Genomic DNA, 57,671 nt, shown 5'->3' with positions numbered 1-57,671 from the left:
CCGGGTCGGCCCCGCCGACGCCGTCGTCCTCGACGTTCAGCGTCAGGTGGCCCCCGACGCTTGGCGTCCTTCTCCCGGTGACGGACAGGCCGATCCGGGTCGCCCGGCTGTGCTTGGCCGCGTTGGCGAGCAGTTCGGAGGCGCAGAAGTAGGCGATGGTCTCGATCGCGGCCGCCGGGCGGCCGGGCAGGTCGACGATGACCGTGACGGGTATGGCGCTGCTCGTGGCGAGGGTGGCCAGTGCGTCGCCGAGGCCGTTGTCGAGCACCGGCGGATGGATGCCGCGCACCAGTTCGCGCAGCTCGGCCAGGGCGTCCTTGGCGCCCTGGTGGGACAGCGCCAGCAGTTCCCGGGCCTGTTCGGGGTCGTCGTCGAGCTTCTCCCTGGCCATGCCCAGGTTCAGGGCGAGCGTGGCCAGCCGGACCTGCGCGCCGTCGTGGAGGTCGCGTTCCAGCCGGCGCATCATCGTGGCCGCGTCGTCGATCGCCTGGGCCCGGCTGGCCTGCAGCTCGCGCACCCGCTCGGCGAGCCGGGGCGGACCCAGCAGCCGGCGCATCGCGGCCACGTCGGGCGTCGTGCCGGCCCGCATCAACCACGGGGCGACCAGCAGCATGGCCAGACCGGCGGCGGCGATGATCAACGTGCCGCCGAACGTCCGCGTGCCCAGCGTGCCGAACGGCGTGAGCGCGCGCACCGGGTCGAGGGTCGTGCCGGGCGGATGGTTGCGGAACAGCGGCCACCACACCGGATAGCTGAGGTTGACCACGCCGAACACGTAGCAGAAGGCGCCGTAGCCCTGGGGGATCGCCAGGGGCACCTTGAGCAAGCCGTACCCGAGGGCCCGCCAGCCCGGCCCGTCGGCGATCCGCCGGCCGCGCCGGGGCGGCGGGGCGTCCACCTGCTCGTCGAGCAGCCGGCGCGCGAGCGTGCGGTGCACGGCGCCCAGCGCACGCCCGGCCGGTGTGGCCAGCACGACCAGGAGCGCGATGGTGAGCGGGAAGAGGACCAGGAACACCGGGGCGACGACCGGCGCCGACTGGCCCGACATGGCTCCGGTGGCCCAGAGGATGAGGGCGGCCGCACCCGGCACGATCGCCGGGACGGCCAGGATCGCGACCGCGCTGACCACGCCGGCGACACAGAACACCGTCCGGCGCAGGGCCAGGGTGGTGAACGGGGCGCGCAGCGCGGTCATCGGCCCATTGTCGTCGGTCACGCGTCGCGCCGCGTGTCGCGTGTCGGGCTGCCTGGCGTCGGTCACGCGTCGCGCTGCCGTAGGAGCACGCCGCCGACGAGGATCGCCACCGCCGCGTACCCGCCCATCAGAAGCACGCTGACCGCGCCGGAGAACAACCCGGCGCCCGGCGTGATCACCGCGACCGAGTTGAGCAGCATCAGCAGCGGGACGAAGCGGCCGATCGCGACGCCGCCCTCGCCGAACAGGCCGGCCACGATCGTCGGGACGAACATCAGGGCGAACAGGACGCCGATCGCGGCGCCCGAGTGCCGCAGGATCGTGCCCAGGCCGATGCCGATCAGCGCCGTGGCGCTCAGGTAGAGGCCGGTCAGCAGGACCGCCCGCAGGACAGGCGGATCCCCGAGGGAAGCGGCTGGAATGGCCGTGCCCCGGATGGTGAGCTGCCCGCCCAGATAGCCGGTGAAGCTCGCGACCAGGCCGACGGTCGTCGTCGCGAGGCCGCACACGGCGGCCTTCGCGGCGAGAACGACCCGGCGACGCGGCACGGCAGCGAACGTCGAGCGGATCATTCCGGTGCTGTGCTCGCCGGTCATCATCAGCGCGCCGAGCGCCCCGAGCAGCAGCTGGGCAAGGATCGCCCCGCTGAGGCTGTTGTTGAGGATCTGCGCGGTGGTGGCGACCGGGGTGTGCGACCGGTAGCCGAGACCCACACCGATCCCGGACGCGGCCATCGAGGCCACCGCCGCGATCGCCAGCCACCACGCCGACCGGACGCTGCGCAGCTTGATCCATTCCATCCGCGCCGCCTGACGGAATCCGTAGCGGCCTCTGCTCCTCCCGTCTTCGCGGTAGTCGGTCGCCTTCGTGGTGATGCCGTTCATGATGCTGTCCCTCCGCGATAGTCGGTGGTCTGCGAGGTGAGCCGGAAGAACGCGTCCTCCAGGCTGTCGTCAGTGGCCGCGAGCGCGGCAACGGTGGTCTCGGCCAGCAGGCGGCCCTGGCCGATGACGACTAGCCGGTCCGCGGTCAGCGCCATCTCGGCGATCAGGTGGCTGGACACGAACACCGTCCGGCCCTCGGCGGCGAGCCCGCGCAGCAGATCGCGAATCCAGCGGATGCCCTCCGGATCGAGCCCGTTGACGGGCTCATCGAGCAGGAGGATGCCCGGGTCACCGAGCAGAGCCACGGCGACGCCGAGCCGCTGCCGCATGCCGAGCGAATAGGTGCCGGCTCGTCGGGCGGCTACATCGGACAGCCCGGCAATGCCCAGCACCAGTTCGACCCGGGAACTTGAGATGTCGTTGCCGGCCGCCAGAGCGGCCAGGTGCGCCCGGGCACTGCGTCCAGGATGGAACGCGCCGGCGTCGAGGAGCGCGCCGACCGTCCTCAGCGGCCAGGTGAGCTCCGGGTACCGGACGCCGTCGATCAGGGCCTGGCCGTGGTCCGGCGCATCCAGGCCGAGGATCATCCGCATCGTCGTCGACTTGCCGGATCCGTTAGGGCCCAGGAAGCCGGTCACCACACCCGGCTGGACCTGGAAGCTCAGCTCGTCCACGGCGACCCGGCCGCCATATCGTTTGGTCAGTTCCCGTAGTTCGATCACACAGACGACGCTAGGCAGCGCCGTAGCTGGTCAGAAGCCGGAAACCCCCCGACCCGGCCCGGGGGTTTTCACCCCCGCCGCCGCCGGAAGGCGCGTCAGGTTGCCGCCGGGGACGGCTCGGTGCAGCGGGTGAAGTCGATGCCGTAGTCGGCGACGGACGGGCCCTGACAGGTCTGCCGGGTGACCTGCTTCGGGCCGAAGCCGTCCCGGCGGGAGTCGGTGACGACCTCGGTGCGGCCGTCCGCGCCCGCGGTGTAAGTGACCGGGATCGGAGCGCCCTCGACAGTGGGGCGGGTGACCTTCAGCCGGGCCGGGTGGCCGGCCTGGGCGGCGTCGACGAAGCAGCGGGCGGGGTTGTCGGGCAGCGTGTCGCCCTGGTCCAGCACGAAGGTGCCGCAATCGATCGCCGCGGGCACGCCCTGGCCGGGGCTGAGGGTGGTGCTGGGGCCGCCGGATCCGCGCGCGGGCGGCCGCGGGCCGAGGCTCGGGTCGACGAACGGCGCCGACGGGGAGACGTACGCCGGCAACGTCGCGGTGGCCGGACCCACCCGGTTCGGCGGGTCGCTCGGCCCACCACAGGCGGCGAGCGCGCCGACGGTCAGCAGGAACGGCGTCACCAGGACGGCGGGTTGTTTCATCGAACACCCTCTCGGCTCGTGGAGTCGGGCACTTGGACGAACCGTCCGCGCGATCGGTTGCCTCGCCCCGGGCCGTGTCCGTGGGGCTTGGTCCGCTCGTCGCCGTCGAGGCCGGCCGGGCGATCACGGTCTTGGAAATGTCTTCGTCACACCGTTGACATCTGTGCGGGGCGGAGCCTAGCGTCCTGTCAAAGTCCCGCGTCGAAGCGCTTCGACGATTTCGCTCTGGCACCTGTGGGCGCATCGTCGAAGCGCTTCGACGGAGCCCCTCCCGGAGGACGAAAAGACATGATTCGATCGCGAGCCGGTCTCTCGGCCGGTGCCCTCTTGCTTGCCACCTCGCTCGCCCTTGCCGCCTGTGGCGGCTCGGGGGACTCGTCGTCCGACGAGGGGAGCGACGCCAAAGTCTTGAACCTTTGGCACTACGAAGGCCCGAACAGCGCCATGGGTGTCGCCTGGAACAAGGCCATCGAGGAGTTCAAGACCTCGCACCCGGGCGTCGAGGTGAAGTTCGAGGAGAAGAGCTTCGAGCAGATCCAGCAGAACGCCCAGATGATCCTGAACTCCGACAGCGCGCCGGACATCATGGAGTACAACAAGGGCAACGCCACCGCGGGGCTGCTGTCGAAGCAGGGCCTGCTCACCGACCTCACCGAGGAGTCGGGCAAGCGCGGGTGGGACAAGGCCCTCAACTCGAGCCTGCAGACGACCACGAAGTACGACGACGACGGCATCATGGGCTCGGGCAAGACCTACGGCGTGCCCAACTACGCCGAGTACGTCGAGGTCTACTACAACAAGGACCTGTTCAAGAAGTACAACCTGCAGGTGCCGACCACGCTCGACGAGTTCACCAAGGTGATGGACACGTTCGTGCAGAACAAGGTCACCCCGCTCGCGGTCGGTGGCGCCGAGTACCCGGCTCAGCAGATTCTCTACTCGCTGGCGCTGTCCAAGGCCGACCGGGCCTGGGTCGACGACTACCAGCTCTACAAGAACAAGGTCGACTTCAAGGGTCCGCAGCTCAAGTACGGCGCGGACACCTTCAAGCAGTGGGTCGACAAGGGGTACATCGCCAAGAACTCGGCCGGCATCAAGGCCGAGGACATGGGCGTCTCGTTCACCCAGGGCAAGTTCCCGATCATGATCTCGGGCTCGTGGTGGTACGGCCGGTTCGTCAACGAGATCAAGGGCTTCGAGTGGGGCACGTTCCTGTTCCCCGGCAACAAGCTCCACCCGGGCTCCAGCGGCAACCTCTGGGTGGTGCCGGAGAAGAGCAAGGCCAAGGCGCTGGCGTACGACTTCATCGACATCACCATGAAGCCGGAGATCCAGGCGCTGCTCGGCAACAACGGCGGCGTGCCGGTCGCGGCCGACGCCTCGGCGATCACCGACCCCAAGAACAAGGAGCTCATCGAGAACTTCAACAAGGTCTCGAGTGCGGACGGCCTCGCGTTCTACCCGGACTGGCCGGCCCCCGGCTACTACGACGTCCTCGTCGCCGGCGTGCAGGGCCTGATCAACGGCTCCAAGACGCCCGACCAGGTGCTCGACGAGATCGCCAAGCCGTACAACGAGAACCTCGCCGACCTCGGCAAGTGATCAGGGCACGGGCGGGTCTTTCACAAGAAGGCCCGCCCGTGTGCCGAGAGAGGGCAAACATGAGGCGCAAGGGGTACTGGCCCTTCCTGATCCCGGGCGTGCTGGCCAGCCTGCTGGTGATCGTCGTGCCGCTGGTGATGACCGTCTACACGAGCTTCACCAAGTGGAACGGGGTCGGCGAGCAGCGCTGGATCGGGTTCGACAACTACACGCGGCTGTTCGAGGACTCGCTGTTCTGGGGCTCGTTCAGCAACATTCTGCTGCTCATCCTGGCCATGGCCGTGGTGCCGACGCTGCTGGGGCTGTTCCTGGCCGCGGTGCTGTTCGACTACGTGGCCAAGAAGTTCAGCAACCGCTGGGCGTCGCTGTTCCGGTCCGGGTTCTATCTGCCGCAGATCATCCCGGTCGCGGTCACCGGCATCGTCTGGGGCTGGATCCTGCACCCCGAGTACGGCGCGCTCAACAAGATCCTCGAGTCGATCGGCCTGGGCTCGCTGGCCCACAACTGGCTCGGCGAGCCGGGCTCGGCGCTGTACAGCGTCATGGGCATCATGATCTGGGTTCAGCTGGGCTACCCGATCGTCATGTTCATGGCCGGGTTGCAGCGGGTCGACCCGGAGCTGTACGAGGCGGCCGACCTGGACGGCGCGTCCTGGTGGCAGCGCTTCCGGAAGATCACCGTTTATCTGATCCGGCCCGAGTTCTACGTCGTGCTGGTGACGACCACGATCGCCGCGCTCAAGATCTTCGGGCCGATCTTCGTGCTGACCGGCGGCGGGCCGAGCAACGCCACGCTCGTGCCGAGCTACTTCGCGTACAAGAACTTCTTCGAGAAGGCCCAGGTCGGGTACGGCTCGGCGATCTCCACGGTGCTGACCGTGCTGATCATCGCGCTGTCCATCGTGTTCCTTCGCCTGCAGAACCGCGCGGAGCGTAAAGCATGACTCTCACCGCAAATCGGGCACCGGCCAAGACCGACCCGGCAACACCGGCGGCGAAGCGGGCAAACCCCCTTCGGTTCGTCATCCTGGCGGCCCTGCTCGCGCTGTTGCTGATCGTCGTGGCGCCGCTGCTCATCATCACCATCAACGCGGTGAAGAGCCCGGCCGACTACGCCACCGGCGGGCCGCTGTCGTTGCCACCGCACCTCTACTGGGACGGCATCGTCGACTTCTGGAACCGGGTCGACTTCGGTCAGAAGCTCTGGAACAGCTTCATCACCAGCTTCACGGTGGCGGTGCTCGGCGTCCTGCTGTCGGTCCTCAACGCGTACGCGCTGGGCATCGGCAAGGTGAAGGGCCGGCTCTGGTTCCTGGTGTTCTTCCTGGTCGCGAACCTGCTGCCGCAGGAGGTGCTGGTGTACCCGCTGTACTTCCTGTCCAAGGAGGCGCAGCTCTACGACAGCCTGATCTCGATCGTCATCATCTTCACGGTCATCCAGGCCGCCTTCGGCACCTACCTGCTGACCTCGGTCTACCAGGAGTTCCCGACCGAGCTGCTGGACGCCGCGGACGTCGACGGGGCCGGGAAGCTGCGCACCCTGTGGAGCGTCGTCGTGCCGGTCAGCCGGCCCACGCTCGGCGTGCTGTTCACGTTCTTCTTCATCTGGACGTGGAACGAGTTCTTCCTGCCGCTGGTCTTCCTGGTCTCGAACGAGAACCAGACCGTGCCGGTGGCTCTCGGTGTGCTGCAGGGCGACCGCCTGATGGACGTGACCATGACCAGCTCGTCCGGCCTGATCGGCATCCTGCCGGCCCTGCTCTTCTTCCTGATCTTCCAGCGCACGCTCACCCGCGGCATCACTGCCGGCGCCATCAAGTAGCCAGCCGAAGGCTCCTGAGAAAGTAAAGGACCTCCATGAAGTTCACCGACGGGTACTGGCTCAAGCGCGAGGGCCTCACGGTCCTGCACCCGGCCCAGCTGCGGGACAGCCAGGCCGACGAGAAGGCGCTGACCGTCTGGGCCTCGACCAAGCCGGTACGCAGCAGGTCGGACACCCTCGACACCCCGCTGATCACCATCCGGGTCGAGGCGCCGATGCCGGACGTCATCCGGGTGACTCTCGGGCACTTCCTCGGGAGCGTGCCGAAGGGGCCCACCTTCGAGATCGCGACCGAGGACCACGAGGTCACGGTGTCGGGTGTCTCCTTGACGTCGGGCAACCTGACCGCGCGTTTTGACGCCGGCGAGAGGTGGGGCCTCGACTTCGTCGCCGAGGGCAAGCGGCTCACCGGCACGGGCTGGCGCGGCATGGGCATCGTCGACAGCGCCGACGGCGAGCACTACGTGCACGAGCAGCTCGATCTGGGCGTGGGCGAGGCCGTCTACGGGCTCGGGGAGCGCTTCGGCCCGTACGTGAAGAACGGCCAGAGCATCGACATCTGGAACGAGGACGGCGGCACCAGCAGCGAACTGGCGTACAAGAATGTGCCGTTCTATCTGACCAACCGCGGGTACGGCGTCCTGGTGGACCACCCGGGCAAGGTGTCGTTCGAGGTGGCCAGCGAGATGGTGTCGCGCACCCAGTTCAGCGTGGCCGGGCAGTCCCTGTCCTACCTGATCGTCTACGGCCCCACCCCGGCCGACATCCTGCGCAAGTACACCGCGCTGACCGGTCGCCCGGCCCTGCCGCCGGCCTGGTCCTTCGGGCTCTGGCTGACGACGAGCTTCACCACGCCGTACGACGAGGAGACGGTGACCTCGTTCGTCGACGGGATGGCCGAGCGGGACCTGCCGCTGAGCGTCTTCCACTTCGACACGTTCTGGATGCGCGAGTTCCACTGGTGCGACTTCGAGTGGGACCCGGCGATCTTCCCCGACCCGCCGGGCATGCTGAAACGGCTGCACGACCGCGGCCTGCGGACCTCTCTGTGGATCAACCCGTACATCGCGCAGCGCTCGGCGATGTTCTCGGAGGGGCTCGAGAACGGGTACCTGCTGCGGAAGGCCGACGGCGACGTCTGGCAGTGGGACAAGTGGCAGGCCGGCATGGCCCTGGTCGACTTCACCAACCCGGCCGCGCGCGAGTGGTACGCCGCGAAGCTCGCCGCCCTGGTCGAGATGGGCGTCGACGCCTTCAAGTCGGACTTCGGCGAGCGGGTGCCGACCGATGTGGTGTGGCACGACGGCTCCGATCCCGAGCGGATGCACAACTACTACACGCAGCTCTACAACCAGGTCGTCTTCGACGTCCTCGCTTCCTTGAGAGGTGCGGGCGAGGCGGTCTTGTTCGCGCGGTCGGCCACCGTCGGCGGCCAGCAGTTCCCGGTGCACTGGGGTGGCGACAACTCCGCGACGTACGAGTCGATGGCCGAGAGCCTGCGCGGCGGTCTGTCCCTGATGAGCTCGGGCTTCGGCTTCTGGAGCCACGACATCGGCGGCTTCGAGGGACGGCCCGACCCGGCCGTCTTCAAGCGGTGGATCGCCTTCGGGCTGCTGTCGTCGCACAGCCGCCTGCACGGCAACCACTCCTACCGGGTGCCGTGGCTGTTCGACGACGAGTCGGTCGAGGTGCTGCGCTTCTTCACGCACCTGAAGCACAGCCTCATGCCGTACCTCTGGGAAGCCGCGCGGCAGGCCCATGAGCAGGGCCTGCCGGTGATGCGCCCGATGGTGCTGGGCTTCCCGGACGACCCGGCGGTGACCTACGTCGACCGGCAGTACCTGCTCGGCGGCGACCTGCTGGTGGCGCCGGTGTTCAGCGAGGGCGGCGAGGTCAGCTACTACGTGCCGGCCGGGCGGTGGACGAGCTTCCTGACCGGCGAGGTCGTCGAGGGGCCGGGCTGGGTGCACGAGACGCACGGCTTCGGCAGCGTGCCGTTGCTGGTGCGGCCGGGTGCGGTCATCCCGATCGGCAACCGGACCGACCGGCCCGACTACGACTACGCCGACGGCGTGACGCTGCGGGTGTTCGAGCCGGCCGAGGGCAGCACGTCCGTGCGGGTCGGCGAGAGCACGTTCACGGTGACGCGGGACGACACGGCGATCCGGGTCGAGCGCTCGGGTCCTTCGCTGCCCTGGCGCGTGGAAATCGCCGGGGGCGCGTCGGCCGACCTCGGCGCCGGCGAAGCGAGCTGGGTGGCCGGCTAGAACGGGCAAGGTGGGGCTCGCCACCCTGGTCAGCGGGCCCCACCACCCGTCGTGCGGCATAGGATCTCCAGATGAACCCGGCACTGGACCTGTTCGTCCCAGGTGTCGTCTTCCTCGACATCGTCTTCACCGGGCTCGAGGGTGTTCCCGAGCCCGGCACCGAGGTGTGGGCCTCCGGCATGGGCTCCTGCCCGGGCGGCATCGCCAACCTCGCGGTCGCCGCGTCCCGCCTCGGCCTGCGCACCGGGCTGGGCACGGCGCTGGCGACCGACGCGTACGGCGATTTCTGCGCCGACATCCTGTGCGGGCAGGAGAACATCGACCTGGGCGCGTCCCGCCGTATCGACGGACACTCGCCGGTCACCGTCTCGCTCGCGTACGACCGGGACCGCAGCATGATCACGCACGGGCACCCGTTGCCGCTCAACGCCGACGGGCTGGTCGGCGAGCTCCCGGCCGCCCGGGCCGCCTCGGTCTCGCTCACCAGGGACCGGCTGCCCTGGGTGCGCCGGGCCCGGGAGGCGGGGACGCTGGTCTTCGCCGACGTGGGCTGGGACGCCAGCGCCGAATGGCCGGCCGAGGTGCTCGACATGCTCGAGGACTGCCACGCCTTCGTGCCCAACGCGGTCGAGGCCATGCAGTACACCCGGGCCGCCACCCCGTCAGCGGCGCTGGAGAAGCTGGCCGGACTGGCTCCGGTCGTCGTCGTGACCTGCGGCGGCGACGGGGTGCTGGCCCACGACGCCCGCACCGGCGAGACCGTGCACGTGCCGGCCGTACCGGTGCCGGCCCTCGACCCGACCGGCGCCGGCGACGTCTTCACGGCCGGCTTCATCCTGGGCAGCCTGCGCGACTGGCCGCTGGCCCAGAGCCTGGCGTTCGCCAACCTGATCGCCGCGCTGTCGGTGCAGCACTTCGGGGGATCGCTGTCCGCGCCCGGCTGGGGCGACATCGCGGACTGGTGGCGCGGCGCCCGGTCGTCGTCGCCGGCCGGGCGGTACGCCTTCCTCGACGACGTCATTCCCCGCGGCGAGCAGCGCACGGTGCGCCGCGCGACCGCCACGATCGCCCGGCTGTCGGACGCCCATGCCCGGTAAGCGACTGGTCATCCTGGGCGGTGGCGGATTCCGGGTGCCCCTCGTCTACGGCGCGCTGCTCAGCGGCGACTCCCCGATCTCCGAGGTCGTGCTGCACGACGTCGACGGCTCGCGGCTGACCGCGATCGGGCGGGTGTTGCGCGACCAGGCCGGCGGAACCGGGGGCGCGCCGGCGGTCGAGGCCACGACCGACCTGACCGAGGCGCTGACCGGGGCCGACTTCGTCTTCAGCGCGATCCGGGTGCACGGGCTCGAGGGGCGCGTGATCGACGAGCGGGTGGCCCTCGGCGAGGGCGTGCTGGGGCAGGAGACGGTGGGGGCCGGCGGCATCGCGTACGGGCTGCGGACGGTGCCGGTCGCGCGGGCCATCGCCCGGCGGATCAGCCTGGTCGCGCCGGACGCCTGGGTCATCAACTTCACCAACCCGGCCGGGCTGGTGACCGAGGCGATGGCGGAGTTCCTGGGCGACCGGGTGATCGGCATCTGTGACTCGCCGTCCGCGCTGGCCAGGCGGGTGGTGCGCGCACTTGGGCTGACGCGGGCAACGGCGACTGTCGAGTACGCCGGCCTGAACCACTTGGGCTGGCTGACCGCCGTACGGGAAGGGAAGCGTGACCTGCTCCCGCAGCTGCTGGCCTCGCCCGCCCTCGAATCCTTCGAAGAAGGACGGCTGTTCGGAGCATCACGGCTCCGGTCGCTCGGGGCCGTGCCGAACGAGTACCTGCACTACTACTACGACAACGAGGCAGTCGTGCGCGCTTCGCTGGCGGCCGGGGAAACCCGCGGCGAGTTCCTGCTTCGCCAGCAGCGTGACTGCTACAAGACGCTGACCACGACCGAGGGCGACGCGTACGAGGCCTGGGACGCGGTGCGGCGTCAGCGCGACGCGACATACATGGCGATGGAGGGCCTCGGCGAGCGCGACGACGCCGAGGGCGGCGGCTACGAGGACGTCGCCCTGGCGCTGATGCTGGCCATCGCCCAGGACGCGCGGCAGGAGCTGATCCTGAACGTCCGCAACCGGGGCACGCTGACCGACCTGGACGACGACGCCGTGGTCGAGGTGCCGTGCGTGGTCGACGGGTCCGGGGCGAGGCCGCTGCCGTCGGGCGGGTTGCCCTCGCACGGCGTCGAGCTGGTGCGGCGCATCAAGGCCACCGACCGGGCCGTGCTGACCGCGGCCGAGACGGAATCACGGGTGCTGGCCGTGCGGGCGATGGCCGCCCACCCCCTGGTCGATTCGGTGCCCGTGGCGCGCCGGCTCATCGCCGCCTACCAGGAAAAGCTGCCGGAGCTGCGCTACCTGAGCTGAGCGTCACCACTGGCGGTGACGTCAGACCCCAGCTATGGCGTCGGTCCCGTCCTCGATCCGGCCGGGCCGATCCGGGTGAACGGAATGTGCATCAGCGGTGAATGTCCGGGTATAGCTGGTCCCCATGCGGGACGACGAACACGCGCTCGAAATTCGGCTGGCCGGGGCGGCGGCCGGGACGGTCGTTCTGCTCCTGCCGTTCGCGGTGATCACGGCCATGGTTGTGGGCGGGGTCGACTGGCTGCACGGGCTCGACGAGGACGTCAGCGTGGCCGTGCACGGCTTCGCGTCGGGGCATCCGGGGCTGGTCGACTTCATGTGGGCCTGGTGCCTCGTCTTCGCCCCGTGGACGTGGCGGGTCGCGGCCCTCGGGCTGGTCATCTGGCTGGTCCGGCGGGGCGCCCGCTCGACGGCCTGGTGGGTGGGCATCACGATGGCGGCCGGCGGGCTGCTGGGCGTGCTGCTGAAACTGGTCTTCGAACGGGATCGGCCGTCGTTCCTCGACCCGGTGGCCACGGCGGTCGGGTATTCGTTCCCGTCCGGTCACGCGCTGAACAACGCGCTCGGCGCCGCGGTCGTGCTGGCCGTGCTGCTGCCGATGACCCGCCACCGCCCGCGCCTCCGCCGGTGGTTGATCGCCGGCGGCCTGGTCGTCCCGGCCATGACCGGCCTGTTCCGGATCGGGCTGGGTGTGCACTGGCTCAGCGACGTGCTCGCCGGCTGGCTGCTCGGCCTGATCGTGGTGGCCGCGACGATGGCCGCGTTCGCCGCCCGCCGGCGACGGCGGGCGGTTCCGGTCGGCGCGGGCACGGCCCGGGAGTAGCGACGAGCGTGACTGGGTAGACAGCGCGGTCATGCCTCCGCTGATCGCGCAAATCGCCAAGCGTCTGCTGCTGCCGGTGACCGTCCTCTTCGGAGTGATGGTCGGTCTCGGCCTGCTGGTGACCCGGGTGGTCGACCACTCCTGGCCGCTCACCGTCGAGGACGACGTCAACCGTTCCTTCGAGGCCCATCGGGACGGCCCGCTCAACGTGATCAGCGAGATCGTCAGCCTGATCGGCAGCACCCCGGTCATCATCGCCGTCACCGGCGTGGCCGCCGCCATCCTGTACCTCAAGTTCAACCGCTGGCGCGAGCCGCTCTACCTCTGCCTCGGCGTGACCGCGCAGGCCCTGGTCTTCTTCTTCACCACGCTGGTGATCGACCGCGAGCGCCCCACCGTGCGCCGCATGGACGACTCCCCGCCCACGTCCAGCTTCCCGTCCGGGCACACCTCGGCCGCGGTCGCCCTCTACGTCGGCCTCGCCCTGCTGCTGTTCACCCTGCTGCGCCACACCTGGGCCAAGCGTCTGGCCTGGCTGCTGATCCTGATCCCGATCGGCGTCGCGACGGCCCGCCTCTACCGCGGCATGCACCACCCCACGGACGTGCTCGCCTCGTTCCTCAACGGCGTCACCTGCGTCGTCATCATGTTCCGCGAGGTGCTGAACCGAGCCGTCAAGTGGGCGGTACCCAGCCGCTTCCGCCCCGGCGTGCGCCGCGTGGCCCACTGATCAGATCAGGGCTTCGAGCGTCGCCTTGGCTCCCCGGGTGTGGAGGCTGTCGAGCACCTCGGTGTACGCCTCGACGAAGCGGGCGTTGTCGGCCAGGTCGCCGAAGAGCTCGCGGTTCTGGATGAACGCGGTGGGGTTGTCGCGCTGGGTCAGGGCGATCGCGTTCAGCTCGTCGCGGAGGCGGTCGACGATGTCGATCGGGCCCCCCTGCTCGTCGGTGCCCTCGTCGTAGCGGGCCCACGAGGCCACGACCGCGGTGGCCAGCTTGATCTCGCCGCCGGAGTCCAGGTTGTGGCGGATCACGGGGAGCAGCCACTTGGGGATGCGGTCGGAACTCTCCGCGCACAGCCGGGCCACCGTGTCCTTGACCTGGGCGTTGGAGAAGCGCTCGATCAGCTGGTGCTGGTATTCGTCCAGGTTGATGCCGGGGACGGGCTCGAGGGTGGGCTCGGCCTCGCGCTTCATGTACGTGAGCAGGAACTTCGCGAAGGCGGGGTCCCGGGCCACGTCGTGCACCAGGCGGTAGCCGGACAGGTAGCCGAAGTAGCACAGGGCCTGGTGTGAGGCGTTGAGCAGGCGCAACTTCATCAGTTCGTACGGCTCGACGTCGGGCACCACCTGCACGCCGGCCTCTTCCCAGGCCGGGCGGCCGGCGCCGAAGCTGTCCTCCAGCGTCCACTGGGTGAACGGCTCGCACACCACCGGCCAGCCGTCGTCGACGCCGAAGTGCTTGCGGACCTCGTCGCGGTCCTCGTCGGTCGTCACCGGGGTGATGCGGTCGACCATGCTGTTCGGGAAACGCACGTTCTCGTCCACGTACGTGGCCAGGGCCGGATCCCGCAGGGCGGCGAACGCGACGAAGCTGCGCCGGGCCGCGTCCCCGTTGCCCTGGATGTTGTCGCAGCTCATGATCGTGAAGGCGGGCAGGTCGCGCTCGCGGCGGCGCTCGATCGCGGCCGTGATGAGGCCGAACGTCGTACGCGGCCGGTTCGGCAACGCCAGGTCGTGCTGGACGTCCTTGTTGTCGGCCATGAACTCGCCGGTGACCGCGTTGAAGTTGTAGCCGCCCTCGGTGACCGTGAGCGACACGATCCGGACCTCGGGGGAGGCCATCTTCTCGATCACGGCCTCCGGGTCGTCCGGCGCGAACAGGTACTCCCGGATCGAGCCGACGACGCGGGCCTCGAGCGTGCCGTCGGGCGCCTTGACCACCAGCGTGTAGAGGCCGTCCTGGGCGTCGAGCACCTGCTGCATGCGCCGGTCGGCCGGCATCACCCCGACCCCGCAGATCGCCCAGTCGAGGGCCTTGCCGTCGTTCATCAGGCGGTCGAGGTACATCGCCTGGTGGGCGCGGTGGAAGCCGCCCACCCCGAAGTGCACGATGCCGGTGCGCAGGGCGCCGCGATCGTACGTGGGGACGGCCAGATCGGCGGGCAGTCGGGACAGGTTCTCGGCGTTGAGGGGCAGCATGGCGGCTCTTCCTCCCGGCAGTGGAACGGGGATAACCCACAGCATCGCATTGGTTCGTCGAGGTCACCGGCGACCGAGCTCAGGGATCTTCTGCACGTCGCGGTCACGTCGGCAGCGGCCGCGGACGGCCGTTCGCGTGCCACACCGGATCCGCGATGACCGACCTTGCCGTCTCCATGCCCGTTTTCCGTGCGCCGAACCGGCGACGGGCTTGTTAGCGTGCGCTCATGACGGGGCGGGACGGGTGGGGGAAACGGGTCGGCGGCATCGGTTTCGCCGCAGCGGTGGGGGCGCTGGCCGGTGCCGCGCTGGCGGGGCGGCGCGGTGCTCCCGTGGGCGCGGCGGCGCTCGCCGTGACCGAGGCGGTCGCCCGGGCGCGGCAACGACCGGGCGAGATCCCGGCGTGGTGGTCGCGGGTGGTGATGAGCGGGGCCGTGGCGGCGATCGGCGGCCGGCTGATGAGGGCCCGGCCGGTGACGGTGGGCGTGGCCGCGGGCGCGGTGGCCGGCGCTCTCGGGCTGCGGCCGCAGAAGGTGCTGCTGGGCCCGGTGGTCGGCGCCGCGGTCGGAGCGGCTTGGGGCCGCGACACCCCGCCGGCCGTGGTGGCGGCGAGCGCGGTGGTCGGCTTCCGGGCGCTGTCGGCCGTGCTGTTCCGCGATCCGCAGGTGGATCTGCTGGCCGAGCGCGTCCCGGCGGCGGACCTGCCGTTCGTCGTGCCGCTCGAGGCCCGTACGAACTATGTCGGCACCGGATACGTCCGGGAACTGGCCGAGGTGCTGGGCGGCCGGTACGAGGCGGACGCCCCCGACGTGGGGATCGTGGCCTCGCTCGACGACCTCGCCGGCCCCCGGTTCGACCCCGCCGGCGTCGACCCGCTGGTGCGCGAGTTCTACGAGCACACCACCCGCTTCCGGCTCGACATCCGGCCCGAGTGGCGGCACTGGGTGCGCCCCGGCTACCTGCTCTACCGCACCTTCGTGGCGCGGCCGCTGGGCCAGGCCAACGTGCCGATGAACCAGCGCGAGACCCTGCGCGGCGTGCGCAGCCGCATCGACACGATCACCCCCGACGGCGCCGGCCTGATCGGGGTGCGCGGCTGGATCCGCTCGTACGCCGACACCGACGAGCCGATCTACGTGGGCATCTACACCACCTACCGGCACGAGGGGCGCGGCTATGTGAGCGTCGGTTTCCCGGTGCCCCAGGCCAGCTTCACGGCCACGCTGGCGCCGCTGCCTCGCACGGGCGGCGGCCTGGTGCTGACCAGTCGCAGCGAGCTGGCCCATCCCGGCCATTATCTGACGTACATCGACCCGGAGACGCGCGACCTGACGACGCTGGCGGTGCACGGCTTCACCGAACAACTGGACGTCTTCACCGAGAACGGCGGGCTGCGCGCCGAACACGCGTTCTCGCTCTACGGGTGGCCGTTCCTGGTGCTGCACTACACGATCAACCGCAAGTAAACGTCAAGGCCGATGTCGTAACGGGGTGGGTGGTGCGGACCGCTGCCCACGCCGAGGGCAAGCTTTTTGGGGTCAAGAGCGGGATGTCGTGGCGGGGTGGATGGTACGGACCGCTGCTCACGCCGAGGGCCGCGGCGGGGCGAGCTGGCCGCTGGCGCGTCCAGAACGCTCACCCCACCACGGCGACGTGCGTGAGTGGTCACGCACAAACCCGGCGGCTTTGATCCGCGACGATGATGTTGTCGACGAGCGCACGGAAGTGCTCGGGCAGGTATCCGATCCGCGGGCGCGCCTCGACTACGACGACGACCGGGCGTGCGGCGTCATACCACCGCAACCGGTGTGGGCGGTGAGGCGGTCGACCTGATCGTCGACCGGCCGTCCTCGTCCCGGCGCCGGCCACCGAGGCCGGGAACGCCCTGGCCCGAGCGGTCAGGCCGGGCCCAGCGCGATCCAGTAACGCTTCACCGTGTCGGGGCCGGTGGTGCGGGTGTCCTCGTAGACGCCGCCGTTCTTCTCGATCGTGCGGGCCGACGCGACGTTCGACGGGACGCAGGTGACCAGCACCCGGTCGAGGCCGAGCGTGCGCGCCGTTTCCAAGGTGCGGCCGAGCGCCCAGCCGGCGAGACCCTGGCGGCGGGCCGAGGGGCGCACGCCGTAGCCGATGTGGCCGCCCACGTTGAGCAGGAAGTCGTTGAGCGTGTGGCGCAGGGCGACGGCGCCCAGATACTCGTCGTCCTCGACGATCCAGCGGTACGTGCAGTGCACCAGACCCTCGTCGAGCGGGGTCGACGGATCTGCCTCGTCGCGCAGCCGGGCCACCCACTCGGCGAACCCTTCCGCCGAGTCGACGTCGTCGGTCGCCCGTACGCTGTGGCCGTCCATGTGCGCGCCGGGCGGCCACTCGTCACGGGCCTCTTTCCACGAGGCGTGGAGCCGGGTGGTGGGCGCGATCAGTTCGGGCATGAGCCGAATCTACAGACGCGCCGGCGCCGGGATCGGCGGGACACCCTCGTCCTGCTGGTGCCAGACGTGCGGCGGGTCATCGGCGATCGCGAGGCCGGTCTCTTCGAGCAGGTCCGGCGGAGTGCGGCCAGCGGCGTCTCGCCGTGCTCGACGCCGCCGCCCGGCGCCGCCCACACGGCGATCGGCTCGGATTCGCTGATCACGTGCCGGCCCAGCAGGATGCGGTCGGCGGTGTCGGGGATGAGCGCACGAACCGAGCGGCGCACACGCAGTGGTGGCATCGGGACAGGCGCCTACGCTCGGGGCCGTGGACGTGGTGATGGACGACGGGGTGCGGCTGCGCACATGGACCGGGAGCGGAACGGGCCGGCCGGTGGTCCTGATCAACGGCGGGCCGGGACTGCCCGACTATCTGGCGCCGGTGGCCGGGCTCGTCGAGCACCTGGGCGTGGTTCACCGCTACGACCAGCGGGGCACGGGGGGCTCGCGGTGGGACGGGGAGCACACGCTCGGGCGGCACGTCCGTGACCTGAGCCTGCTGCTCGATGCCTGGGGGCACCGCACGGCTGTGCTGGTCGGGCACTCGTACGGAACCGAACTGGCTTGTCGTTTCCTGCTGGCGCACCCGGAGCGTGTGGCGGGGCTGGTGCTGATCGCCGGGCCGTTCGTGGAGCCGTGGCGGGAAGCGGACCGGGCGGCCCAGCGCGAGCGGCGCACCGGCGCGCAGCAGGCCCGGCTGGAGGAGCTCGACGGCATCGCCGGGCGCACCGAGGCTGAGGAGGTCGAGTACCTCACCCTGGCCTGGTTCACCGACCACGCCGACCGGACGCGGGCCTGGGACTGGGCGCACGCCTCGGCGCTCGGCGTGCGGCCGGTCAACTACACGATGAACCGGCAGCTCAACGCGGCCGGCCGGGCCGACCCGCTGGAGTCGCATCTGGACGAGCTCCGCGAGCGGCTGCCGCCCGGCACGGTGATCATCGGCGGCGCGGGGGACAGCCGGCCGGCCGAGGCTCTGCGGCGGCTCGGCGACCGGCTCGGTTGTGCGGTCGTCATCGTGCCGGGCGCGGGGCACAGCCCGTGGCTGGAGGATCCGTCAGGGTTCGGCCGCCAGCTTGAGCAGGCTCTGGATCTGGGACAGGCGGCGGCTCGCGACGTTCGCCCCGAGGGCCCGGGCGTCGGGATGGGCGCCGCCGGCTGACTCCATGCGCGCGGTCTCGACGCAGTTGCCCAGGTGGCCCAGGAGCAGGGTCACCGCCGTACGGTCGAAGGCCTTGCCCCGGGTGTCGCTCAGCTCGCCGATGTCGGACGGGCGCAGGTTGTGCAGGTCGCCGTGGCCCGCGTGGGCCCCGGCCGACGGGTCGGCCTCGAGCGGTTGCTTCCAGTCCTGCAGCCGGCCCCGCATCGTTGCCGATTCCTCGCGCCACTGGGCGCGCAGCTCGGTGGCCAGGCTGCGCAGGCGCGGATCGGCGGCTCTCTGCTCGGCCAGCGCCGCCACCTGGTCGCCCTCGTCGATCTGGGTCAGGCCCATCTGCAGGAACATCACGTCGGTGTCGTTGAAGGGCGGTGCACCGGCCTCCGGCTGCGCATCGCAGCCGGAGACCAGCAGGAGGGCCAGCGCGGCCGCGACTAGCTCGCGGACCACAGGGCGGGGACGTTCGGCGGCTCCCAGCCGGTGAGCGCGGTGTGCGCCTGGCGACAGGTGTACGAGCGGCCGTTGTAGGTGACGACGTTGCCGGGCTGGTAGGCCGTGCCGGCGCGCCACGTGCCGCTGGCCGGCGGCGGGGTGGTGGGCGGCGGGGTCGTCGGGGGCGGGTTGGTGGGCGGGGGAGTGGTGGGCGGCGGGTTGCCACCGCCACCGCCGATGTTCAGGTCGACGCAGGCGTAGAACGCCATGGCCGTGTCGGCGACGTTCCACCGGGCGAGCACGGTCTGCCGGCCGCTGAAGCCGCCCATGCTGACCGTGTGCGACTTGGTGGCGCCGGGCTGCGCGCCCCCGTCGTTGAACGAGGCGAGCCGCGTGTTGCCGATGAAGTACTCCCACGTGGCGGTCGAGTGCCGGGCCGTGAGCACCCAGTTGAAGGTGACCGACTGCCCGGCCGAGGCGGCCGGCCAGTTGCGGCTGTTGTCGTTGAGCACAGCGAACCGGCTGCCGCTGCCGTTGCATTGCATGGAGCCCTTGGCCGCCTCGACGCTTTGCGGCTCGTAGACGATGTCGCCGCAGTTGGCGACGGCGCCGCTGGCGCAGTTGGCCTGGCGGCTGGGCGGGGACGAGATGTAGCCGTGAGCCGAAGCCGGGGCGACTCCGATGGTGAGGGCGGCCGCGGTCGCGGCGACGGTCAGCGCGGGAAGGGTGAACCTGCGTCTCATGAAGGGGACTCCTTGGCTTCATGGGGGGATGACGAGGTGACTGCGTATCGACAAACATAAGTTAAACCTTGTTAACAGTAAAGAGCGCGCCCGCATTTGTTAACTGCGGGCGCCGCGGGCCGATAGGTGGGCCCATGCGCGACATTCACAACGTGCTCGACCAGCGGGCGGTGACCACGCTCTTCCAGCCGCTGGCCGAGATCTCCACCGGACGGGTGCTGGGTTACGAGGCCCTGAGCCGTGGCCCGGCCGACAGCCCGTGGGAGCAGCCGGGCGCCCTGTTCGCCGCTGCCCACGAAGCCGGCCGCGAGAGCGAGCTCGACTGGATCTGCCGTGCCCGCGCCTACGAGGGCGCACTGACCGCAGACCTGGATCCCGCGCTCACTCTCTTCGTCAACATGGAGCCGTCGGCCGCGGGCACCCCCTGCCCGCTCGATCTGGCCCCGATCATCGAGCTGGCTCGCCACCGCCTTCGGGTGGTCACCGAGATGACCGAGCGGGCCATCGCCGTCGACCCGTCCGGCCTGCTCAGCGCGATGGCGGCCGCCCGCGCGGCGGGCTGGGGTGTCGCCCTCGACGACGTCGGCGCCGACCCGATGTCGCTCGCGCTCATGCCGTTCCTGCACCCCGACGTGGTCAAGCTGGACATGGGCCTGCTGCGGGCGCCCGGCGACCCGCACACCGCCCGCGTGGTCGCCGCGGTCGCCGCCTACGCCGAGGCGAGCGGCGCGGTCGTGCTGGCCGAGGGCATCGAGACCCCGGAGCACCTGGCGATCGCCCGCACGATGGGCGCCACCGTCGGTCAGGGCTGGCACTTCGGCCGCCCCGCCCCCCTTCCGGTCGTCGCCGGCGTGACCGCCACGCTGCCGTTCATCCCACCGCCGCGACCGGAGGACCGCACGCCGTTCGCCATCGTGGCCGCCTGCCGCCCCGTCACGCGCGCCACCAAGGCGCAGCTCATGCCGATGAGCCGGCATCTCGAGGCGCTGGCCCTCGACGGCGGCGAGCCGCCCGTCCTGCTCGCGTGCTTCCAGGACGCCCGGCACTTCACGTCGGCCACCGCCCGCCGCTTCGCCGTCATCGCCGCGCACAGCCCGCTGGTGGCCGCGCTCGGCACCGGGCTCACCGACGAGCCGATCCCCGGGGTGCGCGGCGCCTGCCTCGGGGACGACGACGCGCTGCGCGGCGAGTGGAACGTCATCGTGGTCGGCCCGCATCGGGCGGCCGCGCTGGTCGCCCGCGATCTGGGCGACACCGGCCCGGACCGTGAGCGCCGCTTCGAGTTCGCCCTGACCCACGACCGTGCCCTGGTCATCGAGGCGGCGCGCTCCCTGCTCGGCCGGCTCGCTCCGGCCCGCTCGCCGGAGCTGCAGCCGGCCTAGGATCGGCCGGCATCGCCTTGCCCCAACGCACCAGGGCCGCCGAGACCACGGCGATGGCGATGGCGACCGAGCAGATCAGCAGGCTCAGGTCGGAGTCGGCGGTGTCGACCGGCTCGTGCGGCAGCGTAGTTCAGGCCCGCCGCTCCAGGAACTCGTAGACGTCCTGGGCGTCGACGCCGGGGAACGTGCCCGGGGGCAGCGCGGCCAGCAGGTGGGAGTGGACGCGGGCGCTGGGCCAGGCCTGGCCGGCCCAGCGGTCGACCAGGGCGGCCGGTGGGCGGCGGCAGCAGGCGGGGTCGGGGCAGCGGGACACCGTACGCCGGGACGTGTCTCCGCCCCGGAACCAGCGCGCGTGCTCGTACGGGGTGCCGACCGTGACCGAGAATTCGCCGGAGCGGGTCGACTCGATGTGGACGGTGCACCAGTACGTGCCCGACGACGTGTCGGTGAACTGGTAGAACGACGAGTACGGGTCGTCCGAGCCGAAGATCGTGCGGGACGCCCACTTGCGGCAGATCGGCTGGCCCTCGATGGCGCCGGTGACGTCGGACGGGAAGCGGACGCCGTCGTTCTCGTACGCCTTGTAGACGATCCCGTTCTCGTGCACCCGGGTGAAGTGCACCGGGATGCCGAAGTGGTGGGTCGCCAGGTTGGTGAAGCGGTGCGCCGCGGTCTCGTAGGAGACGCCGAACGCGTCCCGGAAGTCGTCGATGGCCAGGGCCCGGTCGGCCTTGGCCTCCTTGAGGAACTGGACGGCGAAGGTCTCCGGCATCAGCAGCGCCGCCGCGAAGTAGTTCGCCTCGACCCGCTGCCGCAGGAAGTCGCCGTAGTCGGCCGGCTCCGGATGGCCGAGCACGAAGTGGCCCAGCGTCTGCAGCACCACAGCCCGCGGGTCGTGTCCCTTGCCGCTGGCCACCTGGGGCAGATAGATCTTCCGGTTCACCAGATCGGTCACCGAACGTGTCGAACCGGGCAGGTCGCTCACGTAGTGCAACGTGAAGCCCAGTTGCGCGGCGATGTCGAGGATCCCGCGCTGGGACAGCGGGCCCGTCGCGTGCTTCACCGAGCGTGACACGTCGGCGGCCGCCCGCTCGATCTCGGCGAAGTAGTTGTCGCGCTCGCGCATGTCGATCCGCAGCTGGGCGTTGGCCCGGCGGGCGACCTCGGGGGTCGCGCTCTGCTCGGTCAGCAGCCGGTTGAGCTCGCGATGCAGGCCGACCAGCGACTCGAGCGCGTCGGCGGGCAGTCGGCGCCCGCCCTTCACGGCCGGTAGACCGAGGGCCTCGTACGCCGGTGATTCCTGAAACCGGGTCAGGTCGATCTCGAGGCCGGCGCGGCGCGACGGCGCCTCGGGCCGCAGCAGGTCCTGCAGCGGGACGCCGAGCGCCCCGGCGATCGCCTCGAGCACCGACAGCCGGGGCTCGCGTTTGCCGTTCTCGATGAGCGACAGCTGCGACGGCGCCCGGCCCACCGCCTCGCTGAGCTGCTCCAACGTCATGCCCTTCGATTTGCGTTGGTGGCGCAGCCGCTGGCCCAGGGTGACGAGATCGGTCATGGGTTTTGACGCTAGCAGAAATTCTTCAATTCTTCTGCTCACAAATGTCTTCAGAGGGCCTGGCGGGAAGCGCGAAAGTGAAGTTCTTCCACCTGGCAATGGCAAGCGGAGGGACTGAGAGAACATGACTGATCAGCTGACCGAAGTTCGGGGCGGTACCGCGGCGGACCTCACTCGGGCGTGGGCCGGCGATCCCCGGTGGCTCGGCATCAAGCGCAGCTACACGGCGCACGACGTGGTCAAGCTGCGCGGCACGGTCCAGGAGCGGCACACCCTGGCCGAGCGCGGCGCGGAGCGGCTGTGGCAACTGCTGCACAGCGAGGACTACATCAACGCGCTGGGCGCGCTGACCGGCGGCCAGGCCGTCCAGATGGTGCGGGCCGGGCTCAAGGCGATCTACCTCAGCGGCTGGCAGGTCGCGGCCGACGCCAACCTGGCCGGCGCGACCTATCCCGACCAGTCCCTCTACCCGGCCAACTCGGTGCCGGCGGTGGTCCGTCGGATCAACAACGCGCTGCTGCGGGCCGACCAGATCGACACGGCCGCGGGCAAGCACGACCGCGACTGGTTCGCCCCCATCGTGGCCGACGCGGAGGCCGGCTTCGGCGGCCCGCTCAACGCGTTCGAGCTGATGAAGGGCATGATCGCGGCCGGCGCGGCCGGCGTGCACTGGGAGGACCAGCTGGCCAGCGAGAAGAAGTGCGGCCATCTGGGCGGCAAGGTGCTCATCCCGACCGCGCAGCACATCCGCACGCTGAACGCGGCCCGCCTGGCGGCTGACGTGCTCGGCGTCCCCTCGCTGATCATCGCGCGCACCGACTCGCTGGCGGCCGACCTGCTGACCACCGATGTGGACGAGCGCGACCAGCCGTTCCTCACCGGCGAGCGTACGGCGGAAGGCTTCTTCCGGGTCCGCAGCGGGCCCGAGGCGGCCATCGCGCGCGGCGTCGCCTACGCCGACTACGCCGACCTGCTCTGGGTCGAGACCGGCAAGCCCGACCTGGAGTTCGCGAAGTCGTTCGCCGAGGCGGTGCACAAGGAGCACCCCGGCAAGATGCTCGCCTACAACTGCTCGCCCTCGTTCAACTGGAAGAAGAATCTGGACGACGCCGACATCGCGCGGTTCCAGAAGGAGCTGGGCGCGATGGGCTACAAGTTCCAGTTCGTCACCCTCGCCGGCTTCCACGCGCTCAACCACTCGATGTTCGAGCTGGCGCGCGGTTACGCCACGGACGGCATGACGTCCTACGTGAAGTTGCAGGAGGCCGAGTTCGCGGCCGAGGCCGACGGCTACACCGCGACCAAGCACCAGGCGGAGGTCGGCACCGGGTACTTCGACGCGGTCTCGACCGCCCTGAATCCGGAGAGTTCGACGACTGCCCTCAAGGGCTCGACCGAAGCGGAGCAGTTCTGATGGGTACCGAGGAAATCACGATCACCGGGACGACCGAGGGCCGCTACGCCGAGGTGCTGACCCCCGAGGCCATCGCGTTCGTGGTCGCGCTCGACCGCGAGTTCGGCGCCCGCCGGGTCCAGCTGCTGGACCGCCGCCGCCGCCGGCGCACCACCCGCACCGACGACCTGGACTTCCTGCCCTCGACCGCGCACATCCGGGACGACGCGAGCTGGACCGTCGCGGCGCCGGCGCCCGACCTGCTCGACCGGCGCGTCGAGATCACCGGGCCGCCCGAGCGCAAGATGACGGTCAACGCGCTCAACTCGGGCGCCAAGGTGTGGATGGCCGACTTCGAGGACGCCACGTCACCCACCTGGGAGAACGTGGTGCTGGGCCAGCTCAACCTGAAGGACGCGCTGGACGGCCGGCTCGACTTCACCACGCCCGAGGGCAAGGAGTACCGGGTCAACGGCTGGATCCCGACCATCATGGTGCGCCCGCGGGGCTGGCACCTGCCCGAGAGCCACCTGCGCATCGGCGGGCGGCCGGTCTCGGCTTCGCTGTTCGACTTCGGCCTCTACATGTTCCACTGCGCGCAGCGCCAGCTCGAGCGCGGCAGCGGCCCGTACTTCTATCTGCCCAAGCTCGAGTCGCACCTCGAGGCCCGGCTGTGGAACGACGTCTTCCGGTTCGCCCAAGAAACATTGGGGATCGAGCGGGGGACCATCCGGGCCACCGTGCTCATCGAGACGATCACGGCCGCGTTCGAGATGGACGAGATCCTGTACGAGCTGCGCGAGCATTCGGCCGGCCTGAACGCGGGCCGCTGGGACTACCTGTTCAGCATGATCAAGAACCGCCCCGACGTGGTCCTGCCCGAGCGCTCCCAGGTCACGATGACGACCCCGTTCATGCGGGCCTACACCGAGCTCCTGGTGCGCACGTGCCACCGCCGCAACGCCCACGCCATCGGCGGCATGGCCGCGGTCGTTCCCAGCCGCGACCCGGTGGCCGCCAAGCGCGCGCTCAACCAGGTGCGCCAGGACAAGCGGCGCGAGGTCGGCGACGGCTTCGACGGCAGCTGGGTCGCCCACCCCGGCCTGGTCGACACCTGCCGCGAGGTCTTCGACCAGTGGCTCGGCGAGGAGCCGCACCAGATCGTCCGCAAGCGCGACGACGTGCGGGTCACCGCGACCGAGCTGCTCGACGTGCGCGCCCTCGGTGTCCAGGTCAGCGAGGTCGCGCTGCGCACCAACGTCAGCGTGGCGCTGCGCTACATCGCCGCCTGGCTGGGCGGCCGGGGCGCGGTGGCCCTGGGCGGCCTGATGGAGGACGCGGCCACCGCCGAGATCTGCCGCACCCAGCTCTGGCAGTGGATCCACTCCGCCACCCCGACCGACTACGGCGTCCCGGTCAGCGCAGCCCTGGTCGGCCGGATGCTCCGCGAGGAACTGGACGTGCTCAGCGAGACCGGCGCCCTCGACGAGGACGCGGCCCGCCGCTTCGGCCAGGCCCGCACCCTGCTGACGGTGCTGCTCTCGGAACGCACCTGCCCGGAGTTCCTGACCCTGCCGGCCTACCTGCGGCACCTGTCCAGCGCCGCCCCGACCCCGGAGCCCACGCAGGCGACGGTCGCCGTCTGACCGGCCATCAGCCAGGGCGCGGCTCCCGGGGTTTCCGGAAGCCGCGCCCCGCGCACGTCAGGCCCGAGCATGATCGGGCACCCTGAGGATCCGCAACTCGAAGTTGCTGGACAACCCGAGCGCCGGCTTCGAGACGGCCGGGCTGCCCGGCATCTTCTACCTCGGCCGGGGCAAACCGTCGATCACCCGCTCAACCCTCAGGAAGTAGCTACTACTATCTGCACGTGGACGATCCGGGCGACGATTCCGAGTGGCCGTTCGAGAGCTCGGAGACAAGCTCCTCGACCCGCCGTGGCTGGCCGTGGGTGATCGGCCTGATCCTGGTCGTCATGCTCGTCTGCGGCGCCGGCGTCCTCGCGCTGAACGCCTGGGTCGGCCGCGAGCTCGACAAGTCCGCCGCCCTCTGACGCTCAGCCGAGCAGGCGGCGTTCCCAGGCCCAGGCGGCGATCTCGACGCGGTTGCGGGCGTTGAGTTTGGTCATCACGCTGCCGACGTGGGTCTTGACCGTGCCGATGGAGATGAACAGCTGGGCCGCGATCTCGGCGTTGGTCAGGCCCTTGGCGGCCAGGCGGACGACGTCGAGCTCGCGGGGCGAGAGGCCGCCGTCGTCGCCGCTGGGGGCGGGTGGGGAGAGGTGTTCGAGCAGGCGGACGGTGATGGACGGGCTGATCAGGGCGTCGCCCGAGACGGCGGCGCGTACTGCTTCGACCAGCAGGGCCGGGCCCGAGTCCTTCAGCAGGAAGCCGGCGGCGCCGTTGCGCAGCGCCTGGTGGACGTACTCGTCGAGGTCGAAGGTGGTCACCACGACCACCTTGACCGGGTCCGTCACGCCGGGGCCGGACAGCAGGCGCAGGGCTTCCAGGCCGTCCATCTTGGGCATGCGGATGTCGAGCAGGGCCACGTCGGGCTTGAGCTTGCGCGCCATGGCCACCGCCTCGACGCCGTCGGCGGCCTCGCCGACGACCTCCATGTCGGGCTGGGCGCCGATGATCATGCCGAAGCCGGTGCGGACCATGGCCTGGTCGTCGGCGATCAGTACGCGGATCATGGGTCCGTCCTGGGATCGATCGGGAACGCGGCGTCGACCACCCAGCCGCCCTCGATGCCCGGCATGGCCGTGATGCGGCCGCCGACCGCGCGGACCCGTTCGGTCAGGCCCACGAGACCGTACCCTGCCCGTTCCCGCGGTGTGCCCGTGCGGGCCGGAATCACGCCGTCGTTGGCCACGCGCACCAGCAGCCACTCGGGGGTGCGGCGGATCCAGATGTCGGCCGCGGTCGCCTCGGGGGCGTGCTGGCGCACGTTGGTCAGCGCCTCCATCACCACGCGGTAGGCCGAGGTGGAGATCTCGACGGGCAGCCCGTCGAGCCAGCCGTCGAGGTGCATCCGGGCCGTGGCGCCGCCGGCCGAGTTGAACTGGTCGAGCAGCGTGCCCAGGTCGTTCACGCCGGCCACGGGCGCCAGCGGGGCGTCCGGCTTCGAGTCGGGGTCGCGCAGCACGCCGACCATCCGCCGCATCGAGGTCATCGTCTCGGCGCCGGCCTGCTCGATCTGGTCGAGCGCCTGGAGCACCCGCTTCGGGTCCTGCTCGGCGATGAACTTGGCCCCCTGGGCCTGCACGACGATGCCGGTGACGTGGTGGGCGATGAAGTCGTGCAGGTCGCGGGCGAACTCGGCGCGCTGCTCGGCCCGTACGGCGTCGACCGCCCGCTGCCGCGAGCCCTCGATGATCCGCAGGTAGATGCCGAGGCCGATGGCCGCCGCGGCGGCGAGCGCCTGGATCAGGCCGAAGATGACGTAGAGCGCCGTCTGACCGCTGCGCAGCGGCATGAAGCTGACCGCCGCCCCCACCACGAACAGCGCCGTGACCGCCAGCCCGGGCGGGGAGTGCCGGGCCAGGACGTAACAGACGCCGAGCAGGGCCGCCGACTCGGCGAGACCCCAGCTCGCCGTCCCGTACGAGGTGTCCGCCGAGGCGCCGGTGGTCAGCGTCGTCAGCAGCGAGGCGGCGCCCAGCACGATCGCCGCCTTGGGCAGCCGGGTCGAGCCGGTGCGGTGCACGGGCAGCCACACCGCGGCCGCCGCCAGGGCGAGTCCGACCTGGATCAGACCCAGCACCTCGGAGCCGTTGAAGATGCCCTGGACGACGTCGAACAGGCCGAGCAGCGCCATCCCGAAGAGCGCGAGGAACTGCGCCAGGCGGCGAAGGATCGTCCGGTTGGGGTTGGTCTGCATCGTCGTCCAGCGTATGCGCTGGTCCGGGGGCTCCCATCGGCCGAAAGACAGATCCGCCCCGGATTGGGGGCCTGGCCTGCGGCTGATGTGCCGGCCGATCGGCTCCCCACATGATGTGCCGCGTCGAGAACGTCATTGAGCGGAGAAATCATGCAGACGCAGAGCGTGGACACGTTGGCCGCGGTCGCCGCCGTCGACCTGGTCAAGGTCTACGGCAGTGGGGACACGGCGGTCCGGGCGCTGGACGGTGTCACCGTCGGCTTCGCCCGTGCCCAGTTCACCGCCATCATGGGACCGTCCGGGTCCGGCAAGTCCACCCTGATGCACTGCCTGGCCGGCCTGGACACCGCCACCTCGGGGCAGGCGCTGCTCGGCGGCACCGACCTGACCAAGCAGCCCGACAGGGTGCTGACCAAGGTGCGCCGGGAGCGCATCGGCTTCGTCTTCCAGGCCTTCAACCTGCTGCCGCAGCTGACCGCGGCGCAGAACATCATGCTGCCGCTCGAGCTCTCCGGCCGCCGACCCGACCCGCACCTCTACGGCCACCTGACCGAGTCGCTGGGGATCACGAGCCGCCTCGACCACCGGCCGGGCGAGCTCTCCGGCGGCCAGCAGCAGCGCGTGGCCATCGCCCGGGCGCTGATGTCGCGGCCCGAGGTGGTGTTCGCCGACGAGCCGACCGGCAACCTGGACTCGCGATCGGGGGCCGAGGTGCTGTTGTTCCTGCGCAATTCCGTACGCGAGCTGGGCCAGACGATCGTGATGGTGACCCACGACCCGGGCGCCGCCGCGTACGCCGACCGCGTCGTGCTGCTGGCCGACGGCCGGGTCGCCGGCGAGATCGACCACCCCGACATCACCTCGGTGTCGGACGCCCTGCAGAGCCTGGCGGTCGCGCGATGAGCGTGCTCCGCACCCAGTTGCGCGGTGTGGCCCGCCGCCCGTCGCGCCTGCTGCTCACCGGCCTCGCCGTGCTGGTGGTCTCGTTCGTCGTCTACGCCACGGTGCTCGCCCAGCAGATGACCGAGCGCAACGTGCTCAACGGCCTCAGCGGCACCCCCGAGGCGGTCGACGTGGTCGTGCGCAACGGCACGATCGACGCCAAGCTGCTGGCCGCCGTGCAGAAGGCGGCCGGCGTCGAGGAGGCGGTCGGCCGGATCGACTACGGCGGCCAGGTCGGCGGCGAGTATCTGCAGCTGCTGGCCGACCCGGGCGCCGGGCCGCTCGCGCTGACCACGGTCAGCCAGGGCCGGTTCCCGTCGGCGCCGGGCGAGGTCGCGGTCAGCCCGCGCACGGTCGAGCGGATGGGTCTCGAGCTGGGCAGCACGGTCGACGTCCAGATCCGCTACGACGAGCAGGGCGACCCCCTGCCCAAGTCGAAGCTCACGGTGGTCGGGGTGGTCGCGGCCCGCGACGATTTCGGTTTCCAGGCGTACGCCCCCACGGCCGACCTGGTGAAGCTGACCGGCGCGCCGTTCCTGAGCCAGATCGACGTCCGCGTGGCCCCCGGCGCGGATCAGGCCGCCGTCCAGAGCCGGATCAACGACGTCTTCGCCGGGGTGCCAGCCGACTCGCGGCCGCAGGCCAGTGACGGCGCCACGGTGCGGCACGAGGAGGCCGAGGCCAAGGTCTCGGACGTCAACGCGATCTTCGCCGTGATCGCGATGTTCGTCGCCATCGCCGTGGTCGCGGCGGGCCTGGTCGCCACGTCGACGTTCCGCATCGTGTTCGCCCAGCGGATGCGCCAGCTGGCCCTGCTGCGGGCGGTCGGCGCCGGTCGCCGCTCGATCACCGGGGCGCTGGCCGCCGAGGGCGCGCTGACCGGCCTGGCCACCGGCACGGTGGGCGTGCTGATCGCGCTCGGCGTGGGCCATCTCGTGCCGACCGCGGCCGGGTGGTTCGGCAAGCAGATCGCTTCACCCGGCGTACCGGTGCCGGCCGCGCTCGGCACGATCGCGCTGGCCGTCGGCATCACCGTGCTGGCCGTGCTCGCCCCGGCCGCGTCGGCCTCGCGGGTCTCGCCGCTGGAGGCGCTGCGCGGTTCCGGCACGACCGGGGCGCGGCGCGACATCGGCAGGCTGCGCTGGGCCATCGGCCTGCTGCTGACCGTGGGCGCGGTGCTGCTCGCCGGCTACGTGGTCACGAACCTGCCCGGCCGCGACCCGAAGAACTACGACGCCCAGCCCATGCTGTTCGCCATCGTCGCGTCCGGCGCGTTCGCCTTCTTCGCCCTGGTGGCGCTGGGCCCGGTGCTGGTGCGGCCGGTGCTGGCCGTGCTGGGCTGGCCGATCCGGCGCTCGGGCCCGGTCGGCCGGCTGGCTGCCGGGGGAGTGGGCTCGGCGCCGCGCCGGGCCGCCGCGGTCTCGGTGGTGGTGGCGCTCGGCGTCACGCTGATCGCCGGCGCCCTGGTCGGCGGCGCGTCGTTCCGGGTGCTGGTCGACCGGGAGACGGCCGTGTCCTCGCCGTCGGACTACGAGCTGACCGGCGTGGACCAGGACCCGGTGCCGGCCACCCTGGTCGAGCAGCTGCGGAAGAATGACAAGATCAGCAACGTCAGCCCGTACCGGCGGCTGGACGCCAAGATCGGCGGGCAGCTCGAGCTGCCGGTCACCGACCTGGTGATGAGCGGGTTGCCGCAGCTGAAGAAGCTGGCCGCGGCGTCCGGGTCGCTGGCCGCGGCCGGTCCCGGCAAGGTGGTGCTGTCCGGCTTCGCAGCCGACGTCACCGGGGCCAGGGTCGGTGACCAGGTGGACTTCGTGGCGGCCAAGCGCTCGGCCAAGCTGACGGTGGCCGCTGTGCTGCCCGAAGACGCGCCGCTGCACGCCTCGGCGGTGCTCGACCCGGCCGACCTGACCAGGCTGGGCGCGCCGGCGACGTACTCCGGGGTGCTGGCCGACGCGGCGGCGAGCGGCGAGCGGGCCCGCACCGACGGCAACCGGGCGATCCAGGACGTGCAGGCCGCGGCCGGCGGCAAGTGGCGCATCGACGTGCTGGCCGACCAGCGTGACCAGATCAACGACAACGTCACCGCGCTGCTGGTGATCGTGATCGGCCTGATCGGCCTCACGGTCATCATCGCGGTGGTCGGCGTCGGCACCACGACCGCGCTGTCGGTGGTCGAGCGGGTCCGCGAGTCCGGGGTGCTGCGCACGGTCGGCCTCTCCAAGGGTGGTCTGCGGACCATGCTGACGGCCGAATCGGCACTGTACGGGGTGATCGGCGCCGCCCTCGGGCTGGCGCTCGGGGTTCCGTACGCCTGGCTGGCCGTGAAGGCGCTGGGCGTCAACGCGCCCCTGACCGTGCCGGTCGCCCAGCTCGCGGTGGTCTTCGCCGTCCTGGTCGCGCTGACCGCGCTGGCCGGCGTGCTGCCCGCCCGCCGCGCCGCCAGGGTGAGCCCCGTCGCCGCGCTCGCCGCGGAGTAATCGGGGGGCGGAAGGCCGGCCGGATGCGCTATAGAGCAGGGCATGGACGAGTTCTGGCCCCTGTTCGGCCTCCGGCTGGCCTTCCGCGACGTGGTGCTGCGCCCGATGACCGAGGCCGACCTGCCCCACCTGGCGGCGGTCCTGCCCGGCGACGTCGGGCACGACCCGCGACTGGCGTTGTTCGCGTCGCAGAGCTTCGCCGAGAACGAGCGGCGACTGTTCTGCCAGGGCTACTGGCGGGCGCTGGGCACCTGGTCGCCGGAGTCGTGGGTGCTGCACTTCGCGGTCTCGCACGGCGGCGGCCTGGTCGGTGTGCAGACCCTCGAGGGCGACAACTTCCCGGCGCTGAGGACGGTCGACTCGGCGTCGTGGCTGGTGCCCGGGGCGCGCGGGCGGGGGCTCGGGGTGGCCATGCGCACGGCGGTGCTCCAGTTCGCGTTCGGCGAGCTCGGCGCCGTCGCGGCGGTCACGTCGGCCACCACCACCAACGCCGCCTCGGCGGGTGTGTCGCGCCGGGTCGGCTACACCGAGAACGGGGTCAGCCGGATCGTCGACACCGGAGGCGACGTCGCCGAGCTTCGGCATTTCCGGCTCACCGCCGACCGCTGGCCCGGCGCTGACGTGACGGTGACGGGGTTCCCGCCCTGCCGGCCCTGGTTCGGGGCAGTGGATTGATCAGTCGTTCGGTACCCTCACGCCCGGCTTTTGTCGAGATCAACGGGGGTCAGCGTGAGGCGTCGACTGGGGATAGGCATCGGGATAGCGGCCGCGGTGCTCGCGGCGGGCGGCGGGGTCGCCGTCCTGGCCTGGCCCGACGACGCGGTGCCGGTGGCACTGCCGGAATCGGTGGCCTCGGCGCCCGCCGCGGTGGGCGCGAAGCCGGTTGTGGCCAAGCCCTCGGGCATCCGCATCGACCAGGTCGACCTCGGTTCGCTGGGCCGTAAGTTCTCGCTGCCGCAGCGGTCCACCGAGCGGTTCAGCATGGTCAGCGTCAGCTGGAACAGCCCCGAGGACGCGCCGGACGGCACGGTGCAGGTGCGTACCCGCAGCGTCCGCACCGGCGAGTGGACCGGCTGGAAGTCGCTGTCGATCGCCGAGGACGCGCCCGACCTGGCGGGCGAGCGGGCCCGGGCGCGCGGACGCACCACCCCGCTCTGGGCCGGCCCGTCGGACGGCGTGGCGGCCCGGCTCGTCGGCGCTGCCGCCAAGCCGCTCCCGGCCGGGCTGCTGCTGAAGCTCGTTGATCCGAACGCGCCCGAGTCCGGTGGCCGCGGTGGCGGCGAGCCGGTCCCGGCGCCGCCCGCATCGGCCGGGCCGACGCCGGTCGCGACCACCGCGCCGGCCGTCCAGGCCACCACCACGCCTCCGCCGCCCACGGCTACCACGCCCCCGAAGACCACCACGCCCCCGAAGACCACCACGGCCACGCCGCCGGCTTCGGCGAGCACGCCGTCGCCGACGTCGGCGACGAAGCCGCCGATGCCGGCCTACGTCTCCCGGACCGGCTGGAAGGCGAACGAGGCGCTGGTGAAGGCGCCGTCCACCGTGGCCCCGGAGGGCGTGAAGCTGGTGTGGGTGCACCACACCGGCACCGAGTTCCCGAAGAGCTGCGCCGACGCCCCCGACTTCGTCCGCGCCATCATGGCCACCGACATCTCCGAGGGCTTCGACGACGTCGGCTACAACTTCCTCGTCGACAACTGCGGAACGATCTACGAGGGCCGCAAGGGCGGCGTCACCAAGGCCGTGGTGGGCGCGCACGTGGCCGGCTTCAACACCGCGACCACCGGGATCGCGCTGATCGGCGACTACACCACCGTGCGGCCGAGCAACGCCGCCCTCACCTCGATCGCGAAGCTCGCGGCGTCCCGTCTCGGCGCGTACGGCAACGACCCGACCAGCACCACGACGCTGGTCGCCGGCATCGACGGTATGAAGTGGCCGAAGGGCACGACGGTGCCCTTCCCGCGCATCGCCGGTCACCGCGACGGCGCCGAGACGGAGTGCCCGGGCGACCTGTTCCACCCGCTGCTCGGCCAGGTCCGGGGCCGGGCGGCGCTGCCCGGACTGGCCATCACCGGGATCAGCGGCGGCGAACCGGCCACCGGCGCCTACTACGTTCGCGACAAGGGCCGGGTGAGCTGGACCGTCGGTGGCGACCCGGCCCGGATCAGCCGGTTCGACGTGCTCGTCGACAGCAAGGTGGTCGCGACCTCCACCACCAGTTCGGCGACCGTCACCGTGTCACCCGGCTCGCACAACGCGGCGGTTCGCGTGGTGCACGACACCGGCGCCACCGACATCACGCCGGTCACCAAGGTCATCGGCGACGTGACCAAGCCGACCTTCCCGACCGCGCCCTGGGTCGCCCTGAAGACCGGCACGTACTCGGCCACCTCGGTGCCGGTCGCGGTGAACTTCAAGGCGGCCGACAACAACGGCAGGATCGCCCGTCAGATGTCCTTGTCGCCGAATCAGGTCATGATGCTCGGCACCTCGACGCTGTGGAACGCGACGGTGAAGCCGAACGTGGCCGTGAAGTACACCGTGCAGGCCTCGGACATGGCCTACAACGAGGGCGTCTCGACCGTCTCGCGGACGATCGTCCAGATGCCCGAGACGTCGGCCAAGCGCACCGGCACGTGGACCACCCGGTCCGCCGCCACGACCTATCTGGGTGGCAGAGCGCTGGCTGCCACGGCCAAGAACGCCAAGCTGGCGTACGTCTTCAACGGGCGCTCGGCCGCGCTGACCTTCACCCGGACGACGGCGACCGGTCAGGCCGCCATCTACGTCGACGGCGTCAAGGTGACCACGGTGGACACGAGGGCGTCGGCCACCTCCCACCGCCAGACGATCTGGGTCAAGGCGCTCACCGCCGGCGCCCACACCGTCTCGGTCGTCGTCGTGGGCACCAAGGGCCGCCCGACCGTCATCTCGGACGGCCTCACGTACGTCAAGTAGTGCTCAGCCGGTCCGGCGGGCCTGGGCCCGCCGGTCGGGTCCGCCGGACGGCGGGGCCGGGGGCAGCGTGAACCAGAAGGTCGCGCCGCGCCCGTCCTCGCCCTGGGCCCAGATCTCGCCGCCGTGGCGCTCGACTGCCCGGTGCACCGTGGTCAGGCCGATGCCGGTGCCGGGGAAGTCCTCGGCGCTGTGCAGGCGGGCGAACGGCCGGAACAGCTCGCCGGCCTTGCCCGCGGGGAAGCCCGCGCCGTTGTCGCGCACGAAGAACCCCTCGGCCGTCTCGCCCACCTCGATCGCGGGGCGCTCGACCTTGCGCGTGAACTTCACGGCGTTGTTGATCAGGTTCTCCAGGATCACCCGGACCAGGCCCTCGTCGGCGTCCGCGCCCATGCCGTCGCGGACGGTGAAGGCGACCTTGTGCTCCGGGTCGCGCGCCTCGACCTCGCCGATCACCTGCCACGTCGTAGCGGTCAGGTCGAACTCGGACCGGCGCAGGTCGCCGCGGCTGGCCCGGGCCAGGATCAGCAGCGACTCGACCAGGTCGGCCATCCGGTGCGCGGCCGCCTGGATGCGGCTCAGCCGGCGCCGCATCTCGGTGCTGAGCGGGTCGTCCTCGTCGTCCAGCATGTGCTCGGCGAAGCTGCTGATCACCTGGAGCGGTCCCCGCAGGTCGTGCGAGACCGAGCCCGAGAACGCCTCCAGCTCGCGGTTGCGCCATTCCAGCTCCTCGACCAGGGCTGCGCGGGTCTCGGCCAGCTGCCGGGCCGATCGTTCCTCGGCGGCGTCCAGCTCGCGGCGCATCAGCTCCTCGCGGATGCGGCGGCTCTCGTCGTGCGACTGCTTGCGCCGGATCTGCGTACGCACATGGGCACGCAGCGCCTCGGCGCCGGAATCCGCCCGTACGTAATCGTCGGCCCCCGCCTCCAGGCAGGCCAGCATGTCGTCGTCGGTGGTCCCGGTCATCACCACCGGGGTCTCGCCGATCACCGGCACTTCCTTGATCCGCCGGCACGCCTCCCGGCCCAGATCGCCCGAGAGGCCGAGACCCAGCACGATGCAGTCCACCGGCTGGGCGGCGAGCAGGTCGAGCGCGTCGTCGGTGGCGGCCACCGGGATCACGTTGTAGCCCTCGTCACGCAGCGCCGCTGCCAGGTCGGCCAGCCGCTGCCGGTCCGGGGTCAGCGCGAGCACCTTGCTCGGCCCGTGCAGGCTGCCGGTCCGGTCGATCGGGAGCTGCTCGGAGCTCTGCCGCAGCACGGCGTTCAGCTTGGCCGGCACGATCGCCAGGTTCTGCTGCTTGCGCACGAACGCGTCGGCGCCGGCGTCGAGCATCTGAAGCTCGGTGGCGTAGTCGTCGGCGGCGGTCATCAGGATGCACGGGATGTCGCGCAGCGCCGGGTCGAGCCGGATGCGGCGGATCACGGTGGCGCCGTCGATGCCGGGCATCACGCCGTCGACGATGACCGCCTGCGGCCGCCGGTCGGCCGCCACGCGCAGGCCGTCCTCGCCGCTGGGGGCGGTCAGCACGGCGTAGCCTTCGCTCTCGAGCAGCTCCCGCAGCTGCTCGCGGAAGGTCATGCTGTCGTCCACGATGAGAACGGTGGTGCGGTCGTCGGCGCGGGCCGGGCCCTCGCGCAGCAGCTGGCGCACCCGGGCCACGACGTATCCTGCATCGTACGGTTTTCCGACGTACTCGTCGGCGCCGATGCGTAGCCCCGCGAGCCGGTCGGCGACCTCGTCCTCGCTGCTCAGCAGCACGGTCACCACCTGGGCCCGGCTCGGCATGCCGCGCAGCTCGGTGAGCAGCTCCAGCCCGTCGGCGTCGGGCAGCAGCACGTCGAGCACGGCCACGTCGAAGTCGTCGCCGACGAAGGCCGCCCGCGCCTCGCTCCCGGTGGCGCACAAGATCGTGCGGAAGCCGTCCGCCTCGAAGGTCTCGTGCAGGTCCATCCGGACGGTGAGGCTGTCGTCCACGATCAGCACGCGGGGAATCATCGCCGGCTCCCCGCGGGCTGGAGCTCGACGATCCGGGCTGCCATCCGGGCCGGCGACAGCACGTAGGCGGCCGCGCCGAGCAGGGCGGCCTCGCGGGGCATCCCGTACACGACGCAGCTCGCCTCGTCCTGGGCGAAGGTGACCGCGCCCCGGGCCCGCATGGTCAGCAGTCCCTCGGCGCCGTCCCGACCCATGCCGGTGAGCAGGCAGCCGGCCGCGGTCGCGCCGTACTCGGCGGCCACCGACTCGAAGAGCACGTCGACCGAGGGACGGCAGGAGTGCCGGGGCGGACCGTCGGTGACCCGGAGCATCCCGCCGCGCACCAGCAGGTGCCGGTCGGGCGGGGCGAGCACCACCCGGCCGGTCAGCGCGGCCACCGGCGTGCGGTCCCGGGCGTAGCTGACGTCGCGGCCGGTCTGCCCGGCCAGCCAGTCCGAGAACGCGACGGCGAACGGCTCGCTGGCCGCGATGTGCTGCACACAGAGCACCGGCGGCAGGAAGCCGGCCGGCAGCGCGCGCAGCAGTTCGGTCAGCGCGCCCGGGCCGCCGGTCGAGGCGCCCAGGGCGACCACGCGCAGGGCGTCGGACAGCGACGCCGCGGACGGCGTGGCGACCGGCGGAGCGGTCGGCGTCTCGGCGCCGGGGCGGCCGCGACCGTCCAGCCGGGCCCGGGGGTGGGTGATCACCCGGATGCGCGAGACGAGGCGGACGGCCGCGCACAGCCGCCGCCCCCAGTTGGCGTCCGTGGCGTCGCCGCGCGGCTTCTCGAGCACGTCGACCGCCCCCGCGGCCAGCGCGTTGTACGTGCTGAACAGCTCCTTGCGGTCGGCCGACGAGACGACCAGGATCGGCGTCGGGTGCTCGGCCATGATGTGCTCGGTGGCGGCCAGGCCGCTCATCGTCGGCAGCATCATGTCCATGGTCACCACGTCGGGCCGCAGGCGCGCGACCATCGCGACCGCGTCGCCCCCGTCGGTCGCCTCGCCCACCACCCGCAGCTCGGGGTCGGCGGCGAGCGACTCGCGCAGGTGGTGGCGCATGGTCGCGGAGTCCTCCACGAGCAGGACACGGATCATCAGAGGATCAGCCTCCGGATGTGCGTGAGCAGCTCCTCCTGGTTGAACTCGCCCTTGACCACGTACGCCGAGGCGCCCGCCTCGATGCCGCGGCGCTTGTCCTCGGCGCTGGCTCGCGAACTCACCAGGATCGCCGGCACGTGGGCGAGCTGCGGGTCGGCCCGGGTCCGGGCGACGAACGTGAAGCCGTCGATGCCGGGCATGTCGATGTCGGTCAGGTAGAGGCCGTACCGGCGGCTGCGGGCCCGTTCCAGGCCCTCCTCGCCCGAGGCGGCCAGGTCGACCTCGTAGCCGGCCGACTCGAGGATGCTGCGCTCGAGCATGCGGGTGGTCAGCGAGTCGTCGACGACCAGGATCGGCATCCTGGGCCTGGCCGCCGCCGAGGCGTCGCCGCGCGCGGTGGTGCTCTCCTGCCGGGCCTCGGCCACCAGCCCGTGCGCGTCCAGCACGAGCCGGGGGTTGCCGTCCAGGTCGATCGAGACGCTGCCGATCACCGGGGCGGCCGGAGCCAGATCCGGCAGCGGGCGGGCGACCAGCGTGGAGATGCCGGCCAGCCGGTCGACGCCGATCGCCACGGTGTCGCGGTCGGCGGTCAGCACCACCGCGACCCCGGAGCGGGGCTCCTCCCCGGCCGGCACCCGCAGCGCCTGGGCCAGCGGCAGGAACGGCAGCACCTCGCGCTCGTGGGCGAGCCGGGCGGTGGCGGTCGCGGTGGCCACCTCGTCGGGGCTCAGCCGCACACACCGGCGCACCGCGTCCAGCGGCATCGTGGTGGTGGCGCCGGCGGCCTCGACGATCAGCCCGTTCATGCTGAGCAGGGTGAGGGGCACGATCAGGCGTACGGTGGCGCCCTGGCCCGGCCGGTTGGCGATGGACACCTCGCCGCCCAGTTGCAGGGCCACGTCCCGGACGACGTCCATGCCGATGCCGCGGCCGGCCACCTCGGTGACACCGGGCGCGGTGCTGATCCCGCCGTGCAGCACCAGGTCGATCAGTCCCTGCGGGCCCGGATCCAGGCCGGGGGCGAGCAGGCCGCGCTCCTCGGCGGTGCGGCGCAGGGCGGCCAGGTCGAAACCGCGGCCGTCGTCGGTGCAGCGGAACTCGGCGTACCGGCCGCGCCGCTCGACGTGCACGGCGACCGTGCCCTCGACGGGCTTGCCGGCCGCGACCCGCTGCTCCTCGGCCTCGATGCCGTGCACGACCGCGTTGCGCACGACGTGCAGGTAGGCGCCGCTGATCAGGTTGAGCAGGTTCGGGCCCATCCGGACGTCGGCCCCGCTGGCCTGGAACCGCACCGGCTTGCCCTCGGCGTCGGCCGCGTCCCGCACGGCCCGGCGCAGCGCCGTGAAGATCGATCCGGCCGGCACCAGGCGCAGCCCCTCGGCCCGGCCGCGCACCTCGTCGAGCTCGCGTTCGACCTGGTCCACGGCGTCGGTGAGCCGGCGGCCGAGCACGCCCAGCTCACCCGCCAGCCGTCGCACGGAGGTGCGGGCGGAGGCGTCCGAGACGGTGGTGCGCCCGACCCGCATGCGCTCGCCGAGCGTCTCGACCTTGCGGTGGAGGCGGTTAAGCGTCCGGCCGCCGTCGCGCAGCGGGGCGATGCGGGAGCTGGCCTCGCCGATGGCGTCGAGCAGGTCGTCGAGGTCGGCCGTGGCGGCCCGCTCGGGCCGGTCCGAGGCCGCGTCGGCCCCCCGGGCCAGCTCCGCGTCGACGTGGGCCTGATCGACCTCGGCCTGCGTGGTGGGCGCGTTCAGCGGAACCGTGCGGATCGGCTCCTCCGGTTCGGCGGGCGCCGGCTCGGCCGCCGGTGGCGCGGGCGCCGACAGGGCCGTCACGAATCCGGAGATCTCGTCGTTCAGGCGCAGCAGCTCGCGCATCTGGTCGGCCGGGAGCGCCGGGATGCTCTCGTCCCGGTGCGGGACCAGCACCTCCTCAAACTCGTGGGCCCGGTCCGCGATCTCCTGCTGCTTGACGACCCGGGCCGCGCCCTTGAGCGTGTGTGCGAACCGCAGCAGCCGGGCCACCACGTCGGCCTCGGGCTGCTGGTCCAGGTCGAGCACGCCGGCGCTGATCTGGTCGATCAGCTCCTTCGCCTCGATCCGGAAGTAGCGCAGCGGATCCCGCGTCATGACCGACTGCACCGAGTGGCACACCGCGTGCGCCTCCGACGGCCTCGCAGACGAGGGCGAGGGGGGCATGGCACTGCAAGCTCGGCCCCCATGTCAGTGTCGCCCGGTGCCGACCAGGTCCAGCAGCTCGCTGGAGAGCGTGCTGAGGTGGGCCGCGGTCTGCTTGGTCTGCACGGCGCTGGCCTCGGTCTCGCGGGTGACCCGGGCGGTGTCCGAGGCCGCGATGTTCACCTGCTCGACGGCGGTGGTCTGCTGCTTGGTGGAGAGCTCGATCTCGCGGGTCGCGTCGCTGGTGGTCGAGACCAGCCCGGCGATCCGGCGGAACGAGCTGGTGGCGTCGTCGAACTGCCGCGACCCGGAGTCGACCGCCTTGGCGCCGATCTCGGTGGCCATCACGGTCGTGTTCACCGCCCCGCGGACGTCCTCGATGAGCGCCCGGATCTCCTTGGCCGACCCGGCCGTCCGGTCGGCCAGCTTGCGGATCTCCTCGGCGACCACCGCGAACCGCCGGCCCCACTCGCCGGCGCCGCTGGCCTCGATGGTCGCGTTGATGGCCAGGATGTTGGTCTGCTCGGCCAGCTCGGACACCAGGTCGGCGACCCCGCCGATCTGCTGCGACTTCTCGCCCAGCGCGAGCATGTGCTGCACGATCTGGTCGACCTGGGTGCGGATGGCGGCGATCGACGTCCGGGTCTGCTCCACGGTGGCGTCGCCGGTGCGGGCGGCCTCCGCCGTCTCCTCAGCGATCTTGGAGACCCGCTGGGCGCTGTCCGCGATCTGCCGCGAGGTGATCAGCAGCTCGCTGATCGTCGTGGTGATCTCGTTCATCGCGCTGGCCTGGTCCCGGCCGCCGGAAGCCTGTTGCGCGGCGGCCGCCTCGAGCTCGGCCGAGGAGCTCTGGATGTGGCCGACCGCGGCCCCCACCTCCCGGCGCAGGTCGCGGCTCAGCTTCCAGGCCACCGCGGCGGACCCGAGGATGAGCACCGCGCCGATCACGATGATGAACGCGCTCGCCATGGTGGCGCGGCTCGACGACTCGTCCCGGCGGCTGTCCACCACGATCGACTGCCGATCGATGAGCCCGGCGAGCGCCTGCTGCACGGCGATCCGGGCCGCCTTGAGCTCCTGGTTGCCGGCGAGCTGGGTGACGTTGCGCAGGTCGCTGAGCCGCGAGCGCTGCTCCATCACCGGCGCCAGCAGGGCGGCGTGCTTCTCCTCGGCTGCGGCGACCGCGTCCAGCAGCTCGTGCGACGGCGTGTCGGTCATCGACTCGCGCAGTTCGGCGGCCTCGGCGAGGAACTCCGTCCGATCCTGCTCGGTGGCGCGCAGATACTCGTCGGAGGCGGTGAGCAGGTAGGCGCGGTAGTCGGCGATCCGCGACTCCATGTGGCTGTTGAGCTCCTCGGAGCCGACCAGGTTCACCCGCGCCGACGTGATCACGTTGTCCTTGCTGTTCATCACGTAGCGCAGGGTCAGCACCGAGGTCGCCGTCATCAGCAGCGTGAGCGCCAAGGTCAGCCCGAAGCCGGCGGCGAGCTTCGTGCCGAAAGTGCGTTCGGCCATCATGGTGCGTTCTCCTCGTCGGTGGCTTGCGCGTGTCCGGCCAGCGCGTGCACCAGGGCCCGCGCGGCCGGGATGTCGATGATCGGGCGGCTGCCGCCGGGCAGGTCGACGAGCCCGCGCAGGGTGCCGCCGCGGCCGTGGCCGCCGTCCTCGCCGTCCTGACCCGTCTCGCGGATGATGTCCGAGACGGCCGCCCGCACGTGCCCGTCCAGCTCGTGGAAGGCCAGCCCGAGCGGCGGCGTGCCGGCCGCCAGGACCAGCCAGCGCGGCACCTCGGCGACCGGATGGTCGAGCAGCGCGGCGAGGTCGTAGACGGGCACCACCGCGCCGGCGAATCCGGCCAGGCCGAGCAGGGCGGGCACCGGCCCGGGCAGGGGCGTCACCGGGCGGTCGGGGTGCACGCCGGAACTCTGCGAGAGCTTGATCGCGTACGGGCGCCCGCCGGCCCGGATGGTCAGGAGCTCCAGATGCTCCTCGTCGTGGCTGCGGGCGGGCTCGGCGAAGGACCGGTCGAAGTCGTCGCGCAGCCGGTCGACGCGCCGGGAGACCGCGCCGGAGCGGACGGTCACGGGCGTACCCCGCACGCGTCGAGTTCGGAGCGGCACACCACGGTCAGCGCGAGGCGACCGAAACCCCCGCCGAACAGGGTGATGCGATCGTCGTCCTCCCGCGCCAGCAGCTCCAGCGCGCGCTCCAGCTCACCGGCCGCGACGCGGTCGTCGCCCTGCCGCCGCGCGAGCTGCCCCAGCCGCATCCGGGGCAGGGCGAACCCCGGGTCCAGGTACGCGGCCAGGCGGTACTGCCCGATGGCCTCAGCCACCGCCGAGCCGTCCTCCAGGCAGAGCCCGAGCAACTGGTGCGCGTCCGCGTTGAGGCCGTTCTCCTCGCTCAGCCGGCGGGCCAGTTCGATCGCCTCGTCGAGCCGGCCCGACTGGGCGAGCAGAACGCCGTGCAGCAGTTCGTCGCGGGCGCGCGACGGGCCGGTCCGGGGCGCGGCCATCAGCTCCAGGGCGGCGTTGAAACGCTCCTGCCGCAGCAGGTCCAGGCTCCGCTCGTAGACGTTCTCGTCCGGCGGCGGCACGGGGGTTCCCGGCACCCGGGCCGCCGGGGACGACGGCTCACCCGGGGCCGCCGGCGACGAGATCCGCTGGGCCGGGGGCGGGCCACCCGCGCGGCGGTAGTAGAACGTCTTGTGGGTGTGCCGCAGTTCCAGCCCGGCCGGGTCGCGGCCGAGCGAGTCGGTGTGCCCGAGGAACAGATAGCCGCCGGGCGCGAGCGCGTTGGTCATCCGCTCGACCAGCGCCGAGGTCACCGCCGGGGTCAGGTACATCAGCAGGTTGCGGCAGAAGATGACGTCGTACTGGCCGTGGTTCCAGACGCCGTCCCCGGGCTCGGCCACGTTCGTCCGCTGGAAACGCACCAGCCGGCGGATCTCGTCGACCACCCGGAAACCACTGTCGTCGGGACGGAACCAGCGCCGGCGCACCGCGTCCGGCGTCTCCCGCAGCGACCACGCGGAGTACCAGGCCGCCTCCGCCTTGCGCAGCACCGCCGGATTGGCGTCGATGCCGGTCACGTCGATGATCCAGTCGGGGTCGGACCGCACCTGCCGCCCGCTGATGGCCAGCGAGTACGCCTCCTCGCCGGACGAACAGGCCACCGAGAGCATCCGCAGGATCCGCTGCGACGAGCGCGCGTCGGCCCGCTCGGGCAGGGCGTCCTCGCGCAGCGCCGTGAACTGCTCGCCGTGCCGGAAGAAGTAGGTCTCGGTGATGCTGAGCCGCTCGACGAGCACCGACAGCTCGGCGTCCCAGGGCCGCGAGGCCAGCCGGGCCAGGTAGGCGCTGACGCTCATCCCGTGGTCGGCGGCCCGGTCCCGCAGCAGACCGGCCAGCGGTGGGGCGTCGTTGTCGGCGAAGGTCCAGCCCAGCAGCCGGGCCAGCAGCTCGCGGAAGCGGGCGATGTGCGCCGAGTCGCTCACGAGGGCTCACCCGCGTTCACGGCAGCCGCTTCCCACACCTCGTCGGGCACCGCGCGCAGGCTCTGCAGCAGCAGGAGCGGCTCGGCGCCGAGGGTGCCGACGCCCGCGACCATGCGGGTGCTGCCGCCGCCGAGCAGCGCCGGGTGGCCACCGGTGGGCTCGGCCTCGACGACCCGGATGCCGAGGATCTCGCCGGTCGCGAGCGCGATGGTGCCGCGCTCGGTGCGGACGGCCAGGTAGCGCTCGGCGTCGGCCGGCCCACCCCCGAGCAGCCGCGACACGTCGATGACCGGGGTGGGCACGCCGCGCAGCACGGTGATGCCGCGCACGAAGGGCGGGGTGCCGGCCAGAGCGCGAGCCTCCAGCGGCCGCATGGTCTCCACGACCTCGTCCAGCTGCACCGCGCACAGCAGCGGCCCGGCCCGGAAGACGAGCGCAACCAATCCGGCCCTCGCGCTCTCGTCGGCGGGCGCGGGCACTTGTCCGTACTGCCGCATTCGCTCAGATTAGCGAGACTTCATCCCGCTTTTCCGAGATTCCTTCACACCGCTCATCTCGGGTCGTCCCGCTGTTCGAGCGGCGGGGACCGGAACCAGTCGACTGGCTCGACCGGCTCGACCGGGCCGGTCGGATGGGGCCGGCGGCCGGCCACGGGGAGGCCCGGGTCGTGCCGCTCGGCGCCGGGCAGCGGTTCGTCATCGGTCGGCGGGACGCCGTCGGAGGGCAGGTGGCCGGCCTCGGGCAGGTGGCTGGTCTCGGACAGGTGGCCGGCCTCGGGGGTCGTGGTCCGGGGGAGGGGCGGCCAGTTGGCGGGGGCCCGGCTCATCGCGGCCGCGGCCGAGAAGCGGGCCATCGGGGCGCCGGTCGGCTGCGCCGAGAGGGCCGGCTCCGGCTCGGGCGCCGGTTCGGGCTCGGGCGACGGAGGCCGGGGTGCGGCCGAGGCGGTGTCGGGCCACAGGCGTGGCCGGCGGCGGGCGGCCACGTCCTCGGCCCAGCCGAAGGCGATCATCGCGCCGAGCGTGAGCACGAGCGCCACGACCAGGTCGGTGGCCGGGCCGATGCGGTCGGCCAGGTCGTCGAGCGCGACGAAGGCCAGCACCGGCCACACCGCGGCGATCGCGGTGTTGTGCCACAGATAGATGGTCACGGCCCGGGCGTTGATCACCGAGACGGCGTGGTCGAGCGGGCGGATCCGGGCCAGCCAGCCCATCGGCGGCTGCCAGCGCAGCACGACCAGCACGAACGCCAGCGACCAGAGCGCCTGCGACTCGGGGACGTCGTTCAGGTCGTACGTGCCGTAGTCGTACGCGAACCAGGCCGCCCCCGCCGCGAGCGCCAGCGCGACCGGGAAGGCCAGCCACGGCCGCAGCCCGCGCAGCCGGCCGTCGTGATGGGCGAAGCCGGCGATCCAGCACGCGCCGTACGCCACGAAATCCCACAGCGCGGCGTCTGCCGTCTCCGGCAGCTCGAAGCCGGTCACGCCGAGCCCGGCCATGATCACCAGCGGCAGCGCGACAGTGGCCCAGCCGATCCGCTTCCACAGGGCGAACAGCAACGGCGAGAGCAGGACGAACCAGACGTACGCCCGGAGGTACCAGAGCGGTTCCCAGACGTCCACGGCCCGATCGCTGCCGGGCGGATCGCCGAGGGGCAGGATCCAGAACGCCAGCCGGGCCGGGCTGAACGGATGCTCGCCGTCGTCCTCGGCCGCCCAGCCGGTGACCAGCATGACCGGCACCGCGATCAGGCCCAGCAACCACAGGGGCGGGAGCAGGCGCCGCAGGCGGGAGCTGACCACCTGGGCGGCGTCCCGCCTGGTCAGCGAGGCGGCGGTCAGCGAACCGGCCAGCGCGAACATGACACCCATCGCGGGGAGCACGACGGACAGCCAGGGCCAGCCGAACAGGTGGTAGACGATCACCCGGACAATTGCGGCGGCACGGAGCAGATCCAGGTATCGATTGCGCACCGCGACGAGGTTGCCAGTCCGCTGCCCGGCGCTGCGACCTCCGCACGGACGGGAACAACAGCACCGCAGGCTTACCCCGTACGCATGAACTGTCCGTTTTGTCGGTGCGTTTGTGCGACGGCCGTGCTGCCCGGAGAAACGGCAAAACTCCTGCTGACGGCACCCGTGGCAGCGACGCCGGCCGGTGCCTGCCCGGTGACGGCCGCGCGGGCGCAAGTGACCGTGCCCGGTTTGTGACGTTGACCTCCGGTGGAGGTGACCCGGAGCGGCCGGGTGGCCCTGGAGGATGGGGATTACGGGGTATGCGGAAACCAGTCGTGGTGGTCAGTGCGGCGGCGGCGCTTCTGCTCGGGGGCGGCTTCGTGGCGACCTCGGCGGCCGCCGACGAGAGGCCGGAAACGCCGGGCTGGAGCAGCTTCTGGTGGCCGAGCCTGTTCGGCGGCGGTGACGACGGAAGTAGCTTCTCCGGCGGCGACAACTTCGCGGGTGACGGCTCCGGCGACTCCGGCGACGGCGAGCCGTCCGCCGGTCGGGGGCCGGCACTCGACGACTCCCGCTCCCGGCCCGGTTCCTCCGCCCAGGGCGACGACCACGTGCGCCGGCAGCAGGACCGGGTCGCTCTGCCTCCGGCTCAGCCCCAGAATTCCGTACGAAATAATGCCCAGGCACCCACTCAGCCCAAGCATCAGACCCTCGCGGCCCAGCCGAAGCAGCAGCACCGCGAGCAGCCCAGGGTCGTGCGGGAACAGCCGCGCCAGGTGCAGCGGCCCGCCGCCGACGTGATGGCCGGCGCCCGCCAGGCCGTCACCGCGTCCGACGTCTCGGCCAGCCCGTCCGCGCCCGTGCAGCAGCGCGTCCTCCGCCTGATCAACCAGAACCGGCGGCACGGCGGCTGCGATCCGTTCACTCTGGACCGCCGGCTGATCGAGGCGGCCAACGACCACGCGGCCGACATGGCTCGCCGCGACTACTTCGCACACGAGTCGCCCAGCGGTGACAGCGCGGGCGACCGGGTGAGCGAGCGGGGATACAGGTGGAAGCGTTACGGCGAGAACATCGCCCGCGGCGCCGACAGCGCGTACGAGGTGGTCAACGGCTGGATGAACAGCCCCACCCACCGCGAGAACATCCTGGACTGCCGGCTGCGCGAGATGGGTGTCGGCCTGGCCATCGCGCGCGACCGCACCCCGTACTGGGTGCAGGATTTCGCGACCCCGGAATCCTGACGAACTTCTCTCAAGCGGCGTGCGCGCGGACCGATGTGACCTACCGGTTTCGCGCCACGCTCCTTCCCGTGGAGTCGTGAGCGGCACTGCTGTGCTTCTATGTGCGCACACGTTTCTGGGGAGGAACCACAGTGGGATCGAGACGGGTTGCGGCCGGCGTCGCGTTGGCGGCGATGGTCGGCGGCGGTCTCGGCGCGGTGGCGCTGTCACCGGCCGGGGCGAGCGCCGCCGTGGCTACGACAGTGGTGACCAAAGCCGCCGCGGCGGGCTGTTCGACCGGCAAGTACCAGAAGCAGGTCGAGACGCTGATCAACAAGATCGGCATGTTCGGCAAGACCAAGGTCGACGGCAAGCAGTCCGCCGCCGACTGCAAGATCATCAAGAAGTTCCAGACGCGGTACGGCATCCAGCCGGCCGCTGGTCTGGCCGGCCCCACGACGTGGGACGTGGCCAAGCGCCTCGCGGCCACCAAGGTCGCGGCGTGCAAGCCGAAGAAGTCGGGCTACACGTTCTGCGTCAACCTGACGCAGCAGACGTCGTGGATCATGAAGAACGGCAAGCAGTTCGCCGCTCCGACCGTGGTCCGCACGGGCATGAAGAACTACCGCACGCCCTCCGGCACCTACAAGATCAACAAGCGCACGAAGAAGGAATGGTCCGACCCGTACGAGGTGTGGCTGCCCTACTGGCAGCGCTTCCAGGGCGGTAAGGGCTTCCACCAGACGACCTACATCCACGACAAGTGGCGCGGGTCCCACGGCTGCGTGAACCTTCTGCCGAACGACGCTCGCACGTACTGGAACGTCGGCAAGATCGGTATGACGGTCAAGCTGATCGGGCGTCGTCCCGGCACCTGATCGCTTCACCACTGAACGAAGGCGGGCCGCTCTTGTTGGGGCGTCTGTCTACGGGTCGGTGAGTTGTGTACGACGAAGGCGGGCCGCTCTTGTTCGGGCGTCCGTCTTCGGGTCGGTGAGTTGTGTACGACGAAGGCGGGCCGCCGCGGGGGGTCCGCCTTCGTTCTTTTCTTGTCGGTGGGCCGACATAGAGTGGCGTGCGTGTCCGAACACCGCCGCCCTTTTGTTCTTGCCGTCGCCGGGGTCCTGCTGGCCTCGTCGACCGCCGCGTCCTGCGGCGACGAGCCGACCGACGTGCGCCTGGGCGAGGCCGCGCGCGGCACGGTGGCCGAGATCGTCGAGGCGCCCGGCTCGGTGACCGCCCGGGCCGCGGCCACGGTCAGCGCGCCCGCCGCCGGCACCCTCGACGACCTGCGGGTCGAGCCGGGCCGCCGGGTCACCAAGGGTCAGGTCCTAGCGGTCATCGACGCTCCCGAGCTCGAGGCCCGGCGCCGTTCCGCCGAGCGGGCGCTCGACGAGGCGTCCCGCGGTGGGGGCGGCTTCTCTTCCTCGAGCGGCTTCTTCGCCGTACGGCGCAAGACCGACAAGCAGGCGGCCGACGCGTTCGAGCAGGCCCGCGCGGCCGCCGCCAAGATCGCCGACCCGGCCCTGCGCGAGGTGCTGCTCAAACAGGTCGACGCGGCCAACCAGCAATACTCGGCGGCCTCGTCCGCGGCGGCCGCGGCCCTGCGCTCGGTCGAGCGGGGCGTGGCGTCGCTGGGCGAGGCGGTCAGTTCGCTGTCGGCGGCCCAGCGGCTGCAGGCCCAGCAGGCGTACGAGCTGGCCGACGCGGCAGTCGAGGCGCTGACCCTGCGGGCGCCGGTGGCGGGGGTCGTGCAGTTCGGCGGCACGGCCGGGGCGAGTCCGTCGTCGCTGGGCGACCTGCTGTCCTCCGGCGGCGCCGCTCCGGCCGCGGCCGGTGGTGGCAGTGGGCTGCCCGGCGTCGACACGGCCGTGCCCCGGGGCGCCTACGTCGCGGCCGGCACCCCGCTGTTCACCGTGGTCGACGTGAGCCGCCTCGGGCTGCTGGCCGAGGTCGACGAGACCGACGTGCTGCTGGTCAAGCCCGGGGTCAAGGCCACCGTCGAGCTCGACGCGGCCACCGGTTCGGCCTACGAGGCGAGCGTCCGCTCGATCGACCTGCTCCCGACCACGTCGGCGCGCGGCGGGGTTTCGTACAAGGTACGCCTCGACCTCACCCCGGGCGAGGACGCGCCGTCGCCCCGGCCCGGCATGAGCGCGGTGATCCGGCTGCAGGTGCGCGAGGCCGACGACGCCGTCACCGTGCCCGCCTCGGCCATCATCAACGTCGACGGGCGCGACACGGTGTGGGCCGTCCGCGGCGACAGCTACGAGCGGGTGCCGGTGACCCTCGGCGTGCAGGGTGAGGACGTCGTCCAGGTCACCGGCGGCCTCGACGCCGGCCAGCGCATCGCGGTCTCGGGCGCCGACGAGATCCAGCCGGGCGACCGACCCTCATGACGGCGGCCATCGTCGCGACCGGCGTCAGCCGCACCTACGACCTCGACGGCGTCTCCGTGCCCGCGCTGCGGGGCGTGTCGCTGACCATCGAGCCGGGCGACTACCTGGCCATCGTCGGCACCTCCGGCTCGGGCAAGTCGACGTTGATGCACCTGCTCGGCGGCCTCGACCGCCCCACCGGCGGCACCCTGCTGATCGGCGGGCGGGACGTCTCCGGGCTCACCCCCGGCGAGATGGCCAAGCTGCGCAACGAGACCATCGGGTTCGTCTTCCAGTCGTTCCATCTGCTCGCCCGCACCACGGCCCGCGACAACGTCGCCCTGCCGCTGGTCTATCGCGGCATCGGCCGGCGCGAGCGGCGGGCCCGGGCCACCGAGATGCTCGGCCGCGTCGGGCTGTCGCACCGCGTCGACCACCGCCCCAATCAGATGTCCGGCGGCGAGCAGCAGCGCGTGGCGATCGCCCGGGCCCTGGTCACCGGCCCGTCGGTGCTGCTGGCCGACGAGCCCACCGGCAACCTCGACTCGGCCACCGGCCAGTCGGTGCTCGCCCTGCTCGAATCGCTCAACGCCGAGGGCGTCGCCGTCGTGCTCGTCACCCACGACCGCGAGGTGGCCGCCCGCGCCGAGCACCAGATCGTCATGCGCGACGGCCTGATCGTCTCGGCGGCCGACGCGTGAGGGTGGCCGAGGCATGGCGGGTCGCGCTCGATGCGCTGCGGGCCAACCGGCTGCGCAGCATTCTCACCATGCTCGGGGTGGTCATCGGCGTGGCCGCGGTGGTGGCCCTGGTCGGCATCGGCACCGGCACCAAGGGCCAGATCGAACAGCAGGTCGAGGGGCTCGGCTCCAACCTGCTGCTGGTCGTGCCGGGCCGGCTCGAAGCCGGGTCGGCCCCCGCAGCCTCGACGATGACGCTGGACGACGTCGAGGCCGTGGCCCGCGTGGTCGGCGACCGCGACCGGGTCGCCGCCACGATCGCGTCGGGCGAGACCGTGCGCGCCGGCTCCCGGTCGGCCTTCGCCAGCATGCAGGGCGTCCTCGACAACACCCCGACCGTCTTCGTGCGCCGGCTCGACCGGGGTTCCTACCTCACGCGTACGGATGTGACGACCGGCCGCCGGGTGGCGGTGCTCGGCGCCGGCACGGCCACCACCCTGTTCGGCGACCGCGACCCGATCGGCCGGCAGATCACCATCGGCGGCGTCCGGTTCCGGGTCATCGGCACTTTCGAACGGCTCGGCCAGAGCCTCGGCGTCGACCGCGACAGCGAGGTCCACGTGCCCGTCACCGCGGCCCAGCGGCTGCTCGGCACCGAGCGCATCGACGGCCTGGCCATCCGGGCCCCCGACCGCGAACGCATCAACCAGCTCAGCACGGCCGTCGTCGACACCCTGACCGAGCGCCACCCGGACAGCGACTTCAGCGCCGTTACCCAGGAACAGATCCTCGGCGTGCTGGGCGACATCCTCGGCGTGCTGACCGGGGTGCTGGCTGCCATCGCGGGCATCAGCCTGCTCGTCGGCGGCGTCGGGGTCTCCAACATCATGCTGGTCTCGGTCCGCGAACGGACCAAGGAGATCGGGCTGCGCAAGGCCGTCGGCGCCCGCCCGCGCGACATCGGCGTGCAGTTCCTGCTCGAGGCGGTGCTGCTGACCACGATCGGCGGCGTGCTCGGCATGGCCCTCGGCGTCACCGCGGCGCTGCTGGTCGACGCGCTGTCCCCGGTCCCGGCCGCGATCACGTGGTGGTCGCTGGCCCTGGCCTTCGGCGTCTCGGCGATCGTCGGCATCGTCTTCGGCGTGGTTCCCGCCCAGCGCGCCGGCCGCCTCGACCCCGTCGTCGCCCTGCGCACCGAATGAGCCGTTCCCCCTTGTCTTCCGGCTCCGCCTTGTCTTCCGGCTCCCCGGCTTCGGGCCTCGGCCGCCGGTGAGCCGCCGCTTCCAGGCCCCCGCGCTCCTGATGGCTCTCACGGCCATCGCGTCGGTGCAGGTGGGCAGCGCGATCGCCACCGGCCTCTTCGACGAGCTGGGCGCTTCCGGCGTGACCCTCCTGCGCCTGGCGTTCGCGGCGATCATCCTGGCCGCCTTCACCCGGCCGCGCCTGAGAACCTGGTCGCCGGCGGCGTGGCGAGCCGCCGGACTGCTCGGCGTCGCGATGGCCGGCATGAACCTGATCTTCTACCTGTCCCTGTCCATGGTCCCGTTGGGCATCGCGGTCACCGTCGAGTTCCTGGGCCCGCTGCTCCTCGCGGTCGTACAGACCCGGCGCGTGCTCGACCTGCTGTGGGCCGCGCTGGCTGCCGCCGGCGTGCTGCTGCTCGGCCTCGACAGCGGTGGCTCGGCCCCCGTCGCCGGCCTCGTGCTCGCCTTCGTGGCCGGCCTGTTCTGGGCCTCGTACATCGTGCTCAGCGCCCGCCTGGGCGGCCTGGTTCCCGGCACGGGCGGCCTGGCCGTGTCACTGGCGGTGGCGGCGGTCCTGGTGCTGCCCTTCGGCGCCGCCGGAGCAGCCGAAGTGACCAACCACCCCTCGCTCCTGCTCGGTGTGGTCGCCGTGGCCGTACTGTCGTCGGTCCTTTCGTACGGCCTGGAACTGAACGCTCTGCGCCGCATCCCCACTCGGGTTTTCGGCATCCTGATGAGCCTCGAACCCGCAGCCGCCGCCGTGGCCGGCCTGATCATCCTCCGGCAACGCCTGGGCCCGGCCGAAGTCGTCGCCCTCACCCTGGTGACCGTGGCCAGCGCCGGCGTCACCCTGGCCCCTCGTGACCGAATCCCGGCCTGATCCCTCGTGACCGAACCCCGGCCTGACCCCTCGTGACCGAACCCCGGCCTGACGGCGAAGTGTCCGGCCCGGCGGCCAACGGCTCATGATTTCCTCCGGGTGGCCGATTGTTCGGGTGACGAGGGGGAGGGCGGACGGTGCGTTACCAGCTCCGCGACGAGCAGGGGGCAACCCACAGCGTCGCGTATCTGATGCTGGCCGCGGTACCCGTCGTCTTCCTGACCGGCATCGTGCTGCCGGCGGAACACCCGGTCGGTTGGGTCGTCGCCACCTTGTTGACCTGCGGTTTCATGGCCGTAGCGGGTTCGGCGGCGCGGTGGCGGCCCGGCTGGATCCCGCGCGTCTGGTGGCTGATCGCGCCGTTCGCGGCCATCGCGATCATCGCCGGGATGAACTTCGCGTCGCACGACGCCAGCGCGGGCGCTCAGCTCTTCTATCTGTGGCCCGTGCTGTACGCGGCCAATTTCCTCAGCAACCGCATGGTGGGCCTGGTGCTGGTGCTGATTTCGGCCGGTCACGCCGCGGTGGCGTTCTCGACGCTGACCCCGGCCAAGGCGCTCTCCGACTGGATCTCGGTGACGGTCGCGCTCAGCCTCACCGCGTTCGTCGTGGGCTCGCTGCGCAACCGCAACGACCGGCTGCGTCAGGTGCTCGAGTCGCAGGCGCTGGCCGATCCGCTCACAGGAGTGGCCAACCGGCGGTCCTTCGACCTCGAGCTGGCCCGCGCGGTGACGTGGGCGCGGCGCGGCGGCGAATCGCTGGCGTTGATGACGGTGGACATCGACTACTTCAAAAAGATCAACGACACGTACGGCCATGGGGTGGGTGACCAGGCCCTCCAGGTCGTCGCCAACTCGCTGCGGGTGGTCGCGCGCCGCGAGGACGACCTGGTGGCGCGGCTCGGCGGCGACGAGTTCGTGGTGCTGCTGCGCACCGACCGTGCCGGCGCGGGGAAGGCGGCCGACGAGGTGCGTACGGTGCTGGCCGCGGTTGACGGCCTGCCGTGCGGCCCGCCCGAGCTGAGCATCGGCGTCGCCGTGCTCCCCGACCACGCCGGCACCCCGAGCGACCTGCAGGCGGCGTCGGACGCCGCCCTCTACGAGGCCAAACAGGGCGGCCGGGGCCGTACGGCGATGGCCCGCCCACCGGCACCCCGGCAGGGCGCGGGCCGGCACAACGAGATCAGCGCGGCGGGATGACCGGCTGCTCGGCCGTCGACTCGTCGAGGGCGTTCCGGAGTCCGAGGATATCCTCCCGCGTGCGCGGGTAGGGCCCCCAGCCGTCCCGCAGAACGTGGATGTAGACCGCCTCCAGGCAGACGCCGACACGCGCCGCGAGGTCGGTGTCCTCGGGCCGGCCGAGACGCACGGCCCGCGCGAAGTGGTCGAGGGCCTCCATGTGCCGCCCCTGATCGAAGCAGGACCGTCCGGCGTTCTCGTGCACCACGCTGCGCAGCGTCTCGGGCACCTCGGAGCCGGTGGCCTTCGCGAAGAGCCGGTCGGCCTCCTTGAAGTCCCCGCGCAACCGCAGGATGTGCGCCAGCTCGGCCTGCGCGATCACCTCGGACTGCATGTCGCGGGCCGACTCGGCGTGGGCGAGGGCCAGCCTGCTGGCGGCGGCCGCCATGCCGAGCTCACCCAGCAGCCGGTACACCTCGGCCCGCACGCTGAGCAGCCCCGCCTTGGCGACGTTGTCGACCTCGTCGGCCAGCGGCCCGTCCAGGCGTTCCCCGAGTTCCCGCAGCGCTTCGCGGTCGTCGACAACCTCCCGCAGGGTCCCGCCGTCGAGCCGCCACCGGATGGCTTCGAGGTCCGCGGCCGACAGAGCGGGCCGCTCCTTGACCGGCTCGACCTCCCGTTCCCGCGGCATCCGCGGAGCAGCCATCCGCTCGTCGATCGTCGCCCGCACCGAAGCCGCGTCCACCGGCTCCGCACCAACCGGCGCCTCGTCCTTGACCGCAGGCTGCTCCCCGGTGATCGTCACACCCTGGAACAGCGCCGACAGGTCCAGGTCGATGACCCGCCCGTCGCCCTGCGCGGACAGCGCCTCCGGCTGCTGCCCCTCCGGCGTGCGCTGTTGCTCGGGCTGCGTGCCCACCGGACCGGCCTGGCTGGTGGCCGGCGGCTGCCCGTGCTGACCGGTTCCCGCATCCTGCTGGTCGGCTCCGGCCGATAGCTCGGCCGGCCCGTCCCCGTTCTGCGAGAGCTCTCCGGCCGGGTCTTCCCCTTCACCCGCCGGCCGGCTGAACCACATCCCACCGAACGAGGTCTCCGCAACCCGCTGCGGCGCGTCCGGCCCCGACACCGCAAGCCGCCCGATCGGCCGCAGGTTGTGCAACGTGCCGTCCGGATCCATGTACGGCGCCGCGTGGGCGCCCAGCCGCGCCGGATCCGCATCGCCGCCCGGCGACCGGTCACCGGCCCCCGTGTGATCGGACTCGGCGCCCGGTGCCGCCCGGCCATCGTCATCGGCCGGCGCCGCACCGCCACCGTTCGACAGCCCCGGCGCGGCGAGCGGCCCCTCAGCTGGAGTCCGCTGAGCCGGCACGTCCGGCCCGCGCTGCTCGGTGTCCGCACCGTCGACGCGCGCACCCACCCCGACGCCCGGAGACGCCGCCCGCGGCCGCAGAGGAAAGCCGATCTGCGACGAGGTCCCAGACCCACCCGATTCCGCCGGCGCACCAGGGGCCACATCGTACTGGCCTGCCCCTGCCTGCCACGCCTCCGGCCGACGCGCCTCGTCCTCCCGCAGCGGCTGGGTAGGCATCTCACGCTGCGGCTGCCGGGGAACAGCCGGGCTGGGCGGCACCACACCACCACGGGGCGAGCTGACCGGCGCAGACGCCAGCGACGTAGGCCGCCCACCCTCACCTGCCCACGGCGACTCGGCCCCCGAACCGCCGGCCCGTTCCGCACCGTCCCGCCCGGCAGCGGCCGTCCCAGACTCGTGCTGACCGGGCGTGTGCTGACCGTGCTGCGCTGACCCGTGCTGCTCCGACGCGGGCCCACGCTCACCGGCTGTCTGCCGGCCCGCCGCTTGCGGCTCTGATGCGTCCTGGCTGGGCATCGTTTGGGCCGACGAGCGCTGTCCCGGTGTCGGTTGCTCCGCCGCGTGCTGGCTGGCGGCCGGGTAGCCGGGCGTGTGCTGGCTCGGTGCCACCTGACCAGCCGCGTGTTGCTCCGGCGCGGGCTCCTGCTGTTCAGGCGTCTGTTGACGCGCGGCGCGCTGCACCGGCGTGTGCTGACCCGGCACAGGCAGGTGTTCGCTGGGCAGCGCCTGACCCGACGGGTGCTGACCCGGTGCCGGCTGATCCGCCACGTGCTGGTGGGAAGTCGGGTAGCCCGGCGTCTGCTGCGCAGGTCGGTGTTGCTCGGGTGCTTGCTCCTGCTGACCGGGAGCCTGCTGACGCGCGGTTTGCTGCGGCGGCGTGTGCTGGTCGGGCGTGTGCTGGTCGGGCGTGTGGTGGCCTGGTGTGTATTGGCTGGGTAGCGGTTGGCCCGGCGTGTGCTGGCCCTGCGTCTGCCGGCTCGGCGCCAGCTGACCCGCCGCCTGCTGGCTGGAAGATTGGTAGCCAGCCGTGGGCGGCGTGGGCTGGTGCTCCTGCGGCGCGGGCCAGTGCTGACCGGGAATGTGCTGGCGGGCGGCTTGCTGGTCGGCCGTGTGCTGGCCGAGTTCGTGCTGACCTGGAAATTGCTGGCGCTGGGCTTGCTGCCCTTGCGTGTGCTGACGACCGGGCACAAGTTCACCGGGCGTGTGCGGGCCGGGCGTGTGCTGGCGCGCGGCTTGCTGGCCGGGGTCGTTCTGATCGGGCGTGCGCTGACCCGGCCCGTGCTGGCCGGGCACAAGTTGACCTGGCGTGTGCTGGCTGTGCACAGGCTGACCCGGTGTGTGCTGGCCCGGCGTGTTGCGCGCAGATCCTTGGAGGTCGGGCGCGGGGGCGCGCTCGTGCGACGCGTGTTGGCCGGGGGCGGCCTGTGCGGGTGTGCGCGGCCCAGGCTGGTGCTGGTCAGGCGTGGCCTGCGTGCGCGCGTGCTGCGCCGCTTCGCGATAGCCGGGTGCTTGCTGGTCCGGCGTGGGCCGGCCGGGCATCGACTGGTCCGGCGCGTAAGGATTTGGTGTGTGGCGGCCTGGTGTTTGCGGGCCGGAGATCTGGTGGCCGGGCGCGGCCGGCATGGGCTGACCCGGCGCTTGCTGGTTCGGCGCGTGTTGTGCTGCTTCGCGGGAGCCGCCGGCTTGCTGGCCGGGTGCCGGCTGGCCAGGCGCGTACTGGCCAGGCGCGTTGCGGCCGGACATGGGCTGACCGGGCGTGTCCTGGCTGGGCACGTACGGCGTGGGGGAGTGCTGTCCCTGTCCGTCCTGGTCGGCGGCGGAGTGCGGGGACGCTGGGGTCTGCTGGGTGGGGACCTGCTGGTCCCCGACGGAGTGGCCTGCCCCCGGCTGGCCTCGGTCCGGCTGAGCGGGGGAGGGCTGACCGTGCGGGTGCTTGTCCGCGTCGTGGGCGGAGCCACCGAAGAGCTTGTCCACGGCGCGGCGGAAGAAGTCGCCTGTCTTGTGGTGGCCGGGGGCGTGGTCGGCGGCGGCCTGCTCCTCGGGTCGCGGCGCCCACTCGGAAGGCTGCCGCCCGGGGCCGGAATCTCCGGTCGGCTGGGGGCGGGACGCCGCCGGGTCTCCGTAGGGCGGAACGTGGTCAGGCGGGGACGTGGGCGCCGGTTGCGGGTTTGCCGGCGGGCCGTACTGCCTGAGCGGTAGCGAGGCATCGGGAGCCGCCTGCTGCGGAGCGCCGGGCTGCCGGGTCGCGGGCGGAGCGTCGGTGTGGGCCGCCTGGCTCTGCGGTGCGTCGCCGTGCTGGGCGCTGCTCGGAGCGTCGGTGCGCGGGCCACGGCTCTGCGGGTTGCCGGGCGCGACCGGGACGTTGATGCGCGGCATGCCGGGCGCGATCGGAGAAGCGTCGCGCGGATCCGGCCCCTGCGGCGTGACCGGCGCGTTGCTGCGAGATTCGGGGCCGTGCGGGGCCGAGACGGGCGTGCCGGGCAGGCTCGCTGCGGGTGCTTGCGGCGCGGCCGGGGACATCGGCCGATAAAGCTGCTGCTCCGCGGCCGCGGGCGGCACCGTGCCAGCCTGCGGCTGCGGCTGGCCGGGAGCACCGGGCGACACCGGGCGGCCGAGGCCACCGCTCGGCAATGCGGCCGGGGGCGCCTCGTCGGCCACCATCGACCACGGGTCGTCACCCTCGGCCAGGAAGACGTGTGCGGTGCGCGGGCTCCGCCGGGAGCGCGGCATCTGGAGCCGCGGGTCGGTCGTCATGAGCGACGGGTCGACGGGATTCTGCGGCTGAACCCCGGGCTGCTCGGGAGCCTGTGGCGCCCACCCACCGGACGCGTTCGGCGGCACAGGCCGACGCGCGGCGCCCTGGGCCGACCCGTCCGGCGCTTGCGGTGGTACGGGCCCGCGGTCGGCGGGGTGGGTCGGTTCGTTGGGCACGTGCGGTGGCAAGGGTCCGCGCGTGGCGGGGCGAGCCGGTCCGTTGGGCGCCTGCGTTGGCAGGGGCCCACGCGCGGCGCTCTGGGCCGACCCGTCAGGCGCTTGCGGTGGCACGGGTCCGCGCGCGTCGGGGTGGGTCGGTCCGCTGGGCGCTTGCGGTGGTACGGGTCCGCGCGTGGCGGGGTGAGCCGGTCCGTTGGGCGCCTGCGTCGGCAGGGGCCCACGCGCGGCGCTCTGGGCCGACCCGTCAGGCACTTGCGGTGGTACGGGTCCGCGGGTCACGGGCTGGGCCGGCCCGTTCGGCGCCTGTGCGGGCTGGGGTTCGTGCTGGCCGGGTGTGACGGGTCCGCGCTCGGCGAGCTGGGCCGGTCCGTCCGGCGCCTGCGACGGCCCGGTTTCGCGACGGCCGGGTGCGACCGCGCCGCGCGCCGCAGCCTGGCCGGGCAGGTCACGAGTGGTCGTGCCGGGTTCGGCGTTCCGGGGGGAACGCTCCGGGTCGGCCGGAATCCGGTTGTCGGCGCCAGCCGGCGCGGGACCAGCGGCCGCCGGGATCAGGCCCGGAGGCTGCGGCGGCACGGAGGGCCGGGCCGGAGCGGGCCGCGGCACGCTCGGCGCCGCGACGCGGGCCGGCGGAGCGGCCGGGGGAGGACCGGCCTGGGCCGGAACGACAGTCGGCGGTGCGGCCGGAGCCGGGGTGGCGGGCGCCGGCGGCGGGCTGACCACCCGCGCGGCCGGTGTCGGCGCATGCGTTCCCACGACGCGCGGTGCAGTCGGCGGGTCGGCCTTGACCACACGGGGGACGGGCGGCGGCTCCTCCTTGCCGACCACCCGAGGCTCGGCGGGCGGTGCGGCCTTGCTGATCACGCGCGGCCCGTCGGCGCCGTCCCGGCCGTCAGGCTCGGGCTCAGCCGTACGAGGCTCAGCGACCGGCGCCGAAGCCGAGGCGACCGGCGCCGAGGCAGCGGCCACCGTGTCGTGCTCGGCCGTGCCCTCGCCGACCCAGGCCGGCGAGACCTTCGCCCGCCCGGCCGTCCGCGGGGTCTGTTCGACCCAGCTCTGACCGTCAGCCGGACGGCCGTCGTTCGGGCGCTCGTCCGCAGCCCAGCCTTGGCCGCCGGCTGGGCGGCC

Annotated in this window: 47 protein-coding genes (1 of these 47 running past the window's edge); 26 read left to right on the top strand and 21 right to left on the bottom strand. The window is 72.2% G+C overall.

Translation table 11 applies throughout. From position 1 onward, the window contains the following. From LXN57_RS09700 to LXN57_RS09685, 4 genes are all read right to left on the bottom strand, one after another. On the bottom strand, positions 1 to 1,195 hold the 5' portion of the coding sequence (locus tag LXN57_RS09700) for a sensor histidine kinase (protein ID WP_251797697.1). 119 nt of this gene lie to the left of the window's left edge; 1,195 of the gene's 1,314 nt are visible here — the first part of the coding sequence; it begins with the start codon at positions 1,193 to 1,195; the stop codon falls past the left edge of the window. A gap of 62 nt (positions 1,196 to 1,257) precedes the next feature. Next, positions 1,258 to 2,079 carry an ABC transporter permease gene (locus LXN57_RS09695; RefSeq protein WP_251797696.1) on the bottom strand — a complete coding sequence of 274 codons (822 nt, stop codon included), beginning with the start codon at positions 2,077 to 2,079 and terminating at the stop codon, positions 1,258 to 1,260. Beyond that, positions 2,076 to 2,801 (bottom strand): ATP-binding cassette domain-containing protein, encoded by a 726-nt coding sequence (locus tag LXN57_RS09690; protein WP_251797695.1) that lies wholly within the window; start codon positions 2,799 to 2,801, stop codon positions 2,076 to 2,078. Before LXN57_RS09690 ends, LXN57_RS09695 begins: the two co-directional genes overlap by 4 nt. Positions 2,802 to 2,896: 95 nt before the next feature. Beyond that, positions 2,897 to 3,439 (bottom strand): hypothetical protein, encoded by a 543-nt coding sequence (locus LXN57_RS09685; protein WP_251797694.1) that lies wholly within the window; start codon positions 3,437 to 3,439, stop codon positions 2,897 to 2,899. Between the two features lie 288 nt (positions 3,440 to 3,727). Here LXN57_RS09685 and LXN57_RS09680 point away from each other — a divergent pair, with 288 nt between their 5' ends. From LXN57_RS09680 to LXN57_RS09645, 8 genes are all read left to right on the top strand, one after another. Beyond that, on the top strand, positions 3,728 to 5,041 hold the full coding sequence (locus tag LXN57_RS09680; protein WP_251797693.1) for an extracellular solute-binding protein: 1,314 nt from the start codon (positions 3,728 to 3,730) through the stop codon (positions 5,039 to 5,041). Positions 5,042 to 5,100: 59 nt separating this feature from the next. Beyond that, positions 5,101 to 5,985 (top strand): carbohydrate ABC transporter permease, encoded by an 885-nt coding sequence (locus LXN57_RS09675; protein ID WP_251797692.1) that lies wholly within the window; start codon positions 5,101 to 5,103, stop codon positions 5,983 to 5,985. Continuing rightward, entirely contained in the window at positions 5,982 to 6,863 is an 882-nt protein-coding gene (locus LXN57_RS09670; protein WP_251797691.1) for a carbohydrate ABC transporter permease, read from the top strand. Before LXN57_RS09675 ends, LXN57_RS09670 begins: the two co-directional genes overlap by 4 nt. 35 nt (positions 6,864 to 6,898) lie before the next feature. Then, a complete protein-coding gene (gene yicI, locus LXN57_RS09665) occupies positions 6,899 to 9,130 on the top strand; it encodes an alpha-xylosidase (protein ID WP_251797690.1) in 2,232 nt (743 codons plus the stop codon). A 71-nt stretch (positions 9,131 to 9,201) separates the two neighbouring features. Further along, on the top strand, positions 9,202 to 10,227 hold the full coding sequence (locus tag LXN57_RS09660) for a carbohydrate kinase family protein (protein ID WP_251797689.1): 1,026 nt from the start codon (positions 9,202 to 9,204) through the stop codon (positions 10,225 to 10,227). Beyond that, complete coding sequence (locus LXN57_RS09655) at positions 10,217 to 11,539, top strand: family 4 glycosyl hydrolase (RefSeq protein ID WP_251797688.1); 1,323 nt, start codon at positions 10,217 to 10,219, stop codon at positions 11,537 to 11,539. The genes LXN57_RS09660 and LXN57_RS09655 overlap by 11 nt, the downstream gene beginning before the upstream one ends. A gap of 124 nt (positions 11,540 to 11,663) precedes the next feature. Beyond that, a complete protein-coding gene (locus LXN57_RS09650; RefSeq protein WP_251797687.1) occupies positions 11,664 to 12,362 on the top strand; it encodes a phosphatase PAP2 family protein in 699 nt (232 codons plus the stop codon). A 31-nt stretch (positions 12,363 to 12,393) separates the two neighbouring features. Continuing rightward, positions 12,394 to 13,092 (top strand): phosphatase PAP2 family protein, encoded by a 699-nt coding sequence (locus LXN57_RS09645; protein WP_251797686.1) that lies wholly within the window; start codon positions 12,394 to 12,396, stop codon positions 13,090 to 13,092. On the opposite strand, the gene LXN57_RS09640 is transcribed toward LXN57_RS09645, so the two are convergent. Next, positions 13,093 to 14,562, bottom strand: coding sequence for a mannitol dehydrogenase family protein (locus tag LXN57_RS09640; RefSeq protein WP_251797685.1), 1,470 nt, complete (start codon positions 14,560 to 14,562; stop codon positions 13,093 to 13,095). 227 nt (positions 14,563 to 14,789) lie between these two features. On the opposite strand from LXN57_RS09640, the gene LXN57_RS09635 reads away from it, so the two are divergent. Beyond that, complete coding sequence (locus LXN57_RS09635; RefSeq protein ID WP_251797684.1) at positions 14,790 to 16,028, top strand: hypothetical protein; 1,239 nt, start codon at positions 14,790 to 14,792, stop codon at positions 16,026 to 16,028. Between the two features lie 432 nt (positions 16,029 to 16,460). On the opposite strand, the gene LXN57_RS09630 is transcribed toward LXN57_RS09635, so the two are convergent. Further along, complete coding sequence (locus tag LXN57_RS09630; RefSeq protein ID WP_251797683.1) at positions 16,461 to 16,994, bottom strand: GNAT family N-acetyltransferase; 534 nt, start codon at positions 16,992 to 16,994, stop codon at positions 16,461 to 16,463. Further along, positions 16,982 to 17,275, bottom strand: a complete 294-nt coding sequence (locus LXN57_RS09625) for an NUDIX hydrolase (protein ID WP_251797682.1) — start codon at positions 17,273 to 17,275, stop codon at positions 16,982 to 16,984. Before LXN57_RS09625 ends, LXN57_RS09630 begins: the two co-directional genes overlap by 13 nt. A gap of 26 nt (positions 17,276 to 17,301) precedes the next feature. On the opposite strand from LXN57_RS09625, the gene LXN57_RS09620 reads away from it, so the two are divergent. Next, positions 17,302 to 18,195, top strand: a complete 894-nt coding sequence (locus LXN57_RS09620; RefSeq protein WP_251797681.1) for an alpha/beta fold hydrolase — start codon at positions 17,302 to 17,304, stop codon at positions 18,193 to 18,195. Here LXN57_RS09620 and LXN57_RS09615 read toward each other — a convergent pair. Together LXN57_RS09615 and LXN57_RS09610 are read right to left on the bottom strand one after the other, a co-directional pair. Beyond that, entirely contained in the window at positions 18,091 to 18,639 is a 549-nt protein-coding gene (locus LXN57_RS09615) for a DUF305 domain-containing protein (protein WP_251797680.1), read from the bottom strand. The genes LXN57_RS09620 and LXN57_RS09615 overlap by 105 nt on opposite strands. Then, positions 18,624 to 19,364 (bottom strand): lytic polysaccharide monooxygenase, encoded by a 741-nt coding sequence (locus LXN57_RS09610; RefSeq protein WP_251797679.1) that lies wholly within the window; start codon positions 19,362 to 19,364, stop codon positions 18,624 to 18,626. Before LXN57_RS09610 ends, LXN57_RS09615 begins: the two co-directional genes overlap by 16 nt. Positions 19,365 to 19,498: 134 nt before the next feature. Here LXN57_RS09610 and LXN57_RS09605 point away from each other — a divergent pair, with 134 nt between their 5' ends. Continuing rightward, entirely contained in the window at positions 19,499 to 20,746 is a 1,248-nt protein-coding gene (locus LXN57_RS09605; RefSeq protein ID WP_251797678.1) for a sensor domain-containing phosphodiesterase, read from the top strand. 130 nt (positions 20,747 to 20,876) lie between these two features. Here the strand turns inward: LXN57_RS09605 and LXN57_RS09600 are convergent, their stop codons facing one another. Next, on the bottom strand, positions 20,877 to 22,301 hold the full coding sequence (locus LXN57_RS09600) for an XRE family transcriptional regulator (RefSeq protein WP_251797677.1): 1,425 nt from the start codon (positions 22,299 to 22,301) through the stop codon (positions 20,877 to 20,879). A 124-nt stretch (positions 22,302 to 22,425) separates the two neighbouring features. On the opposite strand from LXN57_RS09600, the gene aceA reads away from it, so the two are divergent. The 3 genes from aceA to LXN57_RS09585 all read left to right on the top strand — a co-directional run bounded on the left by aceA (position 22,426) and on the right by LXN57_RS09585 (position 25,747). Beyond that, positions 22,426 to 23,715 carry an isocitrate lyase gene (aceA, locus tag LXN57_RS09595; RefSeq protein WP_251797676.1) on the top strand — a complete coding sequence of 430 codons (1,290 nt, stop codon included), beginning with the start codon at positions 22,426 to 22,428 and terminating at the stop codon, positions 23,713 to 23,715. Continuing rightward, on the top strand, positions 23,715 to 25,340 hold the full coding sequence (aceB, locus tag LXN57_RS09590) for a malate synthase A (RefSeq protein ID WP_251797675.1): 1,626 nt from the start codon (positions 23,715 to 23,717) through the stop codon (positions 25,338 to 25,340). The genes aceA and aceB overlap by 1 nt, the downstream gene beginning before the upstream one ends. A gap of 224 nt (positions 25,341 to 25,564) precedes the next feature. After that, entirely contained in the window at positions 25,565 to 25,747 is a 183-nt protein-coding gene (locus LXN57_RS09585) for a hypothetical protein (protein ID WP_251797674.1), read from the top strand. A gap of 3 nt (positions 25,748 to 25,750) precedes the next feature. Here the strand turns inward: LXN57_RS09585 and LXN57_RS09580 are convergent, their stop codons facing one another. Both LXN57_RS09580 and LXN57_RS09575 read right to left on the bottom strand, forming a co-directional pair. After that, positions 25,751 to 26,389, bottom strand: a complete 639-nt coding sequence (locus tag LXN57_RS09580; RefSeq protein ID WP_221379588.1) for a response regulator — start codon at positions 26,387 to 26,389, stop codon at positions 25,751 to 25,753. Next, the gene (locus LXN57_RS09575; RefSeq protein ID WP_251797673.1) at positions 26,386 to 27,576 is read right to left on the bottom strand and encodes a sensor histidine kinase; all 1,191 of its coding nucleotides are present in this window, start codon (positions 27,574 to 27,576) and stop codon (positions 26,386 to 26,388) included. Before LXN57_RS09575 ends, LXN57_RS09580 begins: the two co-directional genes overlap by 4 nt. A 147-nt stretch (positions 27,577 to 27,723) precedes the next feature. Here LXN57_RS09575 and LXN57_RS09570 point away from each other — a divergent pair, with 147 nt between their 5' ends. Genes LXN57_RS09570 through LXN57_RS09555 form a run of 4 tightly spaced genes read left to right on the top strand, consistent with a single transcriptional unit; the run spans position 27,724 to position 33,962 of the window. After that, positions 27,724 to 28,479, top strand: a complete 756-nt coding sequence (locus LXN57_RS09570; RefSeq protein WP_438872858.1) for an ABC transporter ATP-binding protein — start codon at positions 27,724 to 27,726, stop codon at positions 28,477 to 28,479. Then, a complete protein-coding gene (locus LXN57_RS09565) occupies positions 28,476 to 30,998 on the top strand; it encodes an FtsX-like permease family protein (RefSeq protein WP_251797671.1) in 2,523 nt (840 codons plus the stop codon). Before LXN57_RS09570 ends, LXN57_RS09565 begins: the two co-directional genes overlap by 4 nt. Positions 30,999 to 31,040: 42 nt before the next feature. Next, complete coding sequence (locus LXN57_RS09560) at positions 31,041 to 31,673, top strand: GNAT family N-acetyltransferase (RefSeq protein WP_251797670.1); 633 nt, start codon at positions 31,041 to 31,043, stop codon at positions 31,671 to 31,673. 54 nt (positions 31,674 to 31,727) lie between these two features. Continuing rightward, positions 31,728 to 33,962: an N-acetylmuramoyl-L-alanine amidase gene (locus tag LXN57_RS09555; protein WP_251797669.1), complete on the top strand. Its 2,235-nt coding sequence runs from the start codon at positions 31,728 to 31,730 to the stop codon at positions 33,960 to 33,962. A 3-nt stretch (positions 33,963 to 33,965) separates the two neighbouring features. Here LXN57_RS09555 and LXN57_RS09550 read toward each other — a convergent pair whose 3' ends face one another. From LXN57_RS09550 to LXN57_RS09515, 8 genes are all read right to left on the bottom strand, one after another. Continuing rightward, positions 33,966 to 35,957 carry a response regulator gene (locus tag LXN57_RS09550; RefSeq protein ID WP_251797668.1) on the bottom strand — a complete coding sequence of 664 codons (1,992 nt, stop codon included), beginning with the start codon at positions 35,955 to 35,957 and terminating at the stop codon, positions 33,966 to 33,968. Then, a complete protein-coding gene (gene cheB / locus LXN57_RS09545) occupies positions 35,954 to 37,033 on the bottom strand; it encodes a chemotaxis-specific protein-glutamate methyltransferase CheB (protein WP_251797667.1) in 1,080 nt (359 codons plus the stop codon). Before cheB ends, LXN57_RS09550 begins: the two co-directional genes overlap by 4 nt. Beyond that, the gene (locus tag LXN57_RS09540) at positions 37,033 to 39,162 is read right to left on the bottom strand and encodes a hybrid sensor histidine kinase/response regulator (RefSeq protein ID WP_251797666.1); all 2,130 of its coding nucleotides are present in this window, start codon (positions 39,160 to 39,162) and stop codon (positions 37,033 to 37,035) included. The genes cheB and LXN57_RS09540 overlap by 1 nt, the downstream gene beginning before the upstream one ends. A 93-nt stretch (positions 39,163 to 39,255) precedes the next feature. Further along, positions 39,256 to 40,725 carry a methyl-accepting chemotaxis protein gene (locus tag LXN57_RS09535; RefSeq protein ID WP_251797665.1) on the bottom strand — a complete coding sequence of 490 codons (1,470 nt, stop codon included), beginning with the start codon at positions 40,723 to 40,725 and terminating at the stop codon, positions 39,256 to 39,258. Then, positions 40,725 to 41,294, bottom strand: coding sequence for a chemotaxis protein CheW (locus LXN57_RS09530; RefSeq protein WP_251797664.1), 570 nt, complete (start codon positions 41,292 to 41,294; stop codon positions 40,725 to 40,727). The genes LXN57_RS09535 and LXN57_RS09530 overlap by 1 nt, the downstream gene beginning before the upstream one ends. After that, entirely contained in the window at positions 41,291 to 42,706 is a 1,416-nt protein-coding gene (locus LXN57_RS09525) for a CheR family methyltransferase (protein ID WP_251797663.1), read from the bottom strand. The genes LXN57_RS09530 and LXN57_RS09525 overlap by 4 nt, the downstream gene beginning before the upstream one ends. Next, positions 42,703 to 43,203, bottom strand: coding sequence for a chemotaxis protein CheW (locus LXN57_RS09520; RefSeq protein WP_251797662.1), 501 nt, complete (start codon positions 43,201 to 43,203; stop codon positions 42,703 to 42,705). Before LXN57_RS09520 ends, LXN57_RS09525 begins: the two co-directional genes overlap by 4 nt. Before the next feature lie 53 nt (positions 43,204 to 43,256). Then, entirely contained in the window at positions 43,257 to 44,675 is a 1,419-nt protein-coding gene (locus tag LXN57_RS09515; protein ID WP_251797661.1) for an acyltransferase family protein, read from the bottom strand. A 302-nt stretch (positions 44,676 to 44,977) separates the two neighbouring features. On the opposite strand from LXN57_RS09515, the gene LXN57_RS09510 reads away from it, so the two are divergent. The 7 genes from LXN57_RS09510 to LXN57_RS09480 all read left to right on the top strand — a co-directional run bounded on the left by LXN57_RS09510 (position 44,978) and on the right by LXN57_RS09480 (position 52,261). Next, positions 44,978 to 45,901 carry a CAP domain-containing protein gene (locus tag LXN57_RS09510; RefSeq protein WP_251797660.1) on the top strand — a complete coding sequence of 308 codons (924 nt, stop codon included), beginning with the start codon at positions 44,978 to 44,980 and terminating at the stop codon, positions 45,899 to 45,901. 131 nt (positions 45,902 to 46,032) lie between these two features. Beyond that, the gene (locus tag LXN57_RS09505; protein WP_251797659.1) at positions 46,033 to 46,758 is read left to right on the top strand and encodes a L,D-transpeptidase family protein; all 726 of its coding nucleotides are present in this window, start codon (positions 46,033 to 46,035) and stop codon (positions 46,756 to 46,758) included. Positions 46,759 to 46,959: 201 nt separating this feature from the next. After that, positions 46,960 to 48,279 carry an efflux RND transporter periplasmic adaptor subunit gene (locus LXN57_RS09500; RefSeq protein ID WP_251797658.1) on the top strand — a complete coding sequence of 440 codons (1,320 nt, stop codon included), beginning with the start codon at positions 46,960 to 46,962 and terminating at the stop codon, positions 48,277 to 48,279. Beyond that, on the top strand, positions 48,276 to 48,959 hold the full coding sequence (locus LXN57_RS09495; protein WP_251797657.1) for an ABC transporter ATP-binding protein: 684 nt from the start codon (positions 48,276 to 48,278) through the stop codon (positions 48,957 to 48,959). Before LXN57_RS09500 ends, LXN57_RS09495 begins: the two co-directional genes overlap by 4 nt. After that, positions 48,956 to 50,140, top strand: a complete 1,185-nt coding sequence (locus tag LXN57_RS09490) for an ABC transporter permease (protein ID WP_251797656.1) — start codon at positions 48,956 to 48,958, stop codon at positions 50,138 to 50,140. The genes LXN57_RS09495 and LXN57_RS09490 overlap by 4 nt, the downstream gene beginning before the upstream one ends. A 67-nt stretch (positions 50,141 to 50,207) precedes the next feature. Next, the gene (locus LXN57_RS09485) at positions 50,208 to 51,062 is read left to right on the top strand and encodes an EamA family transporter (protein WP_251797655.1); all 855 of its coding nucleotides are present in this window, start codon (positions 50,208 to 50,210) and stop codon (positions 51,060 to 51,062) included. A 137-nt stretch (positions 51,063 to 51,199) separates the two neighbouring features. After that, positions 51,200 to 52,261, top strand: coding sequence for a GGDEF domain-containing protein (locus tag LXN57_RS09480; protein WP_251797654.1), 1,062 nt, complete (start codon positions 51,200 to 51,202; stop codon positions 52,259 to 52,261). Here LXN57_RS09480 and LXN57_RS09475 read toward each other — a convergent pair. After that, positions 52,245 to 56,366, bottom strand: a complete 4,122-nt coding sequence (locus tag LXN57_RS09475) for a hypothetical protein (protein WP_251797653.1) — start codon at positions 56,364 to 56,366, stop codon at positions 52,245 to 52,247. The two genes, LXN57_RS09480 and LXN57_RS09475, sit on opposite strands and share 17 nt — an antisense overlap. Positions 56,367 to 57,396: 1,030 nt before the next feature. On the opposite strand from LXN57_RS09475, the gene LXN57_RS09470 reads away from it, so the two are divergent. Further along, positions 57,397 to 57,603 (top strand): hypothetical protein, encoded by a 207-nt coding sequence (locus LXN57_RS09470; RefSeq protein WP_251797652.1) that lies wholly within the window; start codon positions 57,397 to 57,399, stop codon positions 57,601 to 57,603. Positions 57,604 to 57,671 lie beyond the last annotated feature (68 nt).

The organism is Paractinoplanes hotanensis (assembly GCF_023717965.1).
In the GTDB taxonomy this organism is placed as follows: domain Bacteria; phylum Actinomycetota; class Actinomycetes; order Mycobacteriales; family Micromonosporaceae; genus Actinoplanes; species Actinoplanes polyasparticus.
Note: the sequence above shows the minus strand (reverse complement) of the source record. Positions and strands in the feature narration are given on the sequence as shown.

Bases quoted from the DNA above. Each gene is read 5' to 3' on its own strand.
- LXN57_RS09695 (WP_251797696.1), bottom strand. From the start codon at position 2,079: ATGAACGGCATCACCACGAAGGCGACCGACTACCGCGAAGACGGGAGG.
- LXN57_RS09685 (WP_251797694.1), bottom strand. From the start codon at position 3,439: ATGAAACAACCCGCCGTCCTGGTGACGCCGTTCCTGCTGACCGTCGGC.
- LXN57_RS09680 (WP_251797693.1), top strand. From the start codon at position 3,728: ATGATTCGATCGCGAGCCGGTCTCTCGGCCGGTGCCCTCTTGCTTGCC.
- LXN57_RS09675 (WP_251797692.1), top strand. From the start codon at position 5,101: ATGAGGCGCAAGGGGTACTGGCCCTTCCTGATCCCGGGCGTGCTGGCC.
- LXN57_RS09670 (WP_251797691.1), top strand. From the start codon at position 5,982: ATGACTCTCACCGCAAATCGGGCACCGGCCAAGACCGACCCGGCAACA.
- yicI (WP_251797690.1), top strand. From the start codon at position 6,899: ATGAAGTTCACCGACGGGTACTGGCTCAAGCGCGAGGGCCTCACGGTC.
- LXN57_RS09660 (WP_251797689.1), top strand. From the start codon at position 9,202: ATGAACCCGGCACTGGACCTGTTCGTCCCAGGTGTCGTCTTCCTCGAC.
- LXN57_RS09655 (WP_251797688.1), top strand. From the start codon at position 10,217: ATGCCCGGTAAGCGACTGGTCATCCTGGGCGGTGGCGGATTCCGGGTG.
- LXN57_RS09650 (WP_251797687.1), top strand. From the start codon at position 11,664: ATGCGGGACGACGAACACGCGCTCGAAATTCGGCTGGCCGGGGCGGCG.
- LXN57_RS09645 (WP_251797686.1), top strand. From the start codon at position 12,394: ATGCCTCCGCTGATCGCGCAAATCGCCAAGCGTCTGCTGCTGCCGGTG.
- LXN57_RS09640 (WP_251797685.1), bottom strand. From the start codon at position 14,562: ATGCTGCCCCTCAACGCCGAGAACCTGTCCCGACTGCCCGCCGATCTG.
- LXN57_RS09635 (WP_251797684.1), top strand. From the start codon at position 14,790: ATGACGGGGCGGGACGGGTGGGGGAAACGGGTCGGCGGCATCGGTTTC.
- LXN57_RS09630 (WP_251797683.1), bottom strand. From the start codon at position 16,994: ATGCCCGAACTGATCGCGCCCACCACCCGGCTCCACGCCTCGTGGAAA.
- LXN57_RS09625 (WP_251797682.1), bottom strand. From the start codon at position 17,275: ATGCCACCACTGCGTGTGCGCCGCTCGGTTCGTGCGCTCATCCCCGAC.
- LXN57_RS09610 (WP_251797679.1), bottom strand. From the start codon at position 19,364: ATGAGACGCAGGTTCACCCTTCCCGCGCTGACCGTCGCCGCGACCGCG.
- LXN57_RS09605 (WP_251797678.1), top strand. From the start codon at position 19,499: ATGCGCGACATTCACAACGTGCTCGACCAGCGGGCGGTGACCACGCTC.
- LXN57_RS09600 (WP_251797677.1), bottom strand. From the start codon at position 22,301: ATGACCGATCTCGTCACCCTGGGCCAGCGGCTGCGCCACCAACGCAAA.
- aceA (WP_251797676.1), top strand. From the start codon at position 22,426: ATGACTGATCAGCTGACCGAAGTTCGGGGCGGTACCGCGGCGGACCTC.
- aceB (WP_251797675.1), top strand. From the start codon at position 23,715: ATGGGTACCGAGGAAATCACGATCACCGGGACGACCGAGGGCCGCTAC.
- LXN57_RS09580 (WP_221379588.1), bottom strand. From the start codon at position 26,389: ATGATCCGCGTACTGATCGCCGACGACCAGGCCATGGTCCGCACCGGC.
- LXN57_RS09575 (WP_251797673.1), bottom strand. From the start codon at position 27,576: ATGCAGACCAACCCCAACCGGACGATCCTTCGCCGCCTGGCGCAGTTC.
- LXN57_RS09565 (WP_251797671.1), top strand. From the start codon at position 28,476: ATGAGCGTGCTCCGCACCCAGTTGCGCGGTGTGGCCCGCCGCCCGTCG.
- LXN57_RS09560 (WP_251797670.1), top strand. From the start codon at position 31,041: ATGGACGAGTTCTGGCCCCTGTTCGGCCTCCGGCTGGCCTTCCGCGAC.
- LXN57_RS09550 (WP_251797668.1), bottom strand. From the start codon at position 35,957: ATGATTCCCCGCGTGCTGATCGTGGACGACAGCCTCACCGTCCGGATG.
- cheB (WP_251797667.1), bottom strand. From the start codon at position 37,033: ATGATCCGTGTCCTGCTCGTGGAGGACTCCGCGACCATGCGCCACCAC.
- LXN57_RS09540 (WP_251797666.1), bottom strand. From the start codon at position 39,162: ATGACGCGGGATCCGCTGCGCTACTTCCGGATCGAGGCGAAGGAGCTG.
- LXN57_RS09535 (WP_251797665.1), bottom strand. From the start codon at position 40,725: ATGGCCGAACGCACTTTCGGCACGAAGCTCGCCGCCGGCTTCGGGCTG.
- LXN57_RS09520 (WP_251797662.1), bottom strand. From the start codon at position 43,203: ATGCGGCAGTACGGACAAGTGCCCGCGCCCGCCGACGAGAGCGCGAGG.
- LXN57_RS09510 (WP_251797660.1), top strand. From the start codon at position 44,978: ATGCGGAAACCAGTCGTGGTGGTCAGTGCGGCGGCGGCGCTTCTGCTC.
- LXN57_RS09495 (WP_251797657.1), top strand. From the start codon at position 48,276: ATGACGGCGGCCATCGTCGCGACCGGCGTCAGCCGCACCTACGACCTC.
- LXN57_RS09475 (WP_251797653.1), bottom strand. From the start codon at position 56,366: ATGACGACCGACCCGCGGCTCCAGATGCCGCGCTCCCGGCGGAGCCCG.